This window comes from Lawsonella clevelandensis, assembly GCF_001293125.1.
Classification (GTDB): Bacteria; Actinomycetota; Actinomycetes; order Mycobacteriales; family Mycobacteriaceae; genus Lawsonella; species Lawsonella clevelandensis.
The window spans coordinates 230687-287306 of record NZ_CP009312.1 but is presented as its reverse complement, the minus strand read 5'-3'; the positions used below and the strand labels follow the sequence as shown (position 1 = coordinate 287306).

The window sequence follows — 56620 nt, the reverse complement described above, 5'->3', positions numbered from 1 at the left end:
CAAGCCCGCCCGTGGCGGTTCCTCGATTGGCATTAGTAAGGTCTCGGACTGGGATGACTTTTCGGCAGCAGTGGTTGCGGCACGGGACTGCGACAGTAAGGTCATTGTCGAAGCCGCTATTAAAGGTCGTGAAGTGGAATGCGGGGTACTGGAACTTCCCACCGGAGAGGTTGTCGCCTCCCACATTGCGGAGATCAGAATTCCCGACGCTGCCCCCTCTACAGCTGACGACGGTGACCCGGAAGACAGTGACTTCTACGACTTCGACACGAAGTACTTAGACGACGTCATTGACGTCGATCTGCCGGCACAGGTACCAGCAGAAACATCCGATCGTGTTCGGGAACTAGCGTGCCAAGCCTTCCGTGCAATTGACGGCAAAGGCCTCGCCCGTGTCGATTTCTTTATCACCGCCGAAGGGCCCGTCATTAACGAAATCAACACCTTCCCAGGCTTCACGTCCATCTCCATGTACCCCAAGATGTGGGCGGATAGCGGACTGAGCTACCCCGACCTTATCGCTACCCTCATCGATACCGAACTCTCCCGCCATCAGTCCTAGCCTGAACGCAGGACTCATCCCGTATGCCATACCCTCCCCAAGGAAACATCATGACCAGTGTGGAACCCACTGTCGCCGAACTAGGTGAACTCGGCATTATCAGCAGCGTTGTCTGCCCGCCCCGCCACTCCTCAACTGTGTTGGGATCAGGAGACGACTCCGCGGTGGTTACCGCACGAGGAGACCGGGCCGTCGTCAGCACTGACATCCTAGTAGAGGGCGAGCATTTCCGGCTCGACTGGTCTGACCCACACTCCATCGGGCGGCGTGCTATCGCCCAAAATGCAGCTGATATCGAAGCGATGGGCGCCCATCCCACTGGTTATGTTGTCGCCATCGCTGCACCGCGCGACACCCCCGCCCACATCATCACAGCAATCGGCCAAGGTGCGGTGGCTGAAGCACACCGCTCCGGAGCAGATGTGGTGGGTGGAGATTTCTCCTCAGCCCAACAGATCGTCATTTGTGTCACCGCACTCGGACAACTTATTGAGCCAGTTCACACTCCGGTTCTGCAGAGTGGAGCGCGTCCCGGTGACATTGTTGCCATTGCCGGCACCTTGGGATGGTCCGCAGCGGGGCTCGATATTCTCTCCGGTACCTTCGGCACACAAGAGGAGTTCCTCCACCACGTTCTTGTTGAACATGCCTGCGATCTCTACCGCTGCCCACGCCCTCCTTACGGCTACGGTGCGCGTGCCGCTGCAGACGGGGCAACAGCAATGACCGATGTTTCCGATGGACTACTGCTCGACCTTCACCACATTGCGCGGCATTCCCAGGAGAAACTGGGAGAAGAGCTGCGGCTTCATAGCGAGTACACGCCAGCCGCCGGTGAGACCGTGGCGCTCACCGTCAATCTCTCCAATGAGCAGCTTTTCGCAGCCGCTGGAGAATCCCTCTCTGAGCTAGCCGCACTGTGCGCTGAACGAGTCGCGCAGCGAGATGGGGGACGTGCCATTATGCGCAGGTGGATTCTTTCCGGAGGAGAAGACCACGGACTCGTTGCGACGTTCCCCGCTGGGACCGAACTCCCTGGTGGATTCCGCCACATTGGTGTGGTTGATACCGTCGTCGCGACGAACGACAGCAGTCTTATTAGCATTGACGGTAATGAAGTATCGACAGTGGGTGGATGGGAATCCTTTAACCACGTGGCACAGTACCGTCCGCAAAGCCTTAACAACTAGGAGCAGATAATGGCAGCACACCCTCTTGCGGAGCTCATCGACCCTGGCTGGGCAGAAGTACTCGCCCCCGTTGCAGACGATGTTGCCCGGATGGGGGACTTCCTACGACAGGAGGTGGCAGCAGGCCGCGGCTACCTTCCCGCCGGAAAAAACGTGCTGCGAGCCTTCACGCAGCCCTTCGATGAGGTGAAAGTCCTCATCGTGGGGCAGGATCCCTATCCCACCCCCGGACACGCCGTAGGCCTCAGCTTCTGCGTTGACCCCTCGGTACATCCCCTTCCACGAAGTCTGAGCAATATCTTCCAGGAGTACTCCGCAGACCTCGGCTATCCCATCCCAGCCACCGGAGACCTCACTCCCTGGAGTGCTGCAGGTGTCCTCCTCCTCAACAGAGTCCTCACCGTTCGCCCTGGTGCCCCCGCCTCACATCGCGGCAAGGGTTGGGAAAAGGTCACAGAGTGCGCCATCGACGCGCTGGTTGCCCGGGGCACGCCCCTGGTCGCCATCTTATGGGGACGTGATGCACAAACTCTCACCTCACGTCTCGGCTCGACTCCTATAGTCGCATCCGCACACCCCTCTCCTTTGTCAGCCTCCCGCGGCTTCTTTGGTTCGCGTCCCTTTAGCCGTGCCAACGAAAAACTCATCGCGCAGGGGGCAACGCCTGTGCAATGGCGGCTCCCTGCTGCAGGGGAATAGCCCCTATGCAGCCCACCGATTACCTAGCACGTATCCTCCCCGCAAAAGTGGCTCGCAGCCTCGGGGAAGGGCTAGGAATTCACACCGTAGCAGACCTTATCTACCACTTCCCCCGCCGTTACATTCACGGTCGTATGATCTTTGATCCTGCACAGACTTCCGATGGAGACAGTGTGATGGTGCGTGGGCAGGTTGTCAGTGCAGAGCTGTCCCGTATGCGCCAGCGTAAGGGCTATATTCTGCGGGTGGCTGTGCGCTCTGGCGACACCTTGATCAACGTTGCCTTTTTCCATCCCCATGGAGTTGCCCGCGTCCTCACTGAAGGAACAGAAGTACTGCTTGACGGCACCATCCAGCGACGCGGTCGGTTCTTCGATATGAGCCATCCCAACTTTCTTATCCTCCAAAACGACGGGCCGGCCATTGCCGGCGGACAGTTCGCCAAACTGCTCCAGGCCACCAAGATTGTTGGTGCATCCACTTTCTCTATTCCCTCCGCCACTTCGACCGATCTCACTGCAGAAGACCTTCATAAAGATGGTCTGACGGGGGTAGATCCTGCCATCATCGAGCTGCTCGATCGGCCGATTATCCCGGTATATAGGGCCACTAGTGGAGTGTCGTCATGGCTTCTCATGGTGCTCATCGAAAAATTACTACCGCAGATACCTGCGTTTCCGGATGTTCTCCCCGTGCACATCCGTGACAGTCACCAGTTGATCGCGCTCGACACTGCGCTGCGGACTATCCATATGCCGGAGACCCTCGACGATAGTGCTGCCGCAGAAGCACGCTTACGCTACGACGAAGCCGCTAGTCTCGAAGCGGTCCTCCTCCAACAGGCGCACGAGCGCTACTCCCAGGCAGCCCCAGCCTGCCCACCCGTTGAGGGAAGTCTTCTCAGTGCTCTCCACGCACGACTGCCTTATCACCTTACCGATGGTCAACAGGACGTACTCGACGAGATCTCAGCGGATATCAGCCAGCCCCACCCCATGAATAGGCTTCTCCAAGGCGAAGTAGGATCGGGCAAAACCGTGGTGGCACTTCTCGCCATGGCGCAAGCTGTCGATAACGGCCAACAGGCAGTCCTTATGGCACCCACCGAAGTGCTGGCCCACCAACATGCCCGTACCGTGACAGAACTCCTCGGGGAGCTCGGGACTGCCGACCAGCTACGCTATGCCGACAATGATAATCAACCAGCCGTGCAGACCGCCGTCACCGTCCTTACCGGTTCACTGTCCACCGTACAAAAACGCCAAGCTCTTCTTGACATTGTTACGGGGCGAGCGGGCATCATCATTGGTACGCAGGCACTCCTCCAAGAGGGCGTCGAGTTTTTCCGGTTGGGACTCGTCGTTATTGATGAACAACACCGGTTCGGTGTACGCCAACGTTCAGTCCTCACTGACAAAGGCGCCGACGGAAAAACCCCGCATATGCTGGTGATGACAGCTACGCCTATTCCCCGTACCATTGCTCTCACTAGTTTCGGCGACCTCACAGTTTCCAGCCTCAAAGAGCTTCCCCATGGCCGTGCCCCTATCACGACAACGGTTGTCAATAGTCGGATCCACCCCACCTGGGTGCCCCGTATCTGGCAGCGTGTCTGCGAGGAGAGCGCACGCGGCCACCAAGTCTATGTCGTCTGCCCGGCCATTGGTGATAGTGACGAGAGTGAACTGGCGACCGTCACCGAAACATTCCACCGACTGACGAAAGGACCACTTGCCCAGTTGCGAGTAGGCCTCCTACATGGTCGCTTAAGTGCAGACGACAAAACGGCCGTCATGCACCAGTTTGCGGCACATGAGCTGGACGTTATTGTCTGCACAACAGTTATTGAAGTAGGTATTGATGTGCCGCGTGCCACCGTCATGGTGGTTGTTGAAGCGGATCGTTTCGGGGTAAGCCAACTCCATCAGCTCCGCGGTCGAGTTGGACGAGGCAGGGCGCCGGGCCTGTGTTTACTCCTCACAGAGTGCGATCCGGCGTCTCCGGCTGCCACCCGCCTGGCAGCGGTGGAGTCGTCTACCGACGGTTTTTATCTCGCGCAGGTTGACCTGGAACAGCGTAGAGAAGGTGACCTACTTGGTACTACCCAGGCGGGGCTAGCTATGCCGCTTAGGCTCCTCGACATTGTGCGGGATGCGGACGTCATTGCCGCTGCCCGACACGATATGGAAATGCTCATGGGTGCTACCCCCGGGGAGAGGACAGACTGGACCACCCGCTACCCGCAGTGGGCAGAAGTAATCGAGAAAGTAGCGGCGCAGAGCGGCGTTCAGTATCCACTAGGATAGCTACACTGAAAACATGACGAACAACCAGAAGGCATCGCAGCCTCAGCGTATTGTGGCGCCGTTGGCGGGTATCTGGCGCCGCACCGTACCGCAAGATAGTTCGGTAACAGAAGGCGACGTGGTCGGCTATGTCGAAGCTATTAAGCTCGATGCTGCCGTCACCGCGCCTGCTGCCGGAACCATCCACTATGTGCTTGATGAGGACTTCGTCGACGTAGATGGTGGAGATGACCTTGCGGAGTTGCGTTAATGCGCATAGTTTCAGGCAGCGCACGCGGACGTAAACTCTTCTCTCCACCTGGTACCACCCGTCCCACCACCGACAGGGTTCGTGAGGCACTTTTCAATAGCCTCGATAACCTCCTCGACTGGGACGTCACCACCGTTCTCGACCTCTACGCAGGATCTGGCGCGGTGGGGTTGGAGGCTGCCTCACGGGGAGCGCAGGCAGTGACATTGGTGGAGAAAAATGCAGCAGCAGTGGTCTCCGCTGAACGGAATCGACGTGTCGTCGGAGCCCCCGGGGTCACTATCGTCCGCCGCAGCGTTCAAGCATTCTTAGCGACAACCACCACAAATGCTCTCCCCGCCGGAACACATGTCGAGCGGGAGCTGGCCGTAGCGTGTGAGGGTAGAATCGCGGAAACGACTCGCACAAGTGACGCTGCTGCCCCTTATGATCTTGTCTTCGCTGATCCGCCCTATGCGCAGGTGGAGAGTGACTGGCCCGCCATCCTCACTGCCCTGGTCGAGAATGGCTGGGTAGCCGACGGCTCGGTCATTGTACTGGAAAGATCGTCACGCGACGCCCCCACGCAGTGGCCAGCACGCTACCGAGAGTATCGGTCCAAAAAGTATGGGGAGACCCGCATCGACATCGCTATCGTCGAAAACACAGGTAATCTAGCAGCATGAGCACCGTTGTTTGCCCAGGATCCTTCGACCCTCTCACCTACGGTCATGTCGACATTGTGCGCCGGGCTGCCCGTCTTTTCGATACCGTCATCGTCTGTGTCGCCCACAACCCTCGCAAACAGGGGCTGTTTACGGTTGAGGAGCGGCTCGACATTTTGAAGCGAGAGTTCGCTGATGTGGACAATGTGGAGATCGATTCCTTTAGCGGGCTCCTCGTGGACTACTGCACTCGTGTCCATGCCGAAGCTGTTGTGAAAGGTATTCGCTCCAACCAGGACTATGAGTACGAACTCCCCATGGCACATGTCAATAAGCGGCTATCTGGTATCGACACGATATTTCTGCCAACATCGCCAGAACTGAATTTCATCTCCTCAAGTCTGGTAAAAGAGGTCGTACGTTTCGGCGGTGACGCCACGGATTTCGTGCCACCGTCAGTCCTCGAAAAGCTCCTCGAACGCATGTAAGGTATGCAGGTCAAGCGACACACCGCGACGCTTTACCCCAAAAACAAGCGGGATTCGGCACACTAGAAGTGACCACTAAAAGAGAAGGGTAGAACACGCATGTTCCATGTTTTCGAAGCGCTTGACGAACTCGTCGCCATGATCGAAGAGGCCCGTGGCCTCCCCATGTCGGCGCAGTGCATGGTGCCCCGCTCTGATGCCCTCCTCCTCCTCGACGAGATCCGCGAAGCTCTCCCCAGAGAGCTCGACGACGCACAAGACGTACTCGACAAGCGTGAAGAACTCGTCAATGACGCTAACACCTACGCGGAAACTACGAAAAACGAGACAAACGCACAGGTTGATCAACAACTTGCTGCTGCTCGTGCCGATGCTGACCGAATGATTGCGGAAGCCAAGGATAAAGCTGACCGTATGGTGGCCGAAGCTACCAACAACGCGGCAGTCATGGTGTCCGATGCGGAAAACGAATCCAATCGGCTCCTTCACGAGGCACAGCGAGAGTACGACACCGTCACCGAACGCGCCCAAGCTGAAGCTGAACGCCTACTCGCGAAAGCAAACGATGACTATGAAGCGAGCGTGGGAGCAGGTCGTGCGGAACAAGCTCGTCTGGTCAGCGAGTCCGAAGTGGTGAAGACATCCCGCGAAGAAGCAACCCGCATTGTGGATGCTGCCCATGCGCAGGCGGATCGAATGCGGGGCGACTGCGACATCTATGTCGATACGAAGCTCGCCGAGTTTGAATCTATCCTCAATGCCACCTCCCGCGAGGTCCTTAACGGACGGAAGAGCCTGCGGGCAACTGCCGGAGTAGCTGACCGGAGTAGCGATAACTACCAGGATTATCAGCCGATGGGAGCGGTCTACGACGAGAATGTTGACGACGGCTACGACGACGCTGGTTACACGGACGACTACCAGGATAGTTACGAGGGCTACCAGCAGTACCCGCCCGAAGCATACCGGGACTAACGTTTTCGCCGCCTAGACACGTTAGACTAGGCCTGTGACTACACAAGCTTTCGAGAACCAGTCGAAATTTGTCCTCGACCTCCGCCCCCTCGGCCGTGCCGCCGGCAATCACCACCACGTCGAACACGTTTTCCTTATTGATGAACCGATCGGCCTCGACCTTATCGGTATTCCGGCAGGTAGCCCGGTGTCGATCGATGTGGAACTAGAAGCGGTATCTGAGGGAGTCCTCGTAACGGGGCTCATTACAGGCCCCACAGAAGGCCAGTGTGTCAATTGCCTGAGTGAGATTCACGGATCCGTCGAAGCCAGCCTCACCGAACTGTTTGTCTACCCGGACTCTGAAACTGCCGTCACCATTCAAGATGACGATGAGGTCTACCTCCTCGACGACCCCACCGAATTGGATCTTGAACAAGCCATTATCGATGCGGTAGGTCTGGCCCTTCTCTTCGCCCCCTCCTGCTCTTCTGTCGAAGGCCACCCCTGCCCCGAGGATGTCGACATGCCGGAGGTTGATGGTGTGTCGGGAGAAGAAAACAACCTTATTGATCCCCGCTGGGCGGACCTAGAGAAGTTCCAGAACCTCGCATTCCTCAACGACACCGCAACCGAACCGACGGCCAGTGACACCGAAGAGCCTGATGTGCCGTCTGGTGACGAGTCCGCCACCGCATCGGGAGAGAAGAAAGAAGGCTAACTGCATGAGCATCCCCTCCGCGTGGGACCTTCCTTCCGGCTGGGAGTCTGTCGATTACCAACCTCTGTTGGACTATCTCCAGGTTGATCTCTCCCGCGAACTCCTTATCCACGCGCTCTGCCACCGTTCCTATGCCTACGAGCACCCTGGTATCCCGCATAACGAGCGACTGGAGTTCCTGGGAGACTCAGTTCTGAGTATCTGTGTAACGGAGCAGCTCTTCCAGCAATATCCCGATCGCAGTGAAGGTGAACTCGCAAAAATGCGAGCCAACATCGTGTCGGGGTTCTCGCTCGCCCGCTTGGCCAGCACCCTCGGTCCGCATGGTTTGGGGCAGTATCTACTGCTCGGCAGAGGCGAGGAGATGACAGGTGGCCGCAGTAAAGAGTCCATTCTGGCAGACGCTACCGAAGCACTATTCGGAGCCATCCACATCACCCACGGCATTGAAGTAAGCCGACGCGTCATCCTCAGACTCACCCAGCCCCTTATCGACAATGCAGGTAGTGCCGGAGTGAGCCTTGACTGGAAGACCAGTCTGCAAGAGTACGCAGCCAGCCAGTACAACTCTGCCCCCACGTACTACATCACCTCTACCGGCCCCGACCATGCTAAAGAATTCTTTGCCACGGGTATCATTGCCGGTAGAGCATTCGGGATCGGTACCGGCACTAATAAGAAAAAGGCCGAACAAGCCGCTGCTAAAAACACTTGGGAAGCCATTCAGTCGCATCATCCAGGAGTACCCATCACTGCGCAGGTAGTGGCCTCTCTTCCCGGCATGCCAGCTCACGACATTAATTTGGATGAGCAGCCCGATATGCCGCGCTATGCACTAGACATTGCTGATAGTCCAGGCCCAGCAGCGCCATCAGCTGCCCCTTCCCAGGACAGCTAGTGCCCGAGCTGCCAGAAGTGGAGGTAGTGCGGCGCGGACTTGTCACACACCTCACAGGTGCCACCCTGCGGGATGTTGACGTCCTGCACCCGCGGACTGGCCGCCGTTATCCCGGCGGATCCGCCGCACTTGCCCAGGCCTTGGAAGGCGCCACAATTACGGCGATCAATCGTCGCGGAAAGTACCTCTGGTGTGTGTTGGAGAGCGAGTCCACGGACCTCACTACCTCTGCGGTCCCGGTGCTCCTCATCCACCTGGGGATGAGCGGGCAGATCATTATCGATGACGGGACGGCTAGCCTGCGGCCCCATTGCCGCATGCGCGCCCACATCAGTGGCGGACGCAGTGTTAGTTTCGTAGACCAGCGCACCTTCGGCTACCTCACCATTGATAGGTTGATCTGGGATCCACGCACGGAACGATGGATACCCTCGCTGGCTCAGCACATCGCACCTGATCCCCTGGAGGAAGGTTTCGATATGGAGGTGACTGTGCGTGAACTACGGCGCCACCGTGTTCCCTTGAAAAGTGCCCTACTTAACCAAGAGATCATCTCCGGAGTGGGAAACATCTATGCAGACGAAGCCCTCTGGGCGGCCCGTCTGCACGGTGCTCGCCTGACCTCTGGCTTGAGCTATGCGCAGCTCACAACTGTCCTTACGGAAGTCCAAGCAGTAATGCGCCGGGCGCTGGCGGTCGGAGGTACGTCGTTTGATGCACTGTACGTTAATACTGCTGGTGAACTGGGGTATTTTGCTCGTTCTTTGCACTCTTACGGTAAGGCTGGAGAACCGTGTGATCGATGCGGCACTCCTTTGGCCTCCATGGTGTTGGGTGGCCGCTCACATACCTACTGTCCCAGTTGCCAGAAGCTCCCTGTCCGAACCAGGTAGAATCCACCTCATGTATCTCAAGAGTCTGACCCTCAAAGGTTTCAAGTCCTTTGCTTCGGCAACGACTCTCCGATTCGAACCCGGAATTTGTGCCATTGTCGGTCCTAACGGCTCCGGGAAGTCGAATGTACTCGATGCGCTCACTTGGGTGATGGGGGAGCAGGGGGCAAAGGTTCTCCGCGGCGGCAAAATGGAAGACGTCATCTTTGCCGGAACTCCTACCAAAGCAGCCCTTGGACGTGCTGAAGTCACCCTGACGATCGACAATAGCGACGGTGCTCTCCCAATTGACTACAGCGAGGTCTCGATAACCCGTCGGATGTTTCGTGACGGTGCGAGCGAGTACGAGATTAATGACGACCGAGTTCGTCTCATGGATGTTCAAGAGCTTCTCTCGGACTCCGGTATCGGCAGAGAAATGCACGTCATCGTGGGGCAGGGAAAACTAGCTGAGATTCTGGAATCCCGACCAGAAGAGCGACGAGCCTTCATAGAAGAAGCAGCAGGGGTACTGAAACACCGTCGTCGTAAGGAGAAAGCTCTCCGAAAGCTTTCCGCAATGCAGGTCAATCTCGATCGGGTTAGTGACCTCACTAAAGAACTACGACGTCAACTCAAACCCCTCGGTCGGCAGGCGGAGGCAGCTCGGCGGGCCCAAGTTATTCAGGCAGACGCTCGGGATGCCCGTCTCCGTATCGCCGCGGATGATCTTGTGCAGCGCCGTGCTGAAGCTTTTCAGCATGAACAACTACAGCGTGATATGGCGGCACGACGTCAGCAGGCGGAAGCCTATCTCAACGAGATGACGATGGCAGTAGAGGCGGCGGAAACAGAACTTGCCGCACTGACGCCAGCTCTCGACAGTACACAGCAGAACTGGTTTACACTCTCCGCGCTGTCAGAGCGGGTGGCCGCTACTCTCCGCATCGCCGAAGATCGCGCCCGGCATCTGCGTACCGAGTTTGAGCCACATTTTGGCCCTGATCCAGCGCAGTTGGAGGGACGTGCTGAGGAAGCCGCACGCGAGGAGGCAGAGATCGCGGCAACACTCCATACGGCGACAGCAGCGCTGACAGCTGCAACCAAAGCGCGAGCAGATGCCGAGGAGTATGCCCAAGCGGTGGAGAAGAAGCGGTTGGCTGCGATGCGAGCAGTCGCCGACCGTCGGGAAGGTATTGCCCGGTTGGCGGGCACAATCCAGACCACGCGAAACGCTATTTCGTCGGCCGAGAGACAGGCCGCTCGCTATACTGAAGAACTCGAAACAGCACGCCAGCAGCTGACGTCTCTTCAGCAGGAGGCAGCAGCTGCAGAGTCACGCCTGCAGACTCTGGAAAACTCCGAACAGCACCTCAATGAGCGTTTTGACCAGGCGAGTACCGAGCTTGATCGAGCAGAGGAGAGATGCACAGCTCTCCGCAATGACGAACGCTCGGCCGAGAAGGAAGCGGCTGGCTTTCATGCTCGTATCGATGCGCTTGCCCTCACCTTAGGCGCTGGGGATGCCGCTGCTTGGCTTGAGAAACACGCTGACAAGGTAGGGCTGTCGGGAAAAGTCGCTCAGAAACTCACCGTCACCCCCGGTTGGGAGGCAGCCATTGCGGTGGCGCTGGGGGAAGCTGCTTCTGCACATACTATTTCCAGCAGTAACCGGGCACAGGAGGCAGTTGCTGCACTCCGCGCAGGTTCAGCTGGACGTTCCATGTTTCTTATTGAAAGCCGTGATGCGGACGATTTTCGCATGGATGTGGAGTTGCCGGCAGGGGCCCAATGGGCGCTCGATGTCGTGAGCGTGCCCTCGTCGCTACAAAGTGCTCTCACTTCTCTCCTTATGGATGCGGTGCTGGTCGAGAACATGGAGATGGCGGAAAAGGTCATCCGACGAGATCGCCGTTTACGTGTGGTTACGCGCTCCGGAGACGCCCGCGGATGGGGATGGGCTACTGGTGGTACTAGGAAAGCACACAGTGATGTAGAGATTCATGCGGCTATTGAGGACGCTCAACGAGCGGAAAAGGCTGCCTTAGCGCGGGTAGAGAAAGCGCAGGCAGCTCTGCGCGGTGCGGAAGAGGAATACCGCGACCGTACACAGGCTGCCGCACAAGCCCACTCTGCCCTGGTGGAATCAGATTCGGCTATTGCCACGCTGACCAAGGAGCTGGCTCGACTCACAGCTTCTGTGCGGAGTGCTTCTCTACAGCAGGATCGGCTCGTGGAGCAGAGAAATCAGCTAGAAGAACAGCAGCGAGCTCTGTTGACTGAACTCGTAGAGTTGGAAGAACGCCAGCGTCTCGCCACGGAGGAGCCGGAAGAACCTGCGCTTTTTGACGATACTGCAGCAACGGAGGCCGCATCTGCCGTAGCGCACACGCGTGCTACTGAAATGGAAGCTCGGCTGGCCGTACGGACGGCAGAGGAGCGTTCCTCCCATGTTCGAGGGCGGGCAGACGCCCTCCACCGGCAGGCCGCCCGTGAACGAGAATTGCGAGAACGTGCCGCACGCCGCGCGGCTACACGTGGGCGTGCGCTGGACATCATTGCGGCTGTCCAGGAGGCAGGGCAGGAGCTTCAGGATGCACTGCAGCGACAGCTCTCGTTGATAGAAGAACATCGTCAGGTTTTGGCTAGCCAACAATCCGCAGTTTCTGAGCGACTCACAGTGACCAGACAGCGTCGCCAAGAGGCCATTGTGGAGTTTGAGAAGCTCCGCGAGACCGCCCACCAGGATGAGGTGCTCCGTGCCCAAACACAGGAGCGTCTGCGTTTGATGGAACACCAAGTCCTCGATGACCTTGGTATGGCCGTGGATGATCTTATTACTGAATATGGGCCTGATGTCCTCCTGCCGCCTTCACCGGTGGAGATGCAGGAATATGAGGATGCGAAAGAACGCGGGGAGCAGGTCTCCCGCCCCCAGCCTCTTCGTTATGACCGAGAGCAGCAACAACGTCGTTTGCAGGCCGCCGAGCGTGACTTGGCCCGTCTCGGAAAGGTGAACCCGCTGGCTTTGGAGGAGTTCGCCGCCTTGCAGGAACGCTATAGCTTCCTGTCCACCCAGCTAGAGGACATCAAGAAAGCGCGGAAAGACTTGCTCGACGTCGTGGAGGACGTTGATGAGCGAATCAAGATTGTCTTTGAAGAGGCATTCCATGATGTCGCGCGAGAATTCGTTACCGTGTTTTCGACACTATTCCCCGGTGGCGAAGGACGCCTCTATCTGACTGATCCAGAGGATATGCTCAACACGGGTGTGGAGGTGGAGGCACGACCACCGGGAAAGAAAGTGAAGCGGCTGTCGCTGCTGTCTGGCGGCGAAAAGTCTCTCACTGCCATTGCCATGCTGGTAGCTATTTTCAAAGCACGTCCCAGCCCCTTCTATATCCTCGATGAAGTGGAAGCAGCCCTCGATGACACGAACTTGCATCGATTATTGGGGCTCTTCCGCGAGTTGAAGGAACACTCCCAGCTATTGGTGATCACCCATCAAAAGCTCACCATGGATCTGGCAGATGTTCTCTATGGTGTGACGATGAAGGGGGATGGCATTACCCGAGTCATCTCGCAGCGGATGCATCCAGCAGCGCCACTTCCCGCGGCAGCATTCCCACAAGCGAACTCCTGATGAGAGAAGAGGGCGTTGTACGGCTGGACGCATGGGTTCATGGACGGGTTCAGGGAGTTGGTTTCCGTTGGTGGACGCGATGCCGAGCATTAGAACTGGGAGTAGTCGGGAGCGCAACAAATAAACGTGATGGGCGTGTCCATGTGGTTGCAGAAGGCTCTCGTGTACAGTGCGACCGTTTGGTAGAACTTCTGCGTTCAGGACAGACGCCTGGGCACGTCGACGTCGTCGTCGAAAACTACAGTGTCCCGCGGGGGCTCCCGCCCGGCTTTTACGAGCGTTAAACGGTTAGCGGCGGGGGTGAATGGTGAAGCCCTGCGCCTGTACCTCTCGCTGCAGTCCCATAGCTTCTTGAACCAGGTCGAGCCCCTTCTTCGAGCGGGCCATGAGCCGTACCCCGAGAATGTCGTCCTGCCAGGAGACGGGCTGATTGGTGAGTGTGTCACCGAGGTCGTCAGCCATTCCAACGAAAAGGTCGCCATTGGCGAAAATGAGGACATAAAGGCCGGGAACATGGGAGAAGCGCCGCTGATATTTAACGGAAATAGCTTCGCTATACGGGATTTCGGGGCGGAAACCACGCTTATCCGCCCACTCGTTAATGGCGGCATACTGAGTGTCGTCACTCATGGAAACCCTCCTGAGCAGTGCACCGTGTTGTACCTCTCTATTGTGCTGGGTTGAGACAGAAAAACCACAATTCACACTCACTGGGAGGTGGTTCCTGCAAGGATAGCGAGAACCTGACACACTAGTACCGTGGATACTAATACTCTCATCGCCGTAATCGTTGGTGTCGTCGTCGGCGTCATTATTATCGCTGGCGCGATCGTGCTTGCTCTGGGGACTAAAAAGAAGAAGCAAGACGCTATCACCTTCTCTGAAAAGAAGAAACTGCAGGGGAAAGAACGCAGTGGCTCGTACAGTGCAGGCGGAGGTTTTTCCTTCTCGGAAGGCTCAGGAGAGCTAAAACAGAAGGCACCTACGCCCAAAAAGAAGCCCGCTCCCGACCCCACACTGGTTCCCTATCCTGCGCCAGTTGTTCCCCTCGATGACGTCACCGAAGCTTCCGTAGGGCTCGGGGAAACTCCTGTATCTAGTACTCCGCCTGTTGAAGCGTCGCAGGATCCCGCACCGACTGAAGCCCCCACTCCAGTCGAGATTCCCGAGCCAGGTGTATCGGAGATTCATCCTATTCCGCCGCTGTCGAATGAACCCCTGCTTGCTCCCGGGCCACTTACAGAAGAGGACGTCACCCCTGTAGAACACGGATTCCCCACTGGGGACCCTTATGCGCCCACCGAGGTAGAGAGCATCCCGAATGAAGGAGGGGCGGACGACGTCGCCAAAATGCCACGCGATCAGGAACCCACGCCTGCTCCGGTGTCAGAAAAGGTTCCCTCAGCCCGCGGTCGGCTTTCTCGTCTCCGTGGCCGTCTTTCGCGATCGAACAACGTCTTCTCGAACGGTGTCCTCGGTATCCTCGGTGCCGGTGACCTCGACGAGGATGCGTGGGAAGAAGTCGAGGACACACTCATCATGGCCGACCTCGGTACCGCCATTACTATGCGGATGGTAGACCGCCTGCGAGATGAGCTTGTCAGTTCATCGATCCATGATGAAGCCGGTGCACGAGCTCTGTTACGGGAAATTCTTATTGAAGAGTGCCATCCCGAGCTTGATCGCTCTCTCAAGGCTCTTCCACATGACGACCATCCCGCCATCCTCCTCATGGTGGGTGTCAACGGCACAGGAAAGACCACCACGACGGGCAAACTTGCCCGTGTGCTCGTTGGTGACGGACGACGCGTCCTGCTGGGAGCCGCAGATACCTTCCGTGCAGCAGCCGCTGACCAGCTCCAGACATGGGGCGATAGGGTAGGTGCTACGACAATCCGCGGTGCGGAAGGTGCCGATCCGGCTGCCATCGCGTTCGATGCTGTCGATGCGGGTGTCCAGCAAGGAGTCGATGCGGTACTGATCGACACTGCCGGACGGTTACATACCAAGACGGGTCTCATGGACGAACTGGGCAAAGTGAAGCGTGTGGTCTCTAAGAAGGCCAGCGTTGATGAAGTCCTCTTGGTTCTTGACGCAACGGTAGGACAGAACGGCATTCTGCAGGCCAAGGAGTTTAAGAATGTTGTGGACATCACCGGTGTGGTGCTCACCAAGCTCGACGGTACTGCGAAAGGCGGTATCGTCTTCCAAGTGCAGGAAGAGCTAGGTGTTCCGGTGAAGCTGGTGGGTTTGGGAGAAGGCGCAGATGACCTTGCGCCATTCGAGCCGGCGGCCTTCGTCGACGCCCTGCTGGCCTAAAATTACCCCCATCTGTCTCTGGCTCCGAGTGAGGAGCACCTGGCTTTGCGGAACCGACCGCGCTTCTCACGAGGTAGGCAGGTAACATGAGGAAGAATTGATGCGGCGTACATCGCCCTGCCCCCATTCCAGGAGAAAACACACGTGTTTGAGTCTCTGTCCGATCGCCTAGGAAACGCTCTCAAAGGCCTCAAAGGCAAAGGTAAGCTCACTGATGCCGATATTGATGCGACGTCACGGGAAATTCGCCTCGCCCTGCTCGATGCTGACGTTGCACTTCCCGTCGTGCGGAGTTTCGTCAAGAGTGTTAAAACTCGTGCCAAGGGAGCAGAGGTTCACGCTGCCCTCAACCCGGCTCAGCAGTTCGTCAAGATCGTTAACGAAGAGCTCACCAGCATTCTCGGTGGGGAAGCACGACGTCTCAATTTCTCCAAGACCCCTCCCACTGTCATCATGCTGGCTGGTCTACAAGGTGCCGGTAAAACCACCCTTGCCGGCAAACTTGCCCGCTACCTTGCAGCACATGGTCACACCCCTATGCTGGTGGCATGTGACTTGCAGCGTCCCGGTGCCGTGAGCCAGCTGCAGATTGTTGGTGAGCGCGCCGGGGTTCCGGTGTTTGCCCCCAACCCCGGGACGAGTGTGGGAGCAGGCGACAACCCTCTCGGCCGTACCTCCGGTGATCCGGCCGAAGTTGCCCGAAAGAGTATCGAAGAGGCTCGTCGCAAGGTTCATGACGTCGTCATCATCGACACGGCCGGTCGACTCGGCATTGACGAGGAGCTGATGGGTCAAGCACGGGCGATCCGTGATGCCGTCAACCCCGACGAGATCTTCTTTGTTCTTGATGCCATGATTGGCCAAGATGCCGTCACGACAGCCGAAGCCTTCCGTGATGGAGTCGGTTTCACGGGTGTTGTCCTCACCAAGCTCGATGGCGATGCCCGTGGCGGTGCTGCCCTGTCGGTGCGTAAGATGACGGGCGTGCCCATTATGTTTGCCTCCACTGGTGAAAAGCTGGACGACTTCGATGTCTTCCACCCGGACCGTATGTCAAGCCGGATCCTTGGCATGGGCGACCTCCTCACCCTTATCGAGCAGGCAGAACAGGTCTTTGACCAGCAGGAAGCTGAGAAGACCGCGACGCGCATGATGAGCGGGCAGCTAACGCTGGAAGACTTCCTCGACCAGCTGCTGATGGTGCGCCGCATGGGGCCCCTCTCCACTATTCTCGGCATGATGCCCGGCGGAAAAGAGATGCAGCAGGCAGCTGCCTCCGTCGATGAGAAACAACTGGACCATATTCAGGCAATCATCCGCGGCATGACTCCTGCCGAACGGGAGGACCCAACGATTCTGAACGCTTCCCGTCGGCGGCGTATTGCGGCCGGTTCTGGCGTCACCGTCACTGAGGTGAACCAGCTGGTGGAGCGTTTCCTGACGGCTCGCAAGATGATGAATAAGCTCACGAACCGGATGGGTCCCGCAGGTAACCGTCGAAAAGGTAAAGGCAAGAAGGGGAAGAACAACCGCAAGGGGAAGGGACGTTCCCAGCAGCGTATGCCACAAGGTATGCCTGGCATGCCCGGCATACCAGGTGCCGGAAACGGCATGCCGGATCTTTCCCGCTTGGGCGGCGGCCTTGGACAAATGCCACCTGGACTTGAGGGGATGGACCTCAGCAAACTGAAATTCCCCAAGTTCTAGGCACTTCCGCCAAAGACCAGTGAAGAATCCCCGTTGAACGTATTCAACGGGGATTCTTCACTGACAGCTACTTCTTGATGTAGGTCTTGCGGAGGCCCCATTCCAGCAGAGTATTCGGCAGTAGTCGCTTCACCCAGTACACGAGGCGATAGTCAGCTCCAACTGCTTGACGAATGGGGGGATTCTTCTTTCTTAACATCTTCACGATGGCATCCACCACCTTGCTAGGAGGGACACCATTCTCTTCGTCGTGGGCCATCTGCTTGACAGCGGCATCCGCGGTGGCGAAGTAGGGGGAGTCCGGCGGTTCGTCATGGGTACGTGCGGCAGTGAACTCAGTGTTGGTATCGCCGGGTTCGACCAGTGTGGCCTTAATTCCGAATTGGCGTCCTTCCATACGCAAACCATCGACGTAGGCTTCCACCGCGTACTTCGACGAGGAGTAGTGCGATTGGAAGGGTATGGAGAGGAAACCTGCAACGGAGCTGATCACAATAACCAGAGAGTTTTTATGCTCGCGGAGACGGGGGAGGGCTACCTGGTTAACGTTGAGGACGCCGAAGTAGTTGGTCTCCATCTGTGCACGAACGCGGTCAAGGGGAATACATTCGCAGGACCCAGCGACACCAAATCCCGCACAGTGAATGATGATGCCCAGATCCGGGATAGTGTCGATAACAGCCTTAATTGACTCCGGATCGGTGACGTCCATACGGTGGTTGATAATTGAGCCGCCAGAGGCAAAGTCTTCCGTTTTTTCTTCACAACGCCGGGCACAGGCGTAGACGGTGTAGCCGGCCTCAGCGAGCCGTTCGGCGGTGCAACGTCCAATACCGCTGGACCCGCCCGTTATGAGGACATGCGGAGAATACTGCGGATGAATAAGGGATTGTGTCTGATCTGCCATAGCAAGGATTTTAAACAGTGAATTTCCCTCTTGTCTCCATCTCTGGCAGAATTAATCCCTGGTCTACATTAGTTAATAAGGACCTAAAGAGGGCGTCGGATCCGGTTTCTGCGAGGGGTTGTACCTTCCAGATGCGCCGGCCGGCCGTCACACCCACTCGAGGGGGAAAACCGGATACAGACCCTGTATCGCTGCATTCCCCTGTGACACAGAAAAGGAGCCGTTCATGGCTGTCAAGATTAAGCTTATGCGTCTCGGCAAGATTCGCACCCCCGAGTACCGTATTGTCGTTGCGGATGCCCGTACCCGTCGTTCTGGCCGCGCCATCGAGACCATCGGTCAGTACCACCCGAAGCGCGAGCCCAGCGTCATCGAGATTAATTCCGAACGTGTCCAGTACTGGCTCGGTGTTGGCGCTCAGCCCACCGATGCTGTGCTGAATCTCCTCAAGGTTACCGGCGACTGGCAGAAGTTCAAGGGCCTCCCTGGTACCGAAGGTACCCTCAAGGTTGCTGAGACCAAGCCCTCCAAGCTGGATCTCTTCAATAAGGCCCTCGAAGAAGCCGCCAACGAGCCCGCCGCCGAGGCCATCACCGCCAAGCGTAAGGCTGACAAGAAGGCGAAGGAAGAGGCTGCCGCTGCTCAAGAAGCTGCTTCTGAGGATGCCGCTGACGAGGCTGTTGAGGCTGAATAACAATGCTGAACGCCACCATCGTTGCGGATGCCGTTGACCACTTGGTCCGCGGTATTGTCAGCAATCCGGATGACGTGGAAGTCGCCCTGGTGCACGGTCGTCGTGGCCGCACCATCGAAATCACCGTTAACCCGGATGACCTGGGCAAAGTTATTGGCCGTGGCGGGCGTAACGCCACCGCGCTGCGCACTGTCGTTACCGCCCTGGGTGGACGCAATTTGCGCGTCGACGTTGTAGATTCTGATCGGTAACTACCATTACGCTGGAGGCAGAAACTTGTAGTTGCTGTCACCGCAAGGAGTTACCCCATGGAGCTAGCCACCGGTACCGTCATCAAATCCCACGGAATCCGTGGCGATCTTGTAGTCGACGTCCGTACGGATTCCCCCGACGAACGGTTCGCGGTAGGCACTACAATTACATTACGTCTTACGAGCGGCGTTACCTCTCACCATGAGGTGACGGCCGCTCGTTGGCATCAGGGCAGACTTCTCATCCACCTCGCTGATATCAATGATCGGGCTGCCGCAGATGAACTTCGCCGCGCTGACATCATCATTGATTCTGACGAGCTCGTTAATGCCGACAACCCGGCAGAAGACGAGTATCACGTCACCTCGCTCATCGGACTTGAGGTCGTTACCAGTGGGGGAGAGAAGCTCGGTGAGGTGACGGATGTCCTGCCCTATACAGCTCAGGATTTGCTCAGCATTACTGATGCCGAGGGGCGTACACATCTCGTGCCCTTTGTCGCTGCCATGGTTCCAGAGGTCGACGTTGTTGGTGGTCGTCTTATCGTCGATCTTCCGGAAGGGCTGTGGGAGCTATCATGAAACTAGACATTTTTACTATTTTCCCGGAGTACCTTGTCCCGCTTCATCAGTCGCTTCCTGGAAAAGCCATTGAGGCAGGTACGGTGGACGTGCAGGTCCATAATCTCCGAGACTTTGCCCACGACGTCCATCGGTCTGTCGATGACACACCCTATGGCGGCGGTCCGGGGATGGTTATGAAACCAAACGTTTGGGGAGAAGCACTAGACACCGTTGACCTCACGGATGACCCACTCCTCATCGTGCCTACCCCCGCAGGCCATCCGTTCACCCAACGCGATGCAGCATCCTGGTCTCAGGAAACGCATCTCGTGTTTGCGTGTGGGCGTTACGAGGGTATCGATCAACGTGTGGTGGACGATGCGCGGCGTCGGATGCGTGTCGTTGAGGTGTCCATCGGAGACTACGTCCTCAATGGGGGAGAGGTCGCTGTACTGGTCATCAGTGAGGCGATTATTCGACTCCTCCCCGGGGTACTGGGCAACAAACGCTCGTATGAGGAAGATTCTTTCTCCGACGGTCTTCTTGAGGGGCCTTCGTATACTCGTCCTGAGGTCTGGCGCGATCTTGCTGTGCCGGAGGTGTTGTTGTCGGGGCATCACGCCCGGATTGACCAGTGGCGGCGCGAACAATCCCTGCGACGCACGTACGAGCGACGCCCCGAGCTGCTCCGCAGTGTGGATCTCACCCCGCAAGACCAGTATCTTCTAGATTCCCTGGCGGGGCAGGCTGACGGCTAGGAGAGTGCGGTAGTCTAGTGTGCCTTGGGGCGTCTTGAATCCGAATGCGATTAGGGGAAAGCCACGTTATATGGCAGAATTAGCCTGTTGTTTGTGCACCTTGTGTGGTGAACCGCTCATGGATCAACTACGCACGTACAAACTGTTTGATCGGGGTACGAACCAGTTGAGCACCTGCCGCTAGGTTCCTCTGCCTTATGACTAGCATGCAAGGAACTATTATGAACCTCATTGATTCCGTCGACGCACAGTCGATGCGTGATGACATCCCGGCATTCCGTCCCGGCGATACCGTCAATGTCCACGTGAAAGTTATCGAAGGCTCCAAGGAACGTATCCAGGTCTTCAAGGGTGTTGTCATTCGTCGCCAGGGCTCTGGCATTCGTGAGACCTTCACCGTGCGCAAGGTGTCCTTCGGTGTCGGCGTGGAGCGTACTTTCCCGGTACATTCCCCCAACATTGATCAGATTGAGGTCGCCATTCGTGGTGATGTTCGTCGCGCCAAGCTCTACTACCTGCGTGACCGCCACGGCAAGGCTGCCAAGATTAAGGAAAAGCGTTAATCTTTCGTTTTTCATTGAGACTTCTACGGACCGGATCAGAGCCGCCAGGACTTCTGGTCCGGTTCGTCGTATCCTGTACACAGAGTTATTATCGGACACGCTCACCGCACCTCGCGCCACAGTGAAAGGCCCACCCGAAGAATGCTTGGTCGCACAGAAAAAAACACTGCTGATGGGGACAATAACCGTCAAAAGAAAGAAAAGTCCGCCGGAATCGGTGTGCTGAGCTTCCTCAAAGAAGTCCTCATTATCGTCGTGATCGCGTTAGCTTTGAGTGCTCTCGTACAGAATGTGTTCGCGCGCGTCTACGTCATCCCCTCGGGCTCGATGATGCCTACCCTGCAGATTGGCGACCGTATTCTCGTCGATAAGATCAGCTATCGCACCGGGGATCCGAAACCCGGCGATGTGGTCGTGTTTAAAGGTCCTGACTCGTGGAATGATACATTTGAGTCCAGCCGCTCCGACGATCCCTTTATTCGAGCCTTGCAGAATGCCGGCTCCTTCGTCGGATTAGTGCCCCCGGATGAGAATGACCTAGTGAAGCGCATCATTGCTGTGGGAGGGCAAACCGTTCGCTGCCAGCCTGGGGACAAGGGCATTACCGTTGATGACCATGTTATCGACTCCGCGTACACCCTTTATCCGCCCGTTATTGATTGGGGAGGAAACCCCAACGGATCCAACGCCTGCGGTGGCCCCTACTTTGGCCCCATTACTATCCCCAAGGGATTTATGTGGGTGATGGGCGATAACCGGACAGACTCCGGCGACTCCCGCTATCACATGCAAGACCAGTACCACGGGGCCGTTCCGGTGAAGAATATCCGCGGCAAAGTTCAGACCATCATTTGGCCTGTAAACCGTTGGCAGAAGGTGGACTCTCAGCCGCTGGTTCAGCCCAAGTAGTCTTTTATCCTTCCGATTGTTTCCCTTGCGACCATGGTGAACAAAACGCGTGACGCCACCCATCTCCATGAGATGGAGGAAATGCTCATTGCCCACGGGTGCGGTCCAGTTGCGGGAGTTGACGAAGCTGGACGTGGAGCATGTGCTGGCCCGCTCACTATTGCTGCCTGCATTCTGCCGGATGTCTGTATCCCGGATCTGGCAGGGCTCACCGACTCCAAAAAGCTCACGCCGGCACGCCGGGAGCGTCTTTTTCCGCTCATCCAAGAACATGCGGTCGCCTGGTCCATTGTGCATTTCAGCGCTACTGAGGTGGACGAGATTGGCATACAGCGGGCAAATATTGAGGGGATGCGCAGAGCGGTCGCGCGGTTGAACGTCCTACCTGGTTATGTTCTCACCGACGGTTTTCCAGTCCCGGGGCTTCCCATGCCTTCACTGTCTGTCCTCAAAGGAGATGCTAACGTTTCCTGTATTGCTGCCGCCAGTGTGCTGGCGAAGGTTTCCCGAGACCACATTATGGTCGGTTATGACGAGGCATTCCCCGAATACGGATTTGCAGGACACAAAGGCTATGCGACGGCCTCTCATCAAGCCGCTATGGAACACTATGGAGTAAGCCCCATACACCGCATGAGTTATGCGAACGTGGCAAAAGCCCACAGCATTGCGGGGATGCGCTAAACGTTACCTGTCGAGGAGGAATAGCGAATGGGTGTAGAAGACCTGGAAGACTATGAAGCCAGGATGGAGCTGTCCTTGTACCGCGAATACAAGGACATCGTTAACCAGTTCAGCTACGTCGTGGAGACAGAGCGTCGCTTCTATCTTGCTAACGCCGTAGAAATGATTCCGCGAAATAGCCAGGGAGAGGTCTACTTCGAAGTTCGAATGTCGGATGCTTGGGTGTGGGACATGTATCGCCCGGCGCGTTTCGTGAAGAACGTTCGAGTCGTCACTTTCAAGGACGTCAATATCGAAGAGCTGGACAAACCAGATATTGAATTGCCGTAACCCCGTAACTCCGTAACTCTGTTACTTTTAATCTACTCAGCAGTGGGGTTCTCCACATTCACGGAGAATTGTGTATAAGCCCTTCTTTCTCCTCCTCTGCCGTACGAAAAGGAATATGGGTGAGTCATGCTGGGAGGCATGACCGATACGTTGACACCTCAAGAGCTCGGAGCGCTCGGCGAAGATATTGCCGCGCAATGGCTGTGTGACCACCATTTCACAATCCTCGCGAGGAATGTACGTTTGCCAGGAATTCGTGGTGAACTCGACATCATTGCGGCTGATCATGACGCTGCCCATATCGTTTTCATCGAGGTAAAAACACGGCGCACCGTCCATGCAGGCTGGCCGGAAGAAGCTATCACGCGAGCCAAAGAGAAGACAATCCGTCTGATTGCCTCAGGATGGCTCATCTCTCTGTATAAAGAGACTCCGGATTTTCTTCCGCCATATGACGAAATACGCTTCGACGTACTCTCACTACTAGGCAACCCCACTAAAGGATTTGAGATTCGGCATTTCCGGGACGTGCTGCGATGAGCGTAGGAGTTGCGTACAGCCTCACTATGCAGGGATTACACGCCACTGTAGTGACCGTGGAAGCACATTGTGGGGGAGGGTTGCCCGCCACCCATATTGTTGGCCGCGCTGATACAGCGGTTCGTGAAGCAGGAGATCGCCTCCGCTCCGCCTTTTCGACTGTCGGCCTCCCGTGGCCCCGACAACGTCTCACCCTCTCCCTTTCACCTGCAGATATTCCCAAAACAGGGGCACACTTCGATCTCGCCATCGCCTTAGCCATCTTGTCTGCACAAGCACACCTGCCGGATCTCGTCAGCTCAGCACAGGCACTAGCGGTTCTCGGTGAAGTGGGACTCGATGGACGTGTCTTGCCTGTCCACGGTGTTTTGCCGATGGCTGCAGCAGCATTTGACGCAGGGATCCGAACTCTGGTGGTTCCCCGGGCAAACAGTGCAGAGGCGCATCTCGTCACCGGGTTGCAGATTATTCCGGCAGACCATCTCACTACACTCCTCGACTCTCTTCACAAAGGAATCTCCCAACCGCACAAAAAGGCCACTACAGAACATGACGGCGTGCCCCACGCTGCGGAAGTTCGAGAGTGCCAGCGTGAGACTCAGGGAATTCTGGCTGCCTCGGGGAATAGAGCATCTCCTGGAGATTTCTCAGATATCCGTGGTCAACGCCCAGCGGTGGAAGCTGCCCTTATTGCTGCCGCAGGAGGACACCATCTGCTCATGCTTGGCCCTCCGGGTGCAGGAAAATCGATGATCGCGCAGCGTATACCTACTATCCTTCCTCCACTCGCGTATGCACAGGCCTTGGAAGTTACTGCACTGCATTCACTGCGAGGCAAGATTGATCCCACTCAGCCACTCATTACCCGGCCTCCCTTCGAGGCGCCACATGCCGGTATCACCTCAGCAGCACTCTTGGGTGGTGGTAGTGGGTATGCCTTGCCTGGTGTGATATCGCTTGCGCATCGAGGTGTTCTTTTCCTTGATGAGTGCACCGAGATCCCGGCAGGCGTCCTTGATATGCTGCGTACTCCCTTGCAAGAAGGCGAAGTACGTCTCAGTAGAAGCAAAGGCACTGTCACTTATCCTTCGCGTTGTCAGCTTGTGCTTGCCGGTAATTCTTGCCCATGTGGTGCTCCTTCACCGCAAGAGTGCCGCTGTTCCAGTGCTACCCGTGCACGTTACCGAGCGCGCCTCTCCGGTCCGCTTTTGGACCGGGTAGATCTACGTGTGCGGATTGGGCCAGTAGGTTTAGCAGCGCTCACCGAAGGGCGTGGGGTGAGCTCCAGCGAACTTCGTGAACACGTTATAGAGGCACGTCTTCGTGCAGCTAAACGGTGGGGTGACCATTACACCAACAGTGATGTCCCCGACGCGCTACTTGATGACCATTCACTCCCCGCCACAGCGCTACGACCAGTTCACAGCCAACTTCGTGCGGGGGTTCTCTCAGCGCGGGGATTGTCGCGCACCATCCGGGTGGCATGGACACTTGCCGACCTTGCTGGACAAGTTGCTCCTACCAGCAGAGAAGTGACAACAGCCCTCCAACTACGCAGTCCACTCGACGATCTTTAATCACGGTAACTATGACTCAGACAACTACTCAAGAAGCATGGGCTTACCTCTCGCGAGTTGTGGAAGGCCCTTGTGCCCCATTGGCAGATCTCATTGCTGAGCTTGGCCCAGAAGAAACTGCCTATGTCATTCGACACAATGACCATCTGCCGGAGGTCCTAGAACACCGCGTGCGGGCGCGCCGAGATTGGGACTGTGCACAGGAAGATCTGCAGTGCGCAAAGGCTAATGGTTTCCGTTTATTGACTCCTGATATGCCCGAGTGGCCAAGTGCGCACTTGGCGGGTTTTTGCTATTCCGCGATGTATGCGCGGCAGGCGAGGGACACAGCTGCATGGGCACCCTACGCGCTCTGGATAAAAGGCAATATTGACATTCTCCATTGTCCTTCAGTTGCAGTGGTGGGAAGTCGGCATCCCTCAACTGATGGGAAGAGAATCACCGCCACGTTATGTGCAGAAATAGCGGCCGAGAATGTTGGTCTCGTTTCTGGGCTGGCTTGCGGAGTTGATGGCATCGCACATCAGACGGCAGTGCAGTTAGGGGCACCAACAATCGCCGTGGTGGCGTGCGGATTGGATAGAGTCTATCCGGCACGACACGCCACACTGGCCCGAAACATCGCACAATATGGGCTCATCGTCAGTGAGTACCCGCCGGGTACCCGTCCAGCCCGCTATCGTTTTCTTTCCCGCAACCGTCTTCTCGCTGCTTTTTCTCAGGGAGTGCTGGTGACCTCAGCAGCATGGCGTTCAGGCGCCCTCAACACAGCCAGTTGGGCACGTGATTTAGGTAAACCCGTGATGGCTGTGCCACACAGCAGCCAGGATGTGGATGGTGCCGGATGCCATCGTCTCATTCGTGAGGGAGCCACATTGGTGACAAGAGGGGCGGAGATTCTGGAAGAGCTTGGTCCAATTGGACAGTTAGCACTACCGCTAGAAAGCGTGAATTCCCCGATAGACCGATTAACTGAAGATGAGAAAAAAGTATGGAATGCGGTCTCTCCCTTCTTTTCTAGCTCTTTGGAGGAGATCTGTGCAGAAACAGGATTGGAGACGCTCAAGGTGCAGATGTCTCTAAAAGTCCTTATTGACTGTAGACTGATCACCGTTACCGCTGACCGCTGGACACGGAAAGAGACTGTGCCACATGAAGAACGGGTGCCTGATTGTCAACCTAGGTAGCCCGGATGAGCCTACTGAAGGCGCAATCCGAGCATTTCTCGCCTCCATGCTTAGTGACCGCTGCGTCGTCAATCTTCCTCCCGTCTTATGGAAGCCCATTCTGCATAGCATCATTTTGCGAATTCGCCCGCGAAAACTCATCGATCGCTATCGCGCAATATGGACACCTGGAGGATCCCCTCTCGCAGTGATCACCCAGCAGCAGTGTGACATGCTTCAAGAAGCTTTACCTGACGTCGATGTGAAGTATGCTTTCTGTGCCTCCTCACCCACCATTGAAGAGGTACTTACAGACTGGGATATCGATGCCCTCACCGTCATTCCCCTTTACCCCCAATTTGCGACCTCCACCGTCACACCAGTCGTGAATCGTGTCCTCGACTTTTACGATGCACTCGACCAGAGTGACCAAAGTTCCGCTCAAGAAGGTACGCACAGGGAGGCACCGGTACATCCCTATCTTCGATTCGTCCCCAGCTTCGCCACGGAAGCACATATGATCGGCTGGTATCACCAGCAAATAGAGTGCTATCTGAAAACGGGGGAGTGCGACCACCTTTTGTTGTCCTTCCACGGTGTCCCCAATCAGCGGTACCACCTGGCAGCACACTATAAAGCGCAATGCTGTGCAACCCGTGATGCTATTGCTGCCGCCTTCCCCGACCTAACCGTCTCCATGAGTTTTCAATCAAAATTTGGTCCAGGGGAGTGGCTTGGCCCCACAACACAACAGCGCGTCACCGAGCTGCCGCAGGAAGGCGTCAACAACCTCGTTGTAGCAACACCCGCTTTTGTCGCAGACTGTTTGGAAACCTTGGAGGAAGTGCGCCTCGGCTATCGTGATCAATTCCTCGCTTCAGGAGGCCAATCATACCGGGTCATTAGCCCCATCAATGCAGATCCTGCGTTTACGCGCACCCTAGTTTCGCTCTACCACTCGGTGGAAAGTACCTCACCCGCACCGCTGTGTAAGGGTTGATTTATCCTTTTTTCCTCTGCACAGTAGTGGTATGGGACGTGGACATCGAGCACTCAGCACCGTTCATGCCGAACTACCTACCCCGTGGTCCCTCGACCTCGCTGAGTTCGGCGACTATGTCCTCGTGCGATTGCAATTGTCTGCCAATACCCAACGCTCCTATCTCGCCGACGCGCATGGCCTCATTGATTTTCTCCTTCACGTCACCCAACCAGGAGCAGATCGAGAGACCATAACAGAGGCTAACTGGAACATCATTACGCTTCCGCTGCTTCGGAAATGGCTCTCCCGTGATGTTACCCGTGGCGTTTCCTCAGCCACCATTGCTCGCCATATCGCATCGGCCCGCGTGCTGTGCGGGTGGGCGGTACGGACAGGGCGAATGGCGACGGACCCCTCCACCCGCCTACAAACTCCGCCGGTGAAAAAACAGCTTCCGCAAGTTGTCCACCATAAGCAGATGGATAAAGTGTTGGCTGATCTTGCCACCGCAGCAGACGAAGGGAACCCGGTAGCGATCCGTGACTGGCTCATAATTGAGTTGCTGTACGACACCGGAATTCGTGTCGCAGAACTCGTCAACCTTGATCTTTCCGCTATTGACCAGGAAAGACGTGTCCTTCGCGTCATTGGTAAAGGCAACAAAGAGCGCACTGTTCCCTACGGATGTCCCGCACAGCGGGCATTGACGGCCTGGCTACAGACCGGCCGCCCCCAACTGGCCAATCAACGTTCCCACCAAGCGCTCATCATCGGTGCGCGAGGTGGCCGCATCGATCCCCGCATCGTCCGGGACGTCGTGCATACCTCCACCGGCGAGATGCCCGGCGGGGTAGAGATGGCACCACATGGATTGCGACACTCTGCCGCCACTGCGCTTCTGGAAGGCGGCGCAGATTTGCGGGTAGTGCAAGAGCTATTGGGGCACGCATCGCTCTCTACCACGCAACTTTATACGCATGTTTCTCCGGAGCGTCTTCGCGCTGTCCATAAACAGGCACATCCGCGCGGATAGCACCCTGCATACACGAAACTGCCACATGCGGCGGACCGGTCAGTCCACCCACCGGAGCAAGCTGAGCGGCAGGTTCCTCACCACTAGCCAGGGGTTCAGATACTCTACCGCATGCCCATGGCCCCACCGCGCTCCCCAGTGCATACACACGCCTGGGCAACCTTGGTGTCCAGCGATGACGGTTCCTACTTGTTGGCCCTGGCGAACTACCTGGCCTGCTGATACCACAGGGAGAATTGGTTCATACACTGTATACAGGTGTTCGCCTGGAGGAACGAGAGGGGAAGGCCCATGATCGATAACCACAAGTGGCCGATCCACAACAGCCCCAGCAAAACTGACAGTACCCGGGCCCGCAGCACGAACAACTTCCCCCACATGGCTAGCTAGATCTACACCACGATGTCCCTGTGACCAACGTTCAGGCCCAACGGAAAATCCGCGCACCGTGGTCCCCGGTATCGGCGGATCGTAGCCGGGTTCCGCCACCTGACCCATTGTTGATGACGGCAAAGCTCCAGCTGTTGGTAAGGCCGCAGTGATGAGAGTGACCGCTGAGCTCATGCTCAACAGAATTGCCAGTATACCGGCGCTGATACTGCGGAGAAGAGTTGGCATGGTTCGTCTCCTTCCATGGAATGACGGTGGTGTGTCGGCACTACGTACGTAGTGCGCAGATTATGCCGTACTCAATTCGATTTTGGGAGGGCTACCAGGTAGAATTTCGCTTGCGATGTGTGCGTACAGAGGTACATTCGACTTCGCGTAGAAAGCACTACGTCGGGGATTCACTTCCACTCGCGGAAGGTGTTTCTCCCCGTAGCGTCAGTCTCCATTGTTCTGTAGGGAGAACTGGCGATGAGGGCCCCGTGGTTCACACAAGTGACGGGTCAACCTCTTTTCTACCAGGGTGTTCTCAAGGTGAGAACACACTAACCACAGAGAAGAAAGCGAGGATGGAGACTGCAGTGTAGTGCTGTTCTTCAAGTCTCCACTACAACATGGCTGTTGTAACTATGAAGCAGCTGCTCGACGCAGGTGCACACTTTGGTCATCAGACCCGCCGTTGGAACCCCAAGATGAAGCGTTTCATCTTCACCGAACGCAACGGCATCTACATCATCGACCTCCAGCAGACCCTCACCTCCATCGATGAGGCCTATGACTTCGTTAAGCAGACCGTTGCCCACGGCGGCAATGTGCTCTTCGTTGGCACCAAGAAGCAAGCCCAGGAAGCGATTGAGGAAGAAGCCAAGCGCGTAGGTATGCCCTACGTCAACCACCGCTGGCTGGGCGGCATGCTGACCAACTTCCAGACCGTTCACAAGCGTCTTCTCCGTCTCAAGGAACTGGAGAACATGGAGCAGACTGGTGGCTTCGAAGGCCGCACCAAGAAGGAAATTCTCATGCTTACCCGTGAGAAGACCAAGCTGGAGCGCAGCCTCGGCGGTATTCGCGACATGACCAAGGTTCCCTCCGTCATGTGGGTTATTGACACTAACAAGGAACACTTGGCTATCGCTGAAGCCAAGAAGCTTAACATCCCGGTCGTCGGTATTCTCGATACCAACTGTGACCCCGACGACGTTGACTACCCGATCCCGGCTAACGACGATGCTATCCGTTCCGACGCCATTCTCACCAAGGTGATCGCCTCCGCTATCGCCGAAGGTCTGCAGGCTCGCGCCGAACAGGTTGCCAAGAAGGACGTCGCCGACAAGCCCGGCGAAGGCGAACCGCTTGCTGAGTGGGAAGCTGAGCAGCTTGCTGCCGCTGCTGCTGACGCTCCTGCCGAAGAAGCTGCCGCGAAAGAGTCCCCGGCTGCTGAAGAAGCTCCGGCTGCCGATGCTGCCGCTGACGCCGAGTAATCACCCCACACTTTAGGAAGGTTGCCACAATGGCCAATTTCACCGCTGCAGACGTGAAGCGTCTCCGCGAAATCACCGGCTCCGGCATGATGGCCTGTAAGAACGCCCTCACCGAGTCTGAAGGTGACTTTGACAAGGCTGTCGAAATCCTGCGTATCCAGGGTGCCAAGGACGTGGGTAAGCGTGCTGAGCGCGCTACCGCTCAGGGCCTGGTTGCTTCTAAGGATGGCGTCGTTATCGAGCTGAATGCCGAGACTGACTTCGTCGCCAAGAACGACCAGTTCATCAACCTGGCTGACAAGATCGTCAACCTGGCTGCCGAGAAGCGCCCCGCCGACCTCGATGAGCTGCTGGCTCTCGACCTCGACGGCGAGACCGTTGCTGACGCTGTGCAGGCTCTTTCTGCTATCATCGGCGAAAAGATGCAGCTTGCCCGCTACGGTAAGCTGGACGGTCAGGTATCCACCTACATGCACAAGCGCTCTGCCGATCTGCCTCCGCAGGTTGCCGTACTCGTCCAGTACGAGGGTGACGGGGAGGCTGCTGCCCACGCTGCCGCTATGCAGATTGCAGCACTGAAGCCGAGCTACGTCACCCGTGACGAAGTTCCCGCCGATGTCGTCGCTAAGGAGCACGAGATCGCCGAGGCTACCGCTCGTGAAGAAGGCAAGCCGGAGCAAGCCCTTCCGAAGATCGTTGAGGGTCGCCTCAACGGCTTCTTCAAGGACGTCTGCTTGGTTGATCAGCCCTCCGTTGCAGAGAGCAAGAAGACTGTCGGCCAGGTCCTCGACGAAGCTGGTGTGAAGGTTCTCGCCTTCCTCCGCTACGAGGTCGGTCAGCACTAAGGCGCTCACCGGGTTGTTGCCGAGCAATAATCCCTCTGAAGCAGAGTAAAGCGGGGTTACCGTGTCTCTTATGGAAGAGACCTCACGGTGACTCCGCTTTTTACTATCATGGAGAGCAACACACGTTTTACAACCTTAAAAGGGGTTCACATAATGTCGGAGGACAACTCCTCACGGTCACAATACAAGCGCGTCCTGCTGAAACTTGGTGGCGAAATGTTTGGTGGAGGTGCAGTCGGCGTCGACCCCGATGTCGTCGACTCAGTTGCCGCTCAGATCGCCGAAATCGTTGAAGCAGGTACCGAAGTGGCCGTAGTTATCGGTGGCGGTAACTTCTTCCGCGGTCGCGAACTCTCGAAGCGTGGTATGGATCGTTCTCGTTCCGACTACATGGGCATGCTGGGCACCGTCATGAATTGCCTCGCCCTCCAGGACTTCCTCGAACAACGCGGGATCACGACCCGTGTGCAAACCGCTATCACCATGGCACAGGTTGCAGAGCCTTATCTGCCCCTCCGCGCCATTCGTCACCTGGAAAAAGGCAGGGTCGTGATCTTCGGCGCAGGCATGGGTATGCCCTACTTCTCCACCGACACCACGGCTGCTCAGCGTGCCCTCGAAGTAGGCGCTGATGTGCTGCTCATGGCGAAGGCAGTTGACGGTGTCTATACCGCTGACCCCCGTACTAACCCCGCCGCCACGATGTTCGACCAGATTACTGCCCGCGAGTGCATTGATCGTGGACTACAGGTCGCCGACGCTACGGCATTTTCCCTCTGTATGGAGAACAAGATGCCGATCCTCGTCTTTAATCTGCTGAAAAAGGGAAACATTGCCCGAGCTGTGAACGGTGATGACATCGGCACGCTCGTCGTCCCCGAGTAAGACAGCTCACCCACCCACCACCAAAGGAAGTATTTCACCATGATCGAGGAGATTCTCTTCGAAGCAGAAGACAAGATGGATAAGACTGTGGAGCACACCCGTGAGAACCTCAGTACTATTCGTGCCGGGCGTGCGACAGCCGCCATGTTTAACCACGTTATGGCCGACTATTACGGGGTGATGACTCCCATCAACCAGATGGCCACCATCAATATCCCCGAGGCGCGTCTCGTCCTCATCAAGCCCTATGAGCAGAGCCAAATGGCCAATATTGAGAATGCCATCCGTAACTCTGACCTGGGGTTTAACCCCGCTAATGATGGTCAGGTGCTACGCATCAATGTGCCACAACTTACTGAAGAACGCCGTCGTGAACTGACTAAGCAGGCTAAGTCAAAAGGGGAGGACGGCAAGATCGCTATTCGTGGCATTCGCCGGAAGGCCATGGAAGATCTGAAGAAAATGGATAAGGATGGCGAAGCTGGTGAGGATGAAGTCAAGGCTGCCGAAAAGGACGTTGACGCACTCACCAAGAAGTACACCCAGAATATCGATGAGATGGTGGCCGCTAAGGAAACCGATCTCATGGAGGTGTAAGTAGTGTCGACCACCCCAGAGCCCGCGCAAACACTGAAGAGGAAGCGAAACCCCGGGCGTAATCTGCCAGCTGCATTCGGAACAGGCATCGTTTTGGGCGGGTTTATTCTTCTCATCGTTCTCGGTGTCCCTGCCCTTACCGACAACACCCTGATTATTCAGCTTGTGTGGAGTGTCGTGGCAGCCATCATGGTGGGGCTTGGGCTGCATGAAGTGCTCACGCATCTGAAAGCGCACGGATACCGCTTACCACCTGTCGTGATGCACATCATGGCGCAGGCGATCGTGTGGTCGGCACTGGCTGGTATCACCGGAATCATGGTGGCATTCCTGCTGTCTATCATGCTGTTCTCAGTAATTCGCCTATTCCTCGATGGGAATAAAGCATCTCCGACAGGTTGGTTGCGAGATACCAGCATGGGGGGCTTCTTGCTAGCATGGATCCCTCTCATGGGCGCTTTCACTACCGTCCTGATGGGCTTTGAGTCTGCCGATGGCACCCTGAAAGGTAACCTCCTCCTCGTGACGTTCATCGTCACAGTTGTGTGCTCCGACACCGGCGGGTATACCTTCGGTGTGCTGTGGGGTAAACACCCACTCGCCCCGAAAGTCAGTCCGAAGAAATCCTGGGAAGGCCTCACTGGGTCCCTCGTCTTCGCACTGATTGCCGCTATCCTCATGACCGTCTTTTTGCTCAAGCTTCCCTGGTGGGTTGGTATTGTGCTAGCAGTAGGTCTGGTCTTCTCGGATATCTTCGGTGATCTGGCGGAGTCGCAGGTTAAGCGTGAGCTGGGCATTAAAGATATGAGTAACCTGCTTCCTGGACATGGCGGAATGATGGACCGGGTTGACGGTATGCTTCCGAGCGCGGCTATGACATGGGTTGTCCTCACCATCGCTGTTTCCCTCAACGGGCTGTTCTAATACCCGTCATATCTTCTTCTCCCGCATGCTGTGTTGTGCCGACTACTGGCTGCACAACACAAACCGGGAAGAAGGTACGCCTAGCACACAGGCAAAGTAAAAGGCGCTGTGGGCCACCTTCGAGGTGTCCACAGCGCCTTGCAGTATCTATAGGGTTCTCCCAGGAAAGGGGCGGCTCGCCTCGCTGTTAGGGAGAATCACGAATGCTGTGCGTTTAGAGTTTGGTTGTGTCTTTGTGTGTACTCCGTGCCACCTGGCGACGTAACTGAATGATGCGTACCGATCCAATGAGCGTCATGATGAGAGCACCTGCGATAGCGGCAAGAAGCATCCCCACGCCCAGGGGGAAGGAGATCTGCGCAGTAAAGAGGGTCATGGACACCTGATCGAGATTCTGCAGAACAAAGACTAACAACAGGATGAGAAGAAGCATCCCCAGGAACAGGAAAACCCAGGTCGCACCTACTTTACTGGAAGTCTTAGCGGACTTTTCGGAGGTCGACAAGGCAGGGGAGGGATCCGTACGATCAGTGGGAGGAACTGCCGGAGCGTTCACCGTGGAAGTTGTCGAGACACCGGGTGCAGGGGAACCGGTGATCGGCTGAGAATCGGTATTTTTAATGCTCATGCTGCTAATTCTTGCAGAATCTCAGGACCTGTGTGAAGAAAATTAACCGAGAGCTGGCACAATAGAAGTGCTATGACGATTCCTGTACCTCTCGCCCGTGGCCCCCGTCGAGGGCTCCCTCCAACGCACTTTGCCGATCTTACCCTCTCCGAGGTTAAGAACAAGATGCGTGAACTTGGGATGCCTGCCTTCCGTGCGGACCAAATCGCTCGTCACTATTACGGCCGTTATGAAGCGGATCCGCTGCAAATGACCGACCTTCCCACCGGCGTCCGAGAAGCAGTGAAGGATGCCCTATTCCCGCAGCTCCTCAGCCCGGTTCGCTATATTGAGGCAGATGGGGGAGCAACCCAGAAGACACTCTGGAAGTCGCCGGACGGCACCGTCCTTGAATCCGTTCTCATGCGCTACAGTGACCGTGCGACGCTCTGTATCTCCTCACAAGCAGGGTGCGCACAGGCCTGCCCCTTCTGTGCCACGGGACAGCTGGGCATTCAACGCCAACTCTCGGCTGCGGAGATCGTTGAGCAAGTACGTGTGGCGGCCAGCACTATGGAAAAGGGAGAAATGGAGGGCGGCCCGGGACGTCTCTCCAACGTGGTGTTCATGGGGATGGGAGAGCCGCTCGCCAACTACAAACGAGTCCTGCGGGCAATTCGTCAGATTACCGCACCCATTCCACAAGGTTTTGGTATCTCACAACGTCACGTTACGGTGTCGACAGTAGGGGTGGCTCCCGCTATTCGCCGTTTGGCGGATGAAGATCTCGCCGTCACCCTGGCCATTTCTCTGCACTGCCCCGACGACGAACTTCGCAATACCCTCGTTCCCGCCAATAACCGTTGGCCTCTTGCCGATGTCATCGATGCGGCTAAGTATTACGCGGATCGCACGGGCCGTCGCATCTCGATTGAATATGCATTTATTCGCGACGTCAATGATCAACTTTGGCGCGCTGACATGCTCGGCCAGCTCCTCCATCGGGAGCTTCAGCAGATGGCACATGTCAACCTCATCCCTCTCAACCCCACTCCCGGAAGTGAATGGGATGCTTCTCCCCGAGACCGCCAAGACGCCTTTGTCCAGCATGTGCGTGCGCAGGGTGTGACATGCACCGTGCGAGATACTCGCGGCCAAGACATCGCGGCAGCTTGTGGTCAGCTCGCTGCGGAAGAGAAGTAGACTAGGCGGAAAGAAGAAAGAAGATCCAGTGACCGAGCCCCGTTCTATTCTCCTGCTTGGCTCTACCGGCTCGATCGGTACCCAAGCCCTCGATATTATCCGTGCCAATTCACACTTGCTGAAGGTTGTCGGCCTGGCAGCAGGTGGCACCACGCAGCAGTCTGTCGACCTTCTCTGCGATCAGATTGTGGAGTTTGGCGTCACCGAAGTCGCAGTAGCCGATCCCGCCGCTGCACAACGTGTCCAGGATCGGACCGGGGTCACTGTTCGGGCGGGGGACACTGCCGCAACCGATCTCGTGGCATCCGTCCCCGCACACACAGTCCTCAATGGACTCGTGGGTTCCTTGGGGCTAGGCCCCACACTTGCTGCCATTGGAGCAGGAGAAACCCTTGCCCTGGCCAATAAAGAGTCCCTGGTAGCCGGTGGAGAATTGGTCATTGCTGCTGCCCATACAGGGCAGATCGTACCCGTCGATTCAGAACACTCCGCCTTTGCACAATGCTTGCGGTCGGGACGGACCACAGAAGTTGCACGACTGGTGCTCACTGCTTCTGGGGGCCCGTTCCATGGGTGGACACGACAACAGTTAGAGTCAGTGACCCCCGAGCAAGCGGGAGCTCATCCCACCTGGAATATGGGGCCGATGAATACGCTCAACTCTGCCACCCTCATCAACAAAGGGTTGGAGCTCATCGAGGCACATCTATTGTTCGGAGTAAGCTACGACGCCATCACCGTCGTCGTTCATCCGCAATCGATCGTCCACTCGATGGTCACGTTCGTCGACGGATCGACCATTGCGCAGGCCTCGCCGCCGTCGATGAAGATCCCTATCTCGTTAGGAATGATGTGGCCTGATCGGGTCCCAGACGCTGCGCCCGCGTGTGATTTCAGCAGTGCGCAAGAGTGGAGTTTTGAACCGCTCGATAACGGCGTCTTCCCTGCAGTCGAGCTGGCTCGTGCAGCAGGACGAGCCGGTGGAACGATGACCGCAGTGTATAACGCCGCAAATGAGGAAGCAGCCGCTGCATTCCTTGCTGGGAACTTAACCTTCCCTGCAATCGTTGATACTGTTGCGGACGTTCTGTCCGAAGCTGACCAGTGGGCGGCAACCCCCACGTGTGTCGACGATGTTCTCGCCACCGAAGCGTGGGCGCGTGCACGTGCCCAGCAGAAGCTCCAGGAGCATGCATGACTTTTGCCCTCGGCATTATTCTTTTTATCATTGGCATCGCCGTTTCGGTGGCGCTCCATGAAGCGGGGCATTTGCTTACCGCCAAATGGTCGGGAATGCGCGTTCGAGCCTATTTCATTGGTTTCGGACCGACACTGTTTTCCCGCCGTAAAGGGGAAACCGAGTACGGTATCAAGGCATTGCCCCTGGGCGGTTTCTGCGATATCGCTGGTATGACCATCTTGGATGAGAATCTCACCGAAGAAGAAGCTCCCGATGTCATGTATAAAAAGCCTGCCTGGAAACGCATCATTGTGATGCTGGGTGGCATCTTTATGAACATTCTCCTGGGCATTGTCCTCATCTGGGTGGTTGCGGCAGCATGGGGTCTTCCCAATATGAACTCACCCATGGTGACGCGTGTCGCCGCCACAACCTGTGTGGCGGACCAGCGTACAGACGGCTCAGTTGCCGATTGTGCTGGTAAAGGTCCGGCAGGCACTGCCGGTGTACAAGCGGGAGACATTATCACGCATGTCAATGGGACCCGAATTAAGGATCCCAATCAGGTCATTTCGCTCACTCAATCTGCAACGTCGGTGGTGATCTACACCGTCGAGCGAGCCGGTAAGAACTACACCTTCCGTATTGATCCGCAACCGGCGCTGCGATTAGTGAAAAAACCGGGTGCAGATAAAGACAGCAAAGGGACGCTTCGCCGGGTTGCCGTGGCTGGGGTGAGCGTTCGACAGGAGCCGCTCGAACCTCTCCGCCACTACAATGTGGCGACTGCCGTGCCCGCTGCCGTCAGTTTCTCCTGGGATCTGAATGGAGCCATCGCAAAGGCCCTTGTCAATATTCCGTCCCAGCTTCCCGGCCTCGTGAAATCCATTTTTGGTGGCGAGCGGTCAGCGAATAGCCCGATGAGTGTGGTTGGTGCTTCGGTGGCAGGTGGTGATGCCCTAGCGTTTGGCTCTTGGCCGGTCTTCTTAATGCTGCTGGCACAGATTAACTTCTGCTTAGCACTCTTTAACCTTATTCCATTGCCGCCTTTGGATGGCGGTCACGTGATGGTCATCATCTACGAGAAACTGCGGGATGCCATCCGCCGTCTCCACGGTAAAGAGCCATTGGGGCCAGCCGACTACTCCAAGCTGCTCCCACTGACCACAATTGTGGTAGGTCTCCTGGTTTTGTTGTTTATCGTGACGGTAGTCGCCGATGTGGTGAACCCAGTGCGGCTTATGCAGTAAACGTGTGCAGTGACTAGCATTAGAAAGTGATACAGAAAGACACCCCGAGCTTTTCGAGAGGAGAATCATCGTGGCCGATGTGAATCTGGGAATGCCTGAAGCTCCCGAACCGGTACTCCATCCGCGCCGGAAAACCCGTCAGCTGATGGTGGGTAGTGTGGGCGTGGGTTCCAATTTCCCAGTCTCTGTCCAATCGATGACCACCACTCGTACCCACGACACTAACGCTACTCTGCAACAGATCGCAGAGCTCGCAGCTGCTGGCTGTGACATTGTGCGTGTTGCCTGTCCGCGGCAGGAAGATGCTGATGCGTTGACGGCAATCGCGGCAAAGAGCCCCATCCCTGTTATCGCCGATATTCACTTCCAGCCTCGTTATATCTTCGCCGCTATTGATGCTGGTTGTGCTGCTGTTCGTGTGAACCCTGGCAATATTCGTGAGTTCGATGGACGAGTGAAGGAAGTGGCCACTGCCGCTCGTGCCGCCAATATTCCTATCCGTATTGGTATTAACGCTGGTTCTCTCGACAAACGACTGCTAGAAAAGTATGGAAAGGCGACTCCCGAGGCGCTCGTCGAATCCGCGCTCTGGGAAGCAGGTCTTTTCGCCGAGCACGACTTCCATGACATCGCCATCTCAGTGAAACACCATGATCCTGTGACGATGGTGCAAGCCTACACACTACTGGCAGCCCAGTGTGACTACCCATTGCACCTGGGTGTTACCGAAGCAGGCCCCGCATTCCAAGGCACAGTTAAGTCGTCGGTTGCCTTCGGTACGCTCCTTGCACGAGGCATTGGGGATACTATTCGCGTCAGTCTTTCTGCGCCGCCGGTGGAAGAGATTAAGGTCGGCGAAGCTATTCTGCGGAGTTTAAACCTTCGCCCCAAGCGCCTGGAGATCGTCTCCTGCCCCTCATGTGGACGCTGCCAGGTGGATGTTGTTGAGCTAGCCAATGAGGTCGAAGAAGGCCTCAAGGACGTATCCTTCCCGTTGCGCGTGGCGGTTATGGGTTGCGTTGTCAACGGCCCAGGTGAAGCTCGTGAAGCTGATTTGGGCTGTGCATCAGGTAATGGCAAAGGACAGATTTTCGTGAAGGGACAGGTCATTAAGACTGTACCGGAGAAGGAGATCGTCCCCACTCTTATTGAGGAAGCTCAGCGCATCGCCGATGAGCAAGGTCTTTCTGCCCAGTAACCCCATTACCCACCCCACTTGAAATACCCCACTGGGAGAGGACTATTGATGACTCGAGGACCGCTACACCCTGGCAAACCCACCCCTATCCGCACTGTTCCCGCTGGCATTGAGCGGCCAGAATATGCGTGGAAGGACGATGTACAAGAGGCCATCGGTGAACCCTATGTACAGACTCCCGAAGTTATTGAGGCAATGCGGGAAGCCTCCACAATTGCCGCTGATGCACTGCAGGTAGCCGGGGAAGCAGTTGCTCCTGGCGTGACCACTGACGAAGTGGATCGCATTGCGCACGAGTACATGTGTGACCACGGCGCCTACCCCTCCACACTAGGATATCGAGGCTTTACCAAGTCCTGCTGTACATCGCTCAATGAGATTGTGTGCCATGGCATTCCAGATTCTACAGTGATTCAGGAAGGCGATATCGTCAACATCGATGTCACCGCATTTAAGAACGGCGTACACGGCGACACGAATGCAACATTTTTCGCCGGAGAACCCAGCGAAGAACACCGCCTTCTTGTAGAACGCACCCATGAGGCGATGTGGCGCGGTATTAAGACGATTCGACCAGGTCGCCAGGTGAATGTTATCGGTCGCGTCATCGAGTCCTATGCCAAGCGGTTCGGCTATAACGTCGTGCGCGACTTTACTGGCCATGGCGTTGGCCCAACCTTCCACAACGGTCTGGCAGTGTTGCACTACGACGAGCCTTCCATCATCGACATCATGGAACCGGGTATGACACTCACCGTCGAACCGATGATCAACCTAGGCTCGCTGGCCTACGATATTTGGGACGATGGGTGGACAGTGCAAAACCGAGACCATCTCTGGACTGCCCAGTTCGAACACACCATTCTGGTGACAGAGGATTCGTACGAAGTTCTGACCATCCGCTCAGACGGAAGTGGGGATCCCGCACACCGTTAGCAAGCCATCGTCACATCAAGGGCATACTGAGAACAACACACTCGGTATGCCCTTTGTGTGCGTGAAAGGGAAAGAGAGGCACATGACGACCCTCGTTGATGCAGTGCTCCAGATTGCCCAGTCTGCTGCCACAGACGAACTTGCTCCTGCGGTTCTCATCGCCGGTTGTACTTCTGATGCGGGAAAATCTGTGCTCGTCACCGCATTATGCGCAGCGCTGCGCCAACGCGGTCTGCGGGTGGCTCCCTTCAAAGCACAAAACATGTCCAACAATGCTGCGGTTACCCCAGACGGGGGAGAGATTGGACGAGCACAGTACGTGCAGGCCCAAGCGGCTGGTATCACCCCGTCGACCTTCCTTAACCCCATTATCCTCAAGCCACGTAGTGACCAACTGTCACAGCTCATCGTGCACGGCAAGCCAGTGGCCGATGTCGGAGCCCGTGACTATTTCCCCGACCGGTAGGTATTGCGGGAGCTATGTGTGGAGGACCTTCAGCAGTTGCGCCGCGAGTACGACATTGTGGTGTGCGAAGGGGCCGGATCTCCAGCTGAGGTGAATTTGCGTGCAACCGATATCGCTAATATGGGGTTGGCAGCTGCCGCCAGGATTCCGGTCATTGTGGTGGGGGATATTGACCGTGGGGGAGTGCTGGCGCACTTCGTGGGAACATATGAGCTCCTTGATGACGCTGATAGGGCGCTGCTGCGAGGTTTCATCGTCAATAAGTTTCGTGGGGATGAAGCACTCCTGGAACCGGGTCTTGTGACGGTGGAGGAGCGCACTGGAGTTTCTGTTGTGGGTGTAGTGCCCTATGTTCCGAACTACTGGTATGGTGCGGAGGACTCGTTGCAAGCAGTGGAGGACCAGTACGTTGGGGTGCCGCAGCCAGCAGTGGGGACAGAACGGCTCCGTATCGCCGCAATCCGTTTCCCACGCCTGGCCAATGCGACGGATCTTGAAGCGTTGTCCTATGAGCCAGGCATCGACGTGTATTGGGTGAGAGGGCCAGGGGAAGTAGAGAGTGCTGATGCTGTCGTCTTGCCGGGGAGTAAAGACCCACTGGCTGATCTGCAGTGGGTGCGGAGCCGTGGTCTCGACAAGGCAGTGAAACACTCTGCAGCAGCCGGAAAAATGGTGATGGGGTTGTGTGGGGGACACACTGCCCGGTTTTTTCCACAATGATGCGGTTCGCCAGCTATGGCTGCGGCAGGTTGCACAGTCCGTGGGCAAGACTGGTTTTGTGTTGCATAAGCCGCCTATTTCTGCCACAGCGGTGGAGGAAGCACAGGTGGAACTTCTCCAGTGCACAATAGATCACTGTCCTGCGCGCTAGCGCGCAGGACAGTGATGAGGAGATATACGCAGTGGCGGATCCGTTAACCCGACGCTACCTATTAGCGAGGCAATTCGGATGTGCGCCTGGTCGTGTGGATTGGGACAGTGCCCAACGAATAACCCGCAGTGCCCGGTAATCGATGTGGGTGTCGGAATGGCCGATTTCGTCATCCGCAGGGATGCTGCACAACTGTTTAATGTCGATATTAAAAACGGTGGCACCCTTCACGGGGTTAGTGATGAAGCCAGATTTCCAAGGAGTGGCCTGTTTGTCATCTGGGCTGACCATGACGACGTAGGTCACACCAGAGACCGTATCCCGATGCTTGTTGAGGTTGGTCATGAAGGGCGAGCCCACCATCTGTTCGTAGACCGCCGGGCCGACGATCGGCTCGGCAATTACTGGGAAAAGGTGGGGCATAGCGTATTTCACCATGGTCGCGGCACCCATGAGGGTGGTGCCATGATGAGTACCAGACAGGAACATAGCAACGCGTACGTCTTTCCCACCGTAGCGGGTAATCCGATTGCGAATAATGAGTCCACCCTGGGAGTGCCCGATGAGGTCAACTTTCTTTGCGCCAGTCTTACGCTTAACTTTTTCAATGAAAGCATTTACCTGCGCTGTTGTTTCATCAACGTGGGCAAGTCCGTAATACTCGGGGTTCATCTTGGTGTAGAGAGTATTAGGGTTGTAGCCGGCATTGATCCCATAGACGCAGTAACCGTTATCGTGCAGCATCTGGGTGACGTCAATCTGGCTCAGCTGACGTGAGAATGTCCCGTGAATCATGATGACTGGAGTCGGATGCTCGGCAGAGCGACAGTCCCAATGGTTCAGGATAGCGGGGAGGCCATCCTTCATCGGGACTTCGTCTTGGTCAATGGCGTCATCGGCGTTGGCCCGGGGAAGGCCGGCCGACGGTAGAGCACAAAGCAACGCTAGTGCGGCAAGAGTTGCTCCAGTCTTGCGCAGGAAGCGAGTGCGAAGCATGGTTGTCTTTTCTCCCGTGTGTGAAAGGTCCAATAAAAACATAGCCACCAGCTACAACAATATGTTGGTGGCCACGTTGCAGAGTCGTCTCACATGTTACTGAATACCGAGACCCAACAAAGCGTTCTCTACAACTTCGGTCAATGCAGGATGAATCCAGTATTGACCACGCGCCATGTCAGGAACCTTCAGATCAAAGCTCATGGCCTGAATAATGGGCTGAATAAGCAGGCTAGCTTCATGCCCGAGCAGGTGTGCCCCGAGCAGCTCACCAGTTGCCGCGTTCGCAATGAGTTTGATGATCCCGTGCTTATCTTCCATAGCCCAGCCGTAGGCGACATCACCGTACTTCTGAACTTTGACTGTCACAGAGAAGCCCTCTGAGTCACCCTTAGCACGGGCTTCCTCCTCAGTGAGACCGACATTGGCAATCTGAGGGTTGGTGAAGATAGCAGCCGGAACCACCTGGTGGGGCATCTCCTGATAATCTGCAGGCGAATCCGCCATGAGGTTGTGTTGGACAGCGCGCATCTCCGCATTAGCAACATGCTTGAGTTGATAAGGGGACGAAATATCTCCGAAGGCCCACACATCAGGTGCGGTAGTGCGGCCAAACTCATCGACCACGACACGGCCCTTGTCAACCGTGACACCGGAGCCGTTCTCGAGCCCCAGGCGATCAACGTTGGGAGTACGGCCGGTAGCAACGAGGAAAGCATCGCCAGTAACCGTGCTACCGTCCTCAAAGGTGACGGTGGTCTCGAGGTACGAGGAGCCATCTTCACGCTGCTTTTCTATCTGGTCGATGGCCGTAGTGCCCTGTCCGAGCCGAACATCCCATTTCTTGCGTGCGATCTTTGTAAAGAGTTCAGCAATTTCATGGTCAAGGTGCTTGAGGAGCACCTGGGAACGGCCGATCAGTGTCACTTGTGCGCCCATCCCAGAAAATACATTGGCGAACTCGGTGGCGATATAGCCCGAGCCGAGAATAACAAGATGCTCCGGAACACGGTCGATGCGCATAATGTCTTCGTTAGTGTAGTACTGCACCCCAGACTCGGTGACCAATCCGGGAACAGCCGCGCGCGAGCCAGCCGCCAGCACAACACGGTCGGCGGTGATTTCATGAGTGTCGGTGCCGTTGCGGTCAGTTACCTGGAAACGTTTTTTGCCAATGAATTCAGCATGCCCATAAACATCGATATTGCTGCAGTCTTCCACACGGTAACGTTCGCCACCAGCGGCGATAGGATCGATGCGGTTCCACACTCGATCGACGATTTCCGTCCACCGCACCTCATTAACCTGGGCGTTGACGCCTAGACGATCCAGATCCTCCAGGTCATGAATACGATCAGCGGGGTAAACAAACATCTTGGTGGGAATACACCCGACATTGAGGCAGGTGCCACCGAAAATCTTGTCCTCGCAGAGAGCGATCTTCAGATTGTCAAAGCGTTCATCGAAAAGTGAGTTACCAGAGCCGGTACCAATGACGACAAGATCATAATGTGCTGCAGTCATTCATCCATCCTTGTGAAGTGTGGTGCTAAGCGATGCTCAGAAGAAACGTTCCCACGAGGGGAGAAGGGCACTTCCCATGGTATACGTCTGATCGCTTCATTTCGTCCCACGAACACCCATAGCTTCCCTCTATGAGAACCGTATCGGCCACTCCGCCACCCGCCTACCCCTTCGCAGCTATCGTTGGGCAGCATCAGATGCGAGAAGCTCTCTGCCTGCTTGCCATTGATCCACGAATCGGCGGAGTGGTGATTCGAGGAGCCAAAGGGTCGACCAAGACAACCGCAGTGCGGGGAATGGCTCCGCTTCTGGGGAAAGCGGAGTATCCCATCGTCGAACTTCCACTTGGGGCCACCGAAGACCGTGTGGTGGGATCTCTTGATGTAGCGGCAGTCCTGGAATCCTCGAAGTACCAGTTTCAACCTGGGCTTCTCTCCCAAGCAGATGGTGGTGTCCTCTACGTTGATGAGATCAACCTGCTGAAAGACCACCTTGTGGATGTCCTCCTCGATGCCGCAGCCACGGGATTTGTGCATGTTGAGCGGGACGGTCTCTCGCATACCGCACAGACGTCGTTCATTCTGGTGGGGACGATGAACCCAGAAGAGTGAGAACTACGTCCACAGCTTCTCGACCGCTTCGGCTTTAGTGTGGAGAGTGAGCCCGTTTCCGATCCCGCCCAGCGAGTGGAGATTGTGCGCCGGAGGCTCGCCTATGATGCCGACCCTTCCGGTTTTACCCAGAAGTGGGAGGACTCCACCAGACAGTTGCGGGCACGACTCCGCACCGCCCGCGAGTTGCTCCCCACGGTAGAGATCTCCGACGAGGTAGTGCTGCGCATATCCCACATTGCCACTCACGCTGGGGTGGATGGGCTGCGCGCCGATGTTGTGATGACGCGCGCGGCATGTGCCCACGCCGCGCGGCAAGGGCGGAGCACCGTCACCGATGAGGACTTGCGAGAGGCTGCCCTCCTGGCACTCCCACATCGACGGCGTCGGGCCCCCTTTGATCCACCCCAAATGTCGGAAGATCAAATTTCTGAGCTGCTGCAGGCTAGCGCTCCACCACAGACTCCTCCAGCTAGCGCTCCACCGCAGACCGCTCCTTCCGGTATACCGCACACACCGCCGCCCGGTGCCTCCGCAGTGCGGAAACCCACGGCACTCGCGAAACGCTCGTCGTCTTTTTAGTGGACACCTTCGGATCAATGGCCGCACGAACCAGGATCTCCGCCGTACGTACCCTCATGGGAGACATCCTGACAGACGCTCACCAACATCGAGACAAAGTTGCCCTTATTGACTGTCAGGGAGCAGAAGGACGGGAGGTCCTTCCCCCCACCCGCTCGCTCGATCGGGCGGCAACGGCCCTCGACACCCTCACTGTGGGAGGATGCGCCCCACTTGCAGGAGCTCTGCGCCAGGCTGTCTCCCTTCTCAACCGGGAACACGCCAAAGACGACGGCATCGCCTTAGCCCTTGTCATCCTCACCGATGGGCGGGCTACCGTCTCCAGCTACCCAGGGTACTCGCCACGCGAAGAGGCCCTTACCGTGGCACAGCAGTTACGTGGGCTTCCGGCTAGTACCCTGGTAGTAGATTGTGAAGAAGGCCGAATCCGGCTGGGTCTGGCACAACGCCTTGCAGAGGTGGCAGGTGCCCGCTGTATCAGTCTCTCTTCAGTGACGGACTACCAGCAGAATAGAAGGCGACGATGCCCCAGGGGCAGCTTGCCCAACCCGCCCCCACTGACGGACTCACCACCCGCCAACGACGCCAGCTCCCCACCACTGTGGTATTCACCGGTGACGGAAAGGGAAAATCCACAGCGGCATTCGGGATGGCACTGCGCGCCTGGACCACGGGTATCCCCCTGGCAGTCTTCCAATTCGTGAAATCCCCCCAGTGGAAAGTAGGAGAGGAGAGCGCTTTCCGAGAACTCGGAGCACTCCACGATGACATCGGGCGGGGTGCTCCCGTCGACTGGAACAAACTCGGAAGTGGCTGGTCGTGGATTCGACACCACCAGGATGACGATCCCGCAGCAGCAGCAGCCGGCTGGGCGGAAATTGCCCGTCGCCTTTCTGCCGAAGAGTATGGGTTCTACCTTCTTGATGAGTTCACCTATGTGCTCGAACGTGGATGGGTCGATAGTGCAGAAGTTATCGACACGCTACAGCAGCGCCCAGGGAAACAGCACGTTGTTATCACCGGCCGACGAGCACCCGCGGAACTCATCGCCACCGCCGATCTCGTCACCTCTATGGAGAAAATTAAACACCCCATGGATGTGGGCCGACGTGGGCAAAAAGGGATCGAATGGTAAGCCCAGTTGCGCCGGGCCTTGTTATCGCCGGTATGCAATCACACTTTGGGAAGACTCTTGTTACTGCAGGTCTTCTGCGCGCGTTTCGGAATCTTTATGCTCCCAACGGTAGTGTCGGTGGATTCAAAGTCGGCCCCGACTACATCGACCCTGGTTACCACCAGGTGGCAAGTGGGCAGCCCTCCCGCAATCTCGACCCTGTCCTGTGTGGCGAAGATGCTATTCTTCCTCTCTACCGTTATGGAGCGGAAGGACACCGACTTGCGCTTGTGGAAGGTGTGATAGGCCTCTACGACGGCCGGATGAATCTCGCCGCAGACGCCCCACGGATTCCCTTCGGTTCCACCGCCCATGTAGCGCAACTCCTCATCCCTGGAGGCTTCCCCGAAGAACACCTCCCCGACCTCACCCAGAACCGCACGCTGTTGGCGAGTATTCGAGCTGCCGCTACCGCAGGTTTGCCAATCTGGGCTGAATGCGCGGGGCTAGTGTACCTTTCCGCGGCACTCGACGGAACACCCCTAGCAGGTGTTCTTCCCTGCCATACAACCTTCAGTGAACAACTGACCATGGGGTATCGGGAGGCAACGTGTACTGGCGCCTCCTGGGCATTCCGCCCAGGCGAGCAGATTAGCGGACACGAATTCCACCGAACGTGCATCACAGCGCCGGCAGCCCGGCGGCGCCTGAATACAGCCTGGCAGTGGGAGAGTTACGACAATCAGAACGTCATTGCTGAAGGATGGGTAAGTTCCACTATCTATGCCAGCTATCTACACACCCACCCGGTGGCACGACCAGCCGTGGCTCGGCGCTTTGTCCGTGCAGCCCAACACTACCTCCGGCCCCGCGAAGGAAACGCATGACCTCTCCTTCTCATCCATCCACCGGTCGTGTCATTCTGGTCGGCGCCGGCCCCGGAGACCCCCGCCTCCTCACTTTGGCGGCGGTCGACGCACTTGCTGCCGCAGATGTGGTTTTTGTGGATCGGCTGGTCAACCCTGTGGTGCTGGAGCATGCTCAGCAGGCGGAAATTATTCAGGTCGGGAAGACTCCTTACCATCCAGGAGACCACAGCGTTACCCAGCACGACATCAACGAGCGGATAGTGGAGGCAGCTGGAGAGGGAAAGACGGTAGCTCGTCTGAAAGGCGGAGACCCCTTCCTCTTCGGCCGTGGTGGGGAAGAAGCTCTCGCCTGCCAGTCCGCAGGCATTCCCGTCGCCATCATTCCTGGTATTAGCTCTGCCCTAGTAGTGCCGGCAAGTGTAGGTATCCCCGTTACCCACCGGGGAGTGGCGCAGGCGGTCACCATCGTCACTGGGCATTCCGCAGACGCTGACCCCGACTGGCAGGCGTTAGCGCGGAGTGCGGAAACACTTGTCATCCTCATGGGAGTAAAGCGGAGCGCTGAAATTGCTCAGGCGCTTCTCGCCGCAGGACGCGCGGAAGGTACTCCAATCTGTGCTATTTCGCAGGGAACTCATACCACGCAGGCAGTGGTAAATGGCGATTTGGAACAAATGGCAGATAGTCTAGTGAGTAATCGGGTTTCTGTACCGGCCATTATCGTGGTGGGCGATGTTTCCCGCCTCACCTTGGACACGTTAGAAACCCCTGCGAAGGAGTTCCCCCATGACTGATACTCCCCAGGTTGCTACGACTCAGGAGAAGGTGACCGTATTCGGTCTCCCGCTTTTGGTGCTCTCTCTCCTCCAATTCATGGTGGTGGTCGATGGCACCGTCGTTAACCTTGCTCTTGCTCCCATCCAACGGGAGTTGGGTCTCTCTGAATCAGCCAGCTCCTGGGTCATCACCGCCTACGCTTTGGCCTACGGCGGGCTTCTCCTTCTCGGCGGACGTATTGGGGATGTTTTGGGACGCAAGCGTGCGTTCCTCATTGGCGTCGGTATTTTTACTGTCGCCTCGCTACTGTGTGGCCTCGCTCGCTGGCCACTCATGCTCATTCTGGCCCGAGTCCTACAGGGGTTGGGAGCTGCGGTAGCTTCGCCCTCCGGTATGGCCCTCATTGTCGTGACCTATCCTCCTGGAAAGGCTCGTAACCAGGCATTTGCTGTATGGTCAGCAATGACCGGTCTCGGTTCAGTATTCGGCCTCATCATCGGTGGAGCATTGACAACGATTTCGTGGGAGTGGATTTTCCTCATTAACGTGCCCATCGGTGTGTTTATTGTGGTCGCTGGGCGCTTTGCATTGAGCCCAGTACAGGGACAGCGAGTGCCCCTGGATGTACGGGGTGCGATTCTGGCCACTCTCGGATCAGCTGCTATCGTTTTCGGTCTCACCCACGCCGGTTCTGGGCTTAAGAACCCGCTGGTTATTACCGCTCTTCTGGTGGGGATCGCCGCTCTCGGTGCCTTTTTCATTACTCAGAAGCGCACCACCAATGGAGTACTTCCCCTCAATCTCTTTGAGCGCCGGGACCGCGTCTTTACGTTCGTCGCAATTTTCTTACTCGGCGCAATCATGACGACCGTTGCGGTGTTCGTGGCGCTTTATGTGCAAACCATCTTGAAGTACACAACGCTGCACGCGGGGCTCGCCTTCATCCCGTTCGCATTTGCACTCGCCCTTGGTGCCGGTACCGCATCAAAGGTGTCCATGAAGTGGGCACCTCGGGGGATTATTGTGGCCGGCTGCATGTTCATGGTGATTGGCTTCGGATGGGGCACCACCATTAACGAGCAGTCCAGCTTCTGGGCCAATATCTTCCCGCCCACCATCGTCATTGGATACGGTGTAGGTTTGGTGAGCATCGCTCTGACCCTCTCTGTGGTTGCGGGGGTGAAACCTATCGATGTTGGTCCGCTCACGGCTATTTCTCTTGTGGCGCAGACCTTGGGCGGGCCGATCGGACTCACGTTTGCTGGCGCACTTGCACAGACTTATACCCGGCATCACGGTGGAGCGGATATTCCCATTACGGCGATGAATGCCACCCAGCTGCATGCCTTGGGTGAGGGCTATCTCCTCACCCTCTTTGTCTGTCTGGGCCTGGCTGTCCTCATGGGAATCTTGAGTGTGCTCTTTGTCCGGTTCACTGTTCCGGAAGTAGTTGAAGGCCAGAAGGCCAACGAGGCTGCGAACGATCTTCCCTAATGTTTAAGCCGATCTAGCCTTAGCGGGCTTGGTGTGAGCTTGGGGCGCCACTAGTCTTCCCACATATGGTTGTAGGCATTGGCAGCCTAACGTGTGTCAACTGGCCAAAAGGACTAGGCTAACTGTCTGTGATCACCAGAATGTCGACGCTTTTTTTGCGTACTCTCCGAGAAGACCCCGCCGACGCAGAAGTAGCCAGCCATAAGCTGCTTGTTCGTGCCGGTTATATCCGCCGTGTCGCCCCGGGCATTTACTCGTGGCTGCCCGCTGGCCTACGGGTGCTCCGCAACGTTGAAAAGGTTGTTCGGGAGGAAATGGACGGAATTGGAGCCCAGCAGATCGAGCTCCCGGCTTTGCTCCCGCGCGAACCCTATGAGACCACCAATCGTTGGACTGAATATGGCTCTGCGTTGTTCCGCCTGAAAGATCGTAAAGGTGCCGACTACCTCCTGGGCCCCACTCACGAAGAGCTTTTCGCCCTCACAGTGAAGTCCCAGTGTACGTCCTATAAAGACCTGCCGTTGGTGCTCTACCAAATCCAGACAAAGTATCGCGATGAGGAACGTTCTCGTGCTGGTCTTCTCCGCTGCCGAGAATTCGTAATGAAGGATTCATACTCTTTCAACGTCGATGACGCGGGTCTAGCAGCTGCCTACCAGGCACACCGTGGTGCTTACCAGCGCATTTTTAATCGTCTGGGGATTGATTACGTCATTTGTACCGCCATGTCTGGGGCAATGGGAGGGTCCGCCTCCGAAGAGTTCCTTGCGGTCTCACCTGCCGGTGAGGACACCTTTGTACGTTCTACCGGCTCAGACTATGCCGCCAATGTGGAGGCGGTGCGTATTCCTGCACCGGCCGCACAGCCTATTGACGGGCAACCCGAGATGGAAGATGTTCTCACTCCAGGTGCGGGGACCATCGACGAGCTTGTCAGCTGTCTACAACAGGCTGGTCATGGTGAGATTGCCGCCGATCAGACTCTCAAGACACTGATGGTGAAGACTCGCGAACCCGGGGGAGAATGGGTACCACTGGGCATTGGCATTCCAGGTGACCGTGAACTCGATCAAAAGCGCTTGGAAGCTGCGTTTGATCCGACTGAGGTGGAACTATTCGAGGCGGAAGACTTCGAGAAGTACCCCTTCATTAAGAAGGGCTATATCGGTCCGCTCGAACTGCTCGATAATGACATTGCCTACTGTGTGGACCCCCGCGCCGCCGCCGGTACAGCGTGGGTGGTCGGTGGTGGTCGACCCGATGTGCACCGTCTTCATGCAGTGGTGGGACGAGACTTTACCCCCACAGGTGTCCTTGATGTTGCGACGATCCGTGAGGGAGATCCGGCGCCGGATGGGCATGGCACACTGACGCTCGCGCGCGGTATCGAAATTGGGCATATCTTCCAGTTGGGACGCAAGTACACTAATGCTTTCGAACTCGATGTGTTGGGAGAGGACGGCAAGCCCCAGCGGGTGACAATGGGATCGTACGGCATTGGCGTATCTCGTCTTGTTGCTGTGCTTGCTGAACAGTTCCATGATGAGAAGGGCTTGCGCTGGCCAGCGCAAGTTGCACCGTGGGACGTGCATGTTGTTGTCGCCAATAAAGCCGAGGGAGTGGCAGAGGCTGCTGCGGGAATGGCTGAGCAACTGTCTGCCGCCGGTCTCGAGGTACTACTGGATGACCGTAAGGCATCACCCGGTGTGAAATTCAAAGACTCCGAACTGTTGGGTATGCCGCGTGTCCTTGTTATCGGACGCGGCTGGGCCAACGGAAAGGTTGAGCTTCGTAATCGCTTGACTGGTGAGTCAGAGGAGATGGAGCCGGTTGCTGCGCTAGATGCACTGACCGCTCGATAACTATCATGACGATAACTGGGGCGCCCGCTAGGGGCGTCCCAGTTATTTTTGGCAGTATGTGGGGTCGACGAGCCGACAGTGAGGCAGTGGTCTAGGCCATGTGTTAATGGCTCGTACCGCTGTAGTTTTCTGTAGTGGGTTGGCTGGTCCCGCTATACGGAGAGCTTGTGACATCCGTAGGGTAGGGGGCCGTAGAGGAGTATTGATCGTTGTAGTACCAGCGCGACATGTTGTCATTCGTGGAGGAGGTGTAGACAGTGTTGTCGGTGGTCTCTGGGGAGCTCGTCGATGGGCTGGTTGGAGTAGTTGGGGAGGGAGCATCGCCAGGATCCACTTCCTTGACATGCTTATCATCGAGTCGACGAAGCCCAGGAAGTGGATTAATGGCCGGGGACATCCCGGCAGCCATTCGCCAGCGGGCGTTCCATTCTGCAGTATGTAGGAGGGCTTGCATAGCGAGTTTGCGGGACTCTGGGGTGGTGCACTGCTGTAGTGCCCGCGACCAGGCGACGGAACAGCCATCTTCAATATGAGCAGCCAGTTGAATAGCGGTGAGGTTGTCCCACACTTTGTCCTGAGAGGTGTACGCCACCTCCGGCAGAGGAGCTTTCTCGCCGGCAGATTCGATGAGATGGATAATGCGATTACGGCGTGAGCGATGAGCGGACCACACCTCAGCAATAGAGCTGTTGCGTGCACCGGAGATGTATGCAGACACGACTCCATAGCCGAAAATGGCAGCGTATTCACTCCGCAGCGCATCCCCCAAAGCGCGAGCATCCGTATCAGAAAGCATCAGGAGAGCACCACCTTAGCAAGAGCGTTGCAGGAGGCGGCGATGCTTCCTGCCAGACCGGCGCGGTACCCTGCGCTCGAAGCAACCACCGTGAGTGCTTCCTGCGAGGCATCCGTGAGGTGTCGGCGTAGTTTTTTCAGCGAGCCCACCGTGTGAGGTGCGGATGAAGAGGGTGTTGCCGGCTTTTTCCAGAGTTTTTCTTGACGGCTAATTTCAGCTTGGAGTGCCGCAATATGTGCTTTGCGTACCGTAATGACATCGTTCACGTGTGCGGAGGACGAGCGTAGGGAGCGTGCGGCAGCAACGTCGCTCTGTGCGCTAGCGAGTAGTTGGTAGAGGGGGTCAACAGTGTTCTGCCGGCCTTGCGTACATCCCGCTACCACAGGAGTTAGACCAAATGCGACCGCCCCCAACAGGAACTGACGACGATTGCAGAGATATTTTCCGAAATTGGAGGGGTGTCCTGCCGACACACTAGCTAGGCGCTGCTCATCTATAGTCACGCGACTTATTGTGCCAGAGTCCCCGGCGGAACTGTGTGTCGGGTTGAGAGAAAAAATGCGAACTTCACCCCCAAGGTGGGTATCCTGGAGACAGTGACACAATCGAAAGAAGGCAGAATGCCCCACTCCTCGTCTGATGAGGCCCGTAGCCTCGCCACCGAAGATGCCGTGGCAGACATCGTTAGCCCTGTGCTCAGCGAGCACCATGCTGAGCTTATTGATGTTCTGTTCCGGCGGGAAGATGGTCAGCGCGTGATTGAGATCTGCGTTGACGACGATTCTGAACTCGGCCCCTCTCTTGAGACCATCGTGGAGCTATCCGAGATTCTCTCCCAGGAACTCGATAAGCACGATAAAGACTCTGCCCCCTATCTGCTGCAAGTTACCAGTCCCGGGCTTGGCCGTCCCTTGACACGTTTTCGGCAGTGGCAGCGTAATCGCGGCTCTCTGGTAACGATCGAAAAGACAGATGGTGCCTCTCTGCAGGGCCGTATCGGTACTGTCAGTGATGATGCAGTGGTGATTGTTACCGCCCCGCCTGTGAAGAAGGGGCAACGTATCAACCCTAAACGTATCGCCGTACACACGGTGCCTTTTGCCACCATTACTGTGGCCATGATTGACTTTGAATTCTCCGAGCCCTCTGATGTGGACTGGGAGATTGCTATGGACGACGAGAAACTCGCTGCGCTCACCCACCAGGAAGGGAAGTAACAAGTGAATATTGATCTGGCCGCACTGCGGATGATTGAAGCCGAAAAAGGTATTCCGGTCAAAGACATGATCGAAACCATCCGTCAGGCCCTTTTGAGCGCTTACCGCCATACCGAAGGCCACCAGCCACACGCTTCTATTGATATCAACGAAAAGACAGGTGCTGTCACCGTCCTGGTCAAAGAGTTTGATGAGGACGGGGCCATTATTTCGGAGTATGACGACACCCCCAATAACTTTGGCCGCGTTGCCGCGACCACCGCCCGACAGGTTATCTTACAGCGGCTCCGTGATGCGGAGAATGATCGCACCTATGGCCAGTATGCTGCACAGCAGGGCGAGATTGTCGCCGGTATCGTACAGCGCGACGCGGCTGCTAATAAGCGTGGTATGGTCGTCGTGCAGCTGGGTACGGAAATGGATTCGCAGGAAGGTATTCTCGCTCCGAGTGAGCAGGTGCCTGGTGAGCACTACAACCATGGCGACCGGCTGAAGTGCTTCGTTGTCGGTGTACGGCGAGGAACAAGCAGCACGCAGATTCTGCTGTCTCGGACTCACCCCAATATGGTGCGTGAACTATTCCGTCTGGAAGTTCCTGAAATCGACGCCGGTGAGGTTGAGATCACCTCAGTCGCGCGTGAAGCAGGTCACCGCTCGAAGATCGCAGTTCGTTCCCTCAAGGAGGGTATTAACGCTAAGGGTGCCTGCATCGGCACGATGGGACAGCGTGTCCGGAACGTCATGCGCGAACTGGGTGGGGAGAAGATCGACATTGTTGATTGGGATGATGATCCTGCCGTTTTCGTGGGTAATGCTCTCTCTCCTGCGAAAGCGCTGTCAGTGACGGTGTTGGACGAGGAAACGAAGGCTGCTCGCGTCATTGTGCCTGATTATCAGCTGTCGCTAGCCATTGGTAAAGAAGGGCAGAATGCTCGGTTGGCGGCCCGTCTGACAGGTTGGCGTATCGATATCCGGTCAGATGGTGTGTCCACTGAGCCACCGGAGCGTGCGGAAGCCTAACGTTCGCGTACGGTGTGCGCCGCGCCCAGCTCCTCGAATTCGGGGATTTACCACGGAATTCGATACAATAGCCTGTGGCTATACGTAAGGTTCATCGTCCCACCCGAATGTGCATTGTAACGCGGGAACGACGAGAGTGCTCGACCCTGTGGCGATTTGTCAGTAGGCGCACTGCTGACGGCACCGAGTTAGTATTTGACCCGCGAGCCGTGCTGCCTGGTAGGGGAGCATGGATCTTGCCTGATCAGCAAGTATACGAACTCGCACTGCAGCGTCACGCATTCCATCGAGCCTTACGTGTGCAAGGACTGCTGAACACCGATACTGCGACTCAGGCAGTATCAGCATGGTGCAGCACCCCGGATGGAAATGTTCACTCGGTAGAGTGACATCCCATCAACAGATATGAAAGTGAGACCGACCGCTGATGAGTACACCGTGAAGTCCCTCCGATGAACGGCAATCACAGTAACCATTGAGGTCGAGCACCTTTTCGGCGCTTGACCTCTGAGTGAGGAGAAAAGTGGCTGGAAAGGCCCGTGTTCACGAGCTAGCAAAAGAGCTCGGAGTAACATCCAAACAACTTCTAGAGACCCTGAATCAGCAGGGCGAATTCGTAAAATCCGCGAGCTCCACAGTGGAAGCTCCGGTCGCGCGTCGCATCCGCAAACAATTTGCTGAAAAAGCTGCCCAAGCAGAAGCGACCCCGCAGCCTGCAAAGGAGAAGGCTGCTGATACCGCTACCCCCGCTGCTGCGAAGAAGCCCGCAGCTAAGAAGCCCGCAGCTAAACCAACCGTTGCAGCTAGTGCTGCAGCCGCTAGCGACACGCCAGCCGCTGCCTCCACGAAGGTGAGCGCCAAGCCGGCTGCTCCCAAGAAGCCGGCCCCGAAGCCCGCTTCCCCCAGTACAAGTACAGCAGCAGAAGAGTCTGCCACGACCGCTGCTAAACCAAGTCCTGCTGCTGTCGCCAAGGATGCGGCAAAGACGACGAAGGCTCCGAAGCCTGGTGCAGCTGCGAAACCGCGAGCACCGCGTCCTTCGCCGGCAGCTGCCGCGAAGGCTGCCGCACGTCGTCCGCACGTCGCTAATAACCCCTTCTCCACCCCCGATGAGCAGCCAGCTCCGCGGCCGATGCCGCGTCCAGGTGGTGGCCGTCCTGGTCCTCGCCCTGGAGCCCAAGGTGGCCAGGGAGGTCAGAAGAACCAGGGTGGACGTGCTGGTGGTCAGGGTGGACGCTCTTCCAACAACCGCGGTAACCGCGGCAGCGAGAACCGTCGTTCCGGCCGTTTCCCCACCCCTACAGCCATGCCACGCCATTCTGGTGCTGCTGAGGCGCCGACTCCTGCAGCTGGCGGCCGTGGCGGTCGCGGTGGCGGATTCGGCGGCGGTAGCCGTGGTCCCGCAGGACAAGCGAGTTCCGGTAATGGACCTGGCAATGGGGGTTTCCGTGGTGGTCGTGGAGGCCGTCGCGGTGGTACTGCAGGGGCTTTTGGCCGTCCGGGTGCCGCACCTCGTCGTGGAAAGAAGTCGAAGCGACAGAAGAAGCAAGAGTATGAAGCAATGCAGGCGCCCTCAGTGGGCGGTGTGCGGCTTCCCAAGGGAAATGGCGAAGTTGTGCGCCTTTCCCGCGGTGCTTCCCTCGCTGACTTTGCAGAGAAGATCGATGCCAATCCGGCATCTCTGGTACAGGTGCTGTTCAACCTCGGTGAGATGGTAACGGCTACCCAGTCCGTGTCGGACGATATCCTGGAGCTCCTCGGCGACGAGATGAACTTCAAGGTACAGGTGGTCAGCCCTGAGGACGAGGATCGCGAACTGCTCGAATCCTTCGACCTCGAATTCGGTGTGGATGCCGGTGACGATGATGAACTCAAGCGTCGCCCGCCGGTGGTCACCATTATGGGCCACGTTGACCACGGTAAAACCCGCTTGCTGGATACTATTCGCCGCACCAATGTTGGTGAGAGCGAAGCCGGTGGTATTACCCAGCACATCGGTGCCTACCAGGTGCGTCTTCCGATGGATGGACGTACTCGTGTCATAACGTTTATCGATACCCCTGGCCACGAAGCATTCACGGCTATGCGTGCACGCGGTGCTAAGTCGACAGACTTGGCGGTCATTGTGGTTGCCGCTGATGACGGCGTCATGCCGCAGACAGTGGAAGCCATCAACCACGCCAAAGCTGCAGACGTTCCGATCGTGGTGGCCATCACCAAGATTGACAAAGAGTCTGCAAACCCCGAGCGCATCCGTGGCCAGATGACTGAATACGGCTTGGTACCGGAAGAATACGGCGGCGAGACGATGTTCGTCGAAATTGATGCCAAGCATGGTGTCAATATCGATAAGCTGCTGGAAGCTGTGCTGCTGACCACTGATGCCACGCTTGATCTGCGGGCCAATCCGGATATGCCGGCACAGGGTGTCGCTATTGAAGCTCACCTTGACCGTGGTCGTGGACCGATGGCAACGGTGCTGGTGCAGCGCGGTACTCTGCATATTGGCGACTCGATTGTCGCTGGTGAATCCTATGGCCGTGTGCGTCGTATGGTTGATGAATACGGTAACGACCTCGAGGAAGCAAAGCCCTCTCGGCCAGTGCAGGTGCTTGGTTTTACGAGTGTCCCCGGTGCAGGTGATAACTTCCTGGTCGTTGAAGAAGACCGTATTGCCCGGCAGATTGCCGAGAAACGTGACGCACGCAAACGCAACG

General features: G+C 56.9%; 59 protein-coding genes and 1 pseudogene (2 of these 60 cut by a window edge). 52 read left to right on the top strand and 8 right to left on the bottom strand.

Annotated features, from left to right (window positions below):
• From IY73_RS01305 to IY73_RS08005, 13 genes are all read left to right on the top strand, one after another.
• A protein-coding gene (locus IY73_RS01305) for a D-alanine--D-alanine ligase family protein (protein ID WP_053961477.1) crosses the window boundary here: on the top strand, window positions 1-562 show its 3' portion. It extends 554 nt beyond the left edge of the window; only the last 562 of its 1116 coding nucleotides appear in the window; its start codon lies beyond the left edge, outside the window; it ends in the stop codon at window positions 560-562.
• A 50-nt stretch (window positions 563-612) separates the two neighbouring features.
• Entirely contained in the window at window positions 613-1752 is a 1140-nt protein-coding gene (gene thiL, locus IY73_RS01300) for a thiamine-phosphate kinase (RefSeq protein ID WP_053961476.1), read from the top strand.
• Window positions 1753-1761: 9 nt separating this feature from the next.
• The gene (locus IY73_RS01295; protein ID WP_053961475.1) at window positions 1762-2451 is read left to right on the top strand and encodes a uracil-DNA glycosylase; all 690 of its coding nucleotides are present in this window, start codon (window positions 1762-1764) and stop codon (window positions 2449-2451) included.
• A gap of 5 nt (window positions 2452-2456) precedes the next feature.
• On the top strand, window positions 2457-4757 hold the full coding sequence (recG, locus tag IY73_RS01290) for an ATP-dependent DNA helicase RecG (RefSeq protein ID WP_053978710.1): 2301 nt from the start codon (window positions 2457-2459) through the stop codon (window positions 4755-4757).
• A gap of 13 nt (window positions 4758-4770) precedes the next feature.
• Window positions 4771-5007: a biotin/lipoyl-containing protein gene (locus IY73_RS01285; protein ID WP_053961473.1), complete on the top strand. Its 237-nt coding sequence runs from the start codon at window positions 4771-4773 to the stop codon at window positions 5005-5007.
• Window positions 5007-5672 (top strand): RsmD family RNA methyltransferase, encoded by a 666-nt coding sequence (locus IY73_RS01280; protein WP_053978709.1) that lies wholly within the window; start codon window positions 5007-5009, stop codon window positions 5670-5672. Before IY73_RS01285 ends, IY73_RS01280 begins: the two co-directional genes overlap by 1 nt.
• Complete coding sequence (gene coaD / locus IY73_RS01275; RefSeq protein WP_053978708.1) at window positions 5669-6139, top strand: pantetheine-phosphate adenylyltransferase; 471 nt, start codon at window positions 5669-5671, stop codon at window positions 6137-6139. The genes IY73_RS01280 and coaD overlap by 4 nt, the downstream gene beginning before the upstream one ends.
• A gap of 99 nt (window positions 6140-6238) precedes the next feature.
• Window positions 6239-7114 carry a DivIVA domain-containing protein gene (locus tag IY73_RS01270; protein ID WP_063665726.1) on the top strand — a complete coding sequence of 292 codons (876 nt, stop codon included), beginning with the start codon at window positions 6239-6241 and terminating at the stop codon, window positions 7112-7114.
• A gap of 34 nt (window positions 7115-7148) precedes the next feature.
• Window positions 7149-7814, top strand: coding sequence for a YceD family protein (locus IY73_RS01265; RefSeq protein WP_053978707.1), 666 nt, complete (start codon window positions 7149-7151; stop codon window positions 7812-7814).
• A 4-nt stretch (window positions 7815-7818) separates the two neighbouring features.
• Window positions 7819-8712 (top strand): ribonuclease III, encoded by an 894-nt coding sequence (gene rnc, locus IY73_RS01260; protein WP_063665725.1) that lies wholly within the window; start codon window positions 7819-7821, stop codon window positions 8710-8712.
• Window positions 8712-9605 (top strand): bifunctional DNA-formamidopyrimidine glycosylase/DNA-(apurinic or apyrimidinic site) lyase, encoded by an 894-nt coding sequence (mutM, locus tag IY73_RS01255; RefSeq protein ID WP_053978706.1) that lies wholly within the window; start codon window positions 8712-8714, stop codon window positions 9603-9605. The genes rnc and mutM overlap by 1 nt, the downstream gene beginning before the upstream one ends.
• A gap of 10 nt (window positions 9606-9615) precedes the next feature.
• Window positions 9616-13227 (top strand): chromosome segregation protein SMC, encoded by a 3612-nt coding sequence (smc, locus tag IY73_RS01250; RefSeq protein ID WP_053978705.1) that lies wholly within the window; start codon window positions 9616-9618, stop codon window positions 13225-13227.
• Window positions 13227-13511: an acylphosphatase gene (locus IY73_RS08005; RefSeq protein WP_082345284.1), complete on the top strand. Its 285-nt coding sequence runs from the start codon at window positions 13227-13229 to the stop codon at window positions 13509-13511. Before smc ends, IY73_RS08005 begins: the two co-directional genes overlap by 1 nt.
• A gap of 4 nt (window positions 13512-13515) precedes the next feature.
• Here IY73_RS08005 and IY73_RS01245 read toward each other — a convergent pair whose 3' ends face one another.
• Complete coding sequence (locus IY73_RS01245; protein WP_053978704.1) at window positions 13516-13857, bottom strand: hypothetical protein; 342 nt, start codon at window positions 13855-13857, stop codon at window positions 13516-13518.
• 129 nt (window positions 13858-13986) lie between these two features.
• On the opposite strand from IY73_RS01245, the gene ftsY reads away from it, so the two are divergent.
• Both ftsY and ffh read left to right on the top strand, forming a co-directional pair.
• Complete coding sequence (gene ftsY, locus IY73_RS01240) at window positions 13987-15546, top strand: signal recognition particle-docking protein FtsY (RefSeq protein ID WP_053978703.1); 1560 nt, start codon at window positions 13987-13989, stop codon at window positions 15544-15546.
• Between the two features lie 144 nt (window positions 15547-15690).
• Complete coding sequence (gene ffh / locus IY73_RS01235) at window positions 15691-17253, top strand: signal recognition particle protein (RefSeq protein WP_053978702.1); 1563 nt, start codon at window positions 15691-15693, stop codon at window positions 17251-17253.
• A gap of 67 nt (window positions 17254-17320) precedes the next feature.
• On the opposite strand, the gene IY73_RS01230 is transcribed toward ffh, so the two are convergent.
• Window positions 17321-18160, bottom strand: coding sequence for an SDR family oxidoreductase (locus tag IY73_RS01230; RefSeq protein ID WP_053978701.1), 840 nt, complete (start codon window positions 18158-18160; stop codon window positions 17321-17323).
• A 226-nt stretch (window positions 18161-18386) separates the two neighbouring features.
• Between IY73_RS01230 and rpsP the strand changes: the two genes are divergently transcribed.
• The 13 genes from rpsP (at window position 18387) to IY73_RS01170 (ending at window position 28211) form a co-directional block, all read left to right on the top strand.
• Window positions 18387-18854 (top strand): 30S ribosomal protein S16, encoded by a 468-nt coding sequence (gene rpsP, locus IY73_RS01225; protein ID WP_053961463.1) that lies wholly within the window; start codon window positions 18387-18389, stop codon window positions 18852-18854.
• A gap of 2 nt (window positions 18855-18856) precedes the next feature.
• Window positions 18857-19105: an RNA-binding protein gene (locus IY73_RS01220; RefSeq protein WP_053961462.1), complete on the top strand. Its 249-nt coding sequence runs from the start codon at window positions 18857-18859 to the stop codon at window positions 19103-19105.
• A gap of 57 nt (window positions 19106-19162) precedes the next feature.
• The gene (gene rimM, locus IY73_RS01215) at window positions 19163-19687 is read left to right on the top strand and encodes a ribosome maturation factor RimM (protein ID WP_053978700.1); all 525 of its coding nucleotides are present in this window, start codon (window positions 19163-19165) and stop codon (window positions 19685-19687) included.
• The gene (gene trmD / locus IY73_RS01210) at window positions 19684-20427 is read left to right on the top strand and encodes a tRNA (guanosine(37)-N1)-methyltransferase TrmD (RefSeq protein ID WP_053961460.1); all 744 of its coding nucleotides are present in this window, start codon (window positions 19684-19686) and stop codon (window positions 20425-20427) included. The genes rimM and trmD overlap by 4 nt, the downstream gene beginning before the upstream one ends.
• A 221-nt stretch (window positions 20428-20648) precedes the next feature.
• A complete protein-coding gene (gene rplS / locus IY73_RS01205; protein ID WP_053961459.1) occupies window positions 20649-20990 on the top strand; it encodes a 50S ribosomal protein L19 in 342 nt (113 codons plus the stop codon).
• 141 nt (window positions 20991-21131) lie between these two features.
• A complete protein-coding gene (lepB, locus tag IY73_RS01200) occupies window positions 21132-21899 on the top strand; it encodes a signal peptidase I (protein ID WP_082345282.1) in 768 nt (255 codons plus the stop codon).
• A 36-nt stretch (window positions 21900-21935) separates the two neighbouring features.
• On the top strand, window positions 21936-22583 hold the full coding sequence (locus tag IY73_RS01195) for a ribonuclease HII (RefSeq protein WP_390175776.1): 648 nt from the start codon (window positions 21936-21938) through the stop codon (window positions 22581-22583).
• A gap of 27 nt (window positions 22584-22610) precedes the next feature.
• On the top strand, window positions 22611-22913 hold the full coding sequence (locus tag IY73_RS01190; RefSeq protein WP_053961458.1) for a DUF2469 domain-containing protein: 303 nt from the start codon (window positions 22611-22613) through the stop codon (window positions 22911-22913).
• Between the two features lie 138 nt (window positions 22914-23051).
• Window positions 23052-23453: a YraN family protein gene (locus IY73_RS01185; protein WP_063665807.1), complete on the top strand. Its 402-nt coding sequence runs from the start codon at window positions 23052-23054 to the stop codon at window positions 23451-23453.
• Complete coding sequence (locus tag IY73_RS01180; protein WP_053961456.1) at window positions 23450-25030, top strand: YifB family Mg chelatase-like AAA ATPase; 1581 nt, start codon at window positions 23450-23452, stop codon at window positions 25028-25030. Before IY73_RS01185 ends, IY73_RS01180 begins: the two co-directional genes overlap by 4 nt.
• 11 nt (window positions 25031-25041) lie before the next feature.
• The gene (gene dprA / locus IY73_RS08000; RefSeq protein WP_158408662.1) at window positions 25042-26217 is read left to right on the top strand and encodes a DNA-processing protein DprA; all 1176 of its coding nucleotides are present in this window, start codon (window positions 25042-25044) and stop codon (window positions 26215-26217) included.
• Window positions 26183-27196 (top strand): ferrochelatase, encoded by a 1014-nt coding sequence (hemH, locus tag IY73_RS01175; RefSeq protein WP_053978699.1) that lies wholly within the window; start codon window positions 26183-26185, stop codon window positions 27194-27196. Before dprA ends, hemH begins: the two co-directional genes overlap by 35 nt.
• A 31-nt stretch (window positions 27197-27227) precedes the next feature.
• Entirely contained in the window at window positions 27228-28211 is a 984-nt protein-coding gene (locus tag IY73_RS01170; RefSeq protein ID WP_063665724.1) for a tyrosine-type recombinase/integrase, read from the top strand.
• 39 nt (window positions 28212-28250) lie between these two features.
• Here IY73_RS01170 and IY73_RS07995 read toward each other — a convergent pair whose 3' ends face one another.
• Window positions 28251-28709, bottom strand: a complete 459-nt coding sequence (locus IY73_RS07995) for a M23 family metallopeptidase (protein WP_237023792.1) — start codon at window positions 28707-28709, stop codon at window positions 28251-28253.
• A 503-nt stretch (window positions 28710-29212) separates the two neighbouring features.
• Between IY73_RS07995 and rpsB the strand changes: the two genes are divergently transcribed.
• The 5 genes from rpsB (at window position 29213) to IY73_RS01145 (ending at window position 33330) form a co-directional block, all read left to right on the top strand.
• Entirely contained in the window at window positions 29213-30079 is an 867-nt protein-coding gene (gene rpsB / locus IY73_RS01165) for a 30S ribosomal protein S2 (protein WP_053961454.1), read from the top strand.
• A 29-nt stretch (window positions 30080-30108) separates the two neighbouring features.
• Window positions 30109-30924, top strand: coding sequence for a translation elongation factor Ts (gene tsf / locus IY73_RS01160; protein ID WP_053961453.1), 816 nt, complete (start codon window positions 30109-30111; stop codon window positions 30922-30924).
• A 153-nt stretch (window positions 30925-31077) separates the two neighbouring features.
• Window positions 31078-31809 carry a UMP kinase gene (pyrH, locus tag IY73_RS01155; RefSeq protein WP_053961452.1) on the top strand — a complete coding sequence of 244 codons (732 nt, stop codon included), beginning with the start codon at window positions 31078-31080 and terminating at the stop codon, window positions 31807-31809.
• 39 nt (window positions 31810-31848) lie between these two features.
• Window positions 31849-32406, top strand: a complete 558-nt coding sequence (gene frr / locus IY73_RS01150; protein WP_053978698.1) for a ribosome recycling factor — start codon at window positions 31849-31851, stop codon at window positions 32404-32406.
• Between the two features lie 3 nt (window positions 32407-32409).
• The gene (locus IY73_RS01145; protein WP_053978697.1) at window positions 32410-33330 is read left to right on the top strand and encodes a phosphatidate cytidylyltransferase; all 921 of its coding nucleotides are present in this window, start codon (window positions 32410-32412) and stop codon (window positions 33328-33330) included.
• 214 nt (window positions 33331-33544) lie between these two features.
• On the opposite strand, the gene IY73_RS01140 is transcribed toward IY73_RS01145, so the two are convergent.
• A complete protein-coding gene (locus tag IY73_RS01140; RefSeq protein ID WP_053978696.1) occupies window positions 33545-33958 on the bottom strand; it encodes a LapA family protein in 414 nt (137 codons plus the stop codon).
• Between the two features lie 72 nt (window positions 33959-34030).
• On the opposite strand from IY73_RS01140, the gene rlmN reads away from it, so the two are divergent.
• The 7 genes from rlmN (at window position 34031) to IY73_RS08515 (ending at window position 40890) form a co-directional block, all read left to right on the top strand.
• Complete coding sequence (gene rlmN, locus IY73_RS01135) at window positions 34031-35140, top strand: 23S rRNA (adenine(2503)-C(2))-methyltransferase RlmN (protein ID WP_053978695.1); 1110 nt, start codon at window positions 34031-34033, stop codon at window positions 35138-35140.
• Between the two features lie 46 nt (window positions 35141-35186).
• The gene (gene dxr / locus IY73_RS01130) at window positions 35187-36338 is read left to right on the top strand and encodes a 1-deoxy-D-xylulose-5-phosphate reductoisomerase (protein WP_053962629.1); all 1152 of its coding nucleotides are present in this window, start codon (window positions 35187-35189) and stop codon (window positions 36336-36338) included.
• The gene (locus IY73_RS01125) at window positions 36335-37570 is read left to right on the top strand and encodes a M50 family metallopeptidase (RefSeq protein ID WP_053978694.1); all 1236 of its coding nucleotides are present in this window, start codon (window positions 36335-36337) and stop codon (window positions 37568-37570) included. The genes dxr and IY73_RS01125 overlap by 4 nt, the downstream gene beginning before the upstream one ends.
• Before the next feature lie 91 nt (window positions 37571-37661).
• On the top strand, window positions 37662-38768 hold the full coding sequence (gene ispG, locus IY73_RS01120) for a flavodoxin-dependent (E)-4-hydroxy-3-methylbut-2-enyl-diphosphate synthase (protein WP_053962628.1): 1107 nt from the start codon (window positions 37662-37664) through the stop codon (window positions 38766-38768).
• A 48-nt stretch (window positions 38769-38816) separates the two neighbouring features.
• Complete coding sequence (gene map / locus IY73_RS01115) at window positions 38817-39704, top strand: type I methionyl aminopeptidase (RefSeq protein WP_053961446.1); 888 nt, start codon at window positions 38817-38819, stop codon at window positions 39702-39704.
• Window positions 39705-39786: 82 nt separating this feature from the next.
• Window positions 39787-40170 (top strand): nucleotide-binding protein, encoded by a 384-nt coding sequence (locus IY73_RS08520; RefSeq protein ID WP_053978693.1) that lies wholly within the window; start codon window positions 39787-39789, stop codon window positions 40168-40170.
• Between the two features lie 18 nt (window positions 40171-40188).
• Window positions 40189-40890, top strand: a complete 702-nt coding sequence (locus tag IY73_RS08515; RefSeq protein WP_053978692.1) for a cobyric acid synthase — start codon at window positions 40189-40191, stop codon at window positions 40888-40890.
• Between the two features lie 205 nt (window positions 40891-41095).
• Here IY73_RS08515 and IY73_RS01100 read toward each other — a convergent pair whose 3' ends face one another.
• Window positions 41096-42037, bottom strand: coding sequence for an esterase/lipase family protein (locus IY73_RS01100; RefSeq protein ID WP_053961444.1), 942 nt, complete (start codon window positions 42035-42037; stop codon window positions 41096-41098).
• A 96-nt stretch (window positions 42038-42133) separates the two neighbouring features.
• Window positions 42134-43561, bottom strand: coding sequence for a mycothione reductase (locus IY73_RS01095; protein WP_053961443.1), 1428 nt, complete (start codon window positions 43559-43561; stop codon window positions 42134-42136).
• 131 nt (window positions 43562-43692) lie between these two features.
• On the opposite strand from IY73_RS01095, the gene IY73_RS08510 reads away from it, so the two are divergent.
• The 8 genes and pseudogenes from IY73_RS08510 (at window position 43693) to IY73_RS01065 (ending at window position 50870) form a co-directional block, all read left to right on the top strand.
• The gene (locus tag IY73_RS08510) at window positions 43693-44172 is read left to right on the top strand and encodes an AAA family ATPase (protein WP_237025126.1); all 480 of its coding nucleotides are present in this window, start codon (window positions 43693-43695) and stop codon (window positions 44170-44172) included.
• Between the two features lie 39 nt (window positions 44173-44211).
• On the top strand, window positions 44212-44754 hold the full coding sequence (locus tag IY73_RS08505) for a hypothetical protein (protein WP_237025125.1): 543 nt from the start codon (window positions 44212-44214) through the stop codon (window positions 44752-44754).
• Between the two features lie 17 nt (window positions 44755-44771).
• Window positions 44772-45002: pseudogene (locus tag IY73_RS08500) on the top strand (magnesium-chelatase subunit D); the annotation flags it as partial.
• A 275-nt stretch (window positions 45003-45277) separates the two neighbouring features.
• On the top strand, window positions 45278-45889 hold the full coding sequence (gene cobO / locus IY73_RS01085; RefSeq protein ID WP_053978691.1) for a cob(I)yrinic acid a,c-diamide adenosyltransferase: 612 nt from the start codon (window positions 45278-45280) through the stop codon (window positions 45887-45889).
• A complete protein-coding gene (locus tag IY73_RS01080; protein WP_053978690.1) occupies window positions 45883-46755 on the top strand; it encodes a hypothetical protein in 873 nt (290 codons plus the stop codon). The genes cobO and IY73_RS01080 overlap by 7 nt, the downstream gene beginning before the upstream one ends.
• The gene (cobA, locus tag IY73_RS01075; RefSeq protein ID WP_053978689.1) at window positions 46752-47531 is read left to right on the top strand and encodes a uroporphyrinogen-III C-methyltransferase; all 780 of its coding nucleotides are present in this window, start codon (window positions 46752-46754) and stop codon (window positions 47529-47531) included. Before IY73_RS01080 ends, cobA begins: the two co-directional genes overlap by 4 nt.
• Window positions 47524-49008 (top strand): MFS transporter, encoded by a 1485-nt coding sequence (locus IY73_RS01070; protein WP_053961439.1) that lies wholly within the window; start codon window positions 47524-47526, stop codon window positions 49006-49008. The genes cobA and IY73_RS01070 overlap by 8 nt, the downstream gene beginning before the upstream one ends.
• A 128-nt stretch (window positions 49009-49136) precedes the next feature.
• Complete coding sequence (locus IY73_RS01065) at window positions 49137-50870, top strand: proline--tRNA ligase (RefSeq protein ID WP_053978688.1); 1734 nt, start codon at window positions 49137-49139, stop codon at window positions 50868-50870.
• A 103-nt stretch (window positions 50871-50973) separates the two neighbouring features.
• Here IY73_RS01065 and IY73_RS01060 read toward each other — a convergent pair whose 3' ends face one another.
• Window positions 50974-51666, bottom strand: coding sequence for a ferritin-like domain-containing protein (locus tag IY73_RS01060; RefSeq protein WP_053978687.1), 693 nt, complete (start codon window positions 51664-51666; stop codon window positions 50974-50976).
• The gene (locus IY73_RS01055; protein ID WP_148565037.1) at window positions 51666-52169 is read right to left on the bottom strand and encodes a hypothetical protein; all 504 of its coding nucleotides are present in this window, start codon (window positions 52167-52169) and stop codon (window positions 51666-51668) included. Before IY73_RS01055 ends, IY73_RS01060 begins: the two co-directional genes overlap by 1 nt.
• Before the next feature lie 117 nt (window positions 52170-52286).
• Here IY73_RS01055 and IY73_RS01050 point away from each other — a divergent pair, with 117 nt between their 5' ends.
• The 4 genes from IY73_RS01050 to infB form a co-directional block, all read left to right on the top strand.
• On the top strand, window positions 52287-52883 hold the full coding sequence (locus tag IY73_RS01050) for a ribosome maturation factor RimP (protein WP_053961435.1): 597 nt from the start codon (window positions 52287-52289) through the stop codon (window positions 52881-52883).
• Window positions 52884-52886: 3 nt separating this feature from the next.
• Complete coding sequence (gene nusA / locus IY73_RS01045) at window positions 52887-53903, top strand: transcription termination factor NusA (protein ID WP_053978685.1); 1017 nt, start codon at window positions 52887-52889, stop codon at window positions 53901-53903.
• Between the two features lie 107 nt (window positions 53904-54010).
• Entirely contained in the window at window positions 54011-54292 is a 282-nt protein-coding gene (locus IY73_RS07980; protein WP_082345273.1) for a YlxR family protein, read from the top strand.
• Between the two features lie 134 nt (window positions 54293-54426).
• A protein-coding gene (gene infB / locus IY73_RS01040; protein WP_053978684.1) for a translation initiation factor IF-2 crosses the window boundary here: on the top strand, window positions 54427-56620 show its 5' portion. It continues 677 nt past the right edge of the window; 2194 of the gene's 2871 nt are visible here — the first part of the coding sequence; its start codon is at window positions 54427-54429; its stop codon lies beyond the right edge, outside the window.

What these genes read in the sequence shown, in the direction of transcription:
- thiL (WP_053961476.1), top strand. Translation starts at nt 613, where the DNA reads ATGACCAGTGTGGAACCCACTGTCGCCGAACTAGGTGAACTCGGCATT.
- IY73_RS01295 (WP_053961475.1), top strand. Translation starts at nt 1,762, where the DNA reads ATGGCAGCACACCCTCTTGCGGAGCTCATCGACCCTGGCTGGGCAGAA.
- recG (WP_053978710.1), top strand. Translation starts at nt 2,457, where the DNA reads ATGCAGCCCACCGATTACCTAGCACGTATCCTCCCCGCAAAAGTGGCT.
- IY73_RS01285 (WP_053961473.1), top strand. Translation starts at nt 4,771, where the DNA reads ATGACGAACAACCAGAAGGCATCGCAGCCTCAGCGTATTGTGGCGCCG.
- IY73_RS01280 (WP_053978709.1), top strand. Translation starts at nt 5,007, where the DNA reads ATGCGCATAGTTTCAGGCAGCGCACGCGGACGTAAACTCTTCTCTCCA.
- coaD (WP_053978708.1), top strand. Translation starts at nt 5,669, where the DNA reads ATGAGCACCGTTGTTTGCCCAGGATCCTTCGACCCTCTCACCTACGGT.
- IY73_RS01270 (WP_063665726.1), top strand. Translation starts at nt 6,239, where the DNA reads ATGTTCCATGTTTTCGAAGCGCTTGACGAACTCGTCGCCATGATCGAA.
- rnc (WP_063665725.1), top strand. Translation starts at nt 7,819, where the DNA reads ATGAGCATCCCCTCCGCGTGGGACCTTCCTTCCGGCTGGGAGTCTGTC.
- smc (WP_053978705.1), top strand. Translation starts at nt 9,616, where the DNA reads ATGTATCTCAAGAGTCTGACCCTCAAAGGTTTCAAGTCCTTTGCTTCG.
- IY73_RS08005 (WP_082345284.1), top strand. Translation starts at nt 13,227, where the DNA reads ATGAGAGAAGAGGGCGTTGTACGGCTGGACGCATGGGTTCATGGACGG.
- IY73_RS01245 (WP_053978704.1), bottom strand. Translation starts at nt 13,857, where the DNA reads ATGAGTGACGACACTCAGTATGCCGCCATTAACGAGTGGGCGGATAAG.
- IY73_RS01230 (WP_053978701.1), bottom strand. Translation starts at nt 18,160, where the DNA reads ATGGCAGATCAGACACAATCCCTTATTCATCCGCAGTATTCTCCGCAT.
- rpsP (WP_053961463.1), top strand. Translation starts at nt 18,387, where the DNA reads ATGGCTGTCAAGATTAAGCTTATGCGTCTCGGCAAGATTCGCACCCCC.
- IY73_RS01220 (WP_053961462.1), top strand. Translation starts at nt 18,857, where the DNA reads ATGCTGAACGCCACCATCGTTGCGGATGCCGTTGACCACTTGGTCCGC.
- rimM (WP_053978700.1), top strand. Translation starts at nt 19,163, where the DNA reads ATGGAGCTAGCCACCGGTACCGTCATCAAATCCCACGGAATCCGTGGC.
- trmD (WP_053961460.1), top strand. Translation starts at nt 19,684, where the DNA reads ATGAAACTAGACATTTTTACTATTTTCCCGGAGTACCTTGTCCCGCTT.
- rplS (WP_053961459.1), top strand. Translation starts at nt 20,649, where the DNA reads ATGAACCTCATTGATTCCGTCGACGCACAGTCGATGCGTGATGACATC.
- lepB (WP_082345282.1), top strand. Translation starts at nt 21,132, where the DNA reads ATGCTTGGTCGCACAGAAAAAAACACTGCTGATGGGGACAATAACCGT.
- IY73_RS01190 (WP_053961458.1), top strand. Translation starts at nt 22,611, where the DNA reads ATGGGTGTAGAAGACCTGGAAGACTATGAAGCCAGGATGGAGCTGTCC.
- IY73_RS01185 (WP_063665807.1), top strand. Translation starts at nt 23,052, where the DNA reads ATGACCGATACGTTGACACCTCAAGAGCTCGGAGCGCTCGGCGAAGAT.
- IY73_RS01180 (WP_053961456.1), top strand. Translation starts at nt 23,450, where the DNA reads ATGAGCGTAGGAGTTGCGTACAGCCTCACTATGCAGGGATTACACGCC.
- dprA (WP_158408662.1), top strand. Translation starts at nt 25,042, where the DNA reads ATGACTCAGACAACTACTCAAGAAGCATGGGCTTACCTCTCGCGAGTT.
- hemH (WP_053978699.1), top strand. Translation starts at nt 26,183, where the DNA reads ATGAAGAACGGGTGCCTGATTGTCAACCTAGGTAGCCCGGATGAGCCT.
- IY73_RS01170 (WP_063665724.1), top strand. Translation starts at nt 27,228, where the DNA reads ATGGGACGTGGACATCGAGCACTCAGCACCGTTCATGCCGAACTACCT.
- IY73_RS07995 (WP_237023792.1), bottom strand. Translation starts at nt 28,709, where the DNA reads ATGGGTCAGGTGGCGGAACCCGGCTACGATCCGCCGATACCGGGGACC.
- rpsB (WP_053961454.1), top strand. Translation starts at nt 29,213, where the DNA reads ATGGCTGTTGTAACTATGAAGCAGCTGCTCGACGCAGGTGCACACTTT.
- tsf (WP_053961453.1), top strand. Translation starts at nt 30,109, where the DNA reads ATGGCCAATTTCACCGCTGCAGACGTGAAGCGTCTCCGCGAAATCACC.
- pyrH (WP_053961452.1), top strand. Translation starts at nt 31,078, where the DNA reads ATGTCGGAGGACAACTCCTCACGGTCACAATACAAGCGCGTCCTGCTG.
- frr (WP_053978698.1), top strand. Translation starts at nt 31,849, where the DNA reads ATGATCGAGGAGATTCTCTTCGAAGCAGAAGACAAGATGGATAAGACT.
- IY73_RS01140 (WP_053978696.1), bottom strand. Translation starts at nt 33,958, where the DNA reads ATGAGCATTAAAAATACCGATTCTCAGCCGATCACCGGTTCCCCTGCA.
- rlmN (WP_053978695.1), top strand. Translation starts at nt 34,031, where the DNA reads ATGACGATTCCTGTACCTCTCGCCCGTGGCCCCCGTCGAGGGCTCCCT.
- IY73_RS01125 (WP_053978694.1), top strand. Translation starts at nt 36,335, where the DNA reads ATGACTTTTGCCCTCGGCATTATTCTTTTTATCATTGGCATCGCCGTT.
- ispG (WP_053962628.1), top strand. Translation starts at nt 37,662, where the DNA reads ATGCCTGAAGCTCCCGAACCGGTACTCCATCCGCGCCGGAAAACCCGT.
- map (WP_053961446.1), top strand. Translation starts at nt 38,817, where the DNA reads ATGACTCGAGGACCGCTACACCCTGGCAAACCCACCCCTATCCGCACT.
- IY73_RS08520 (WP_053978693.1), top strand. Translation starts at nt 39,787, where the DNA reads ATGACGACCCTCGTTGATGCAGTGCTCCAGATTGCCCAGTCTGCTGCC.
- IY73_RS01100 (WP_053961444.1), bottom strand. Translation starts at nt 42,037, where the DNA reads ATGCTTCGCACTCGCTTCCTGCGCAAGACTGGAGCAACTCTTGCCGCA.
- IY73_RS01095 (WP_053961443.1), bottom strand. Translation starts at nt 43,561, where the DNA reads ATGACTGCAGCACATTATGATCTTGTCGTCATTGGTACCGGCTCTGGT.
- IY73_RS08510 (WP_237025126.1), top strand. Translation starts at nt 43,693, where the DNA reads ATGAGAACCGTATCGGCCACTCCGCCACCCGCCTACCCCTTCGCAGCT.
- cobO (WP_053978691.1), top strand. Translation starts at nt 45,278, where the DNA reads ATGCCCCAGGGGCAGCTTGCCCAACCCGCCCCCACTGACGGACTCACC.
- IY73_RS01080 (WP_053978690.1), top strand. Translation starts at nt 45,883, where the DNA reads ATGGTAAGCCCAGTTGCGCCGGGCCTTGTTATCGCCGGTATGCAATCA.
- cobA (WP_053978689.1), top strand. Translation starts at nt 46,752, where the DNA reads ATGACCTCTCCTTCTCATCCATCCACCGGTCGTGTCATTCTGGTCGGC.
- IY73_RS01070 (WP_053961439.1), top strand. Translation starts at nt 47,524, where the DNA reads ATGACTGATACTCCCCAGGTTGCTACGACTCAGGAGAAGGTGACCGTA.
- IY73_RS01060 (WP_053978687.1), bottom strand. Translation starts at nt 51,666, where the DNA reads ATGCTTTCTGATACGGATGCTCGCGCTTTGGGGGATGCGCTGCGGAGT.
- IY73_RS01050 (WP_053961435.1), top strand. Translation starts at nt 52,287, where the DNA reads ATGCCCCACTCCTCGTCTGATGAGGCCCGTAGCCTCGCCACCGAAGAT.
- IY73_RS07980 (WP_082345273.1), top strand. Translation starts at nt 54,011, where the DNA reads ATGTGCATTGTAACGCGGGAACGACGAGAGTGCTCGACCCTGTGGCGA.